The 57,671-nt window shown below is 37.0% G+C and carries 52 protein-coding genes, 4 pseudogenes and 2 riboswitches (1 of these 58 cut by a window edge); of the genes and pseudogenes, 39 read left to right on the top strand and 17 right to left on the bottom strand.

The window, feature by feature from the left end; translation table 11 throughout:
- Nucleotides 1-176: 176 nt before the first annotated feature.
- The 15 genes and pseudogenes from NSQ59_RS19530 to NSQ59_RS19460 all read left to right on the top strand — a co-directional run.
- Nucleotides 177-272 (top strand): annotated as a pseudogene (locus NSQ59_RS19530) (ArsB/NhaD family transporter); the annotation flags it as partial.
- Nucleotides 273-297: 25 nt separating this feature from the next.
- Nucleotides 298-405 (top strand): annotated as a pseudogene (locus NSQ59_RS19525) (arsenate reductase/protein-tyrosine-phosphatase family protein); the annotation flags it as partial.
- 269 nt (nt 406-674) lie between these two features.
- Nucleotides 675-1,148, top strand: coding sequence for a CBO0543 family protein (locus NSQ59_RS19520; protein WP_055740926.1), 474 nt, complete (start codon nt 675-677; stop codon nt 1,146-1,148).
- Nucleotides 1,149-1,254: 106 nt separating this feature from the next.
- Nucleotides 1,255-1,314: riboswitch (Fluoride riboswitch) on the top strand.
- Nucleotides 1,315-1,372: 58 nt separating this feature from the next.
- Nucleotides 1,373-1,771 (top strand): fluoride efflux transporter CrcB, encoded by a 399-nt coding sequence (gene crcB / locus NSQ59_RS19515; protein ID WP_340832449.1) that lies wholly within the window; start codon nt 1,373-1,375, stop codon nt 1,769-1,771.
- Entirely contained in the window at nt 1,768-2,127 is a 360-nt protein-coding gene (gene crcB, locus NSQ59_RS19510; RefSeq protein ID WP_055740924.1) for a fluoride efflux transporter CrcB, read from the top strand. Before crcB (NSQ59_RS19515) ends, crcB (NSQ59_RS19510) begins: the two co-directional genes overlap by 4 nt.
- A gap of 562 nt (nt 2,128-2,689) precedes the next feature.
- Nucleotides 2,690-3,148 carry a hypothetical protein gene (locus NSQ59_RS19505; RefSeq protein ID WP_340832448.1) on the top strand — a complete coding sequence of 153 codons (459 nt, stop codon included), beginning with the start codon at nt 2,690-2,692 and terminating at the stop codon, nt 3,146-3,148.
- Nucleotides 3,149-3,423: 275 nt separating this feature from the next.
- A complete protein-coding gene (locus tag NSQ59_RS19500; protein ID WP_340832447.1) occupies nt 3,424-4,026 on the top strand; it encodes a cell wall hydrolase in 603 nt (200 codons plus the stop codon).
- A 257-nt stretch (nt 4,027-4,283) separates the two neighbouring features.
- The gene (locus NSQ59_RS19495; protein WP_055740921.1) at nt 4,284-5,174 is read left to right on the top strand and encodes a nitrilase-related carbon-nitrogen hydrolase; all 891 of its coding nucleotides are present in this window, start codon (nt 4,284-4,286) and stop codon (nt 5,172-5,174) included.
- Between the two features lie 119 nt (nt 5,175-5,293).
- Nucleotides 5,294-6,628, top strand: coding sequence for an NAD(P)-dependent oxidoreductase (locus NSQ59_RS19490; protein WP_340833179.1), 1,335 nt, complete (start codon nt 5,294-5,296; stop codon nt 6,626-6,628).
- A 149-nt stretch (nt 6,629-6,777) separates the two neighbouring features.
- The gene (gene preA / locus NSQ59_RS19485) at nt 6,778-8,055 is read left to right on the top strand and encodes an NAD-dependent dihydropyrimidine dehydrogenase subunit PreA (RefSeq protein ID WP_340832446.1); all 1,278 of its coding nucleotides are present in this window, start codon (nt 6,778-6,780) and stop codon (nt 8,053-8,055) included.
- Between the two features lie 20 nt (nt 8,056-8,075).
- On the top strand, nt 8,076-9,494 hold the full coding sequence (gene hydA / locus NSQ59_RS19480) for a dihydropyrimidinase (protein ID WP_055740919.1): 1,419 nt from the start codon (nt 8,076-8,078) through the stop codon (nt 9,492-9,494).
- 225 nt (nt 9,495-9,719) lie between these two features.
- Nucleotides 9,720-11,183 (top strand): NCS1 family nucleobase:cation symporter-1, encoded by a 1,464-nt coding sequence (locus NSQ59_RS19475; RefSeq protein ID WP_340832445.1) that lies wholly within the window; start codon nt 9,720-9,722, stop codon nt 11,181-11,183.
- Nucleotides 11,184-11,282: 99 nt separating this feature from the next.
- Complete coding sequence (locus NSQ59_RS19470) at nt 11,283-11,492, top strand: hypothetical protein (RefSeq protein ID WP_055740917.1); 210 nt, start codon at nt 11,283-11,285, stop codon at nt 11,490-11,492.
- A 138-nt stretch (nt 11,493-11,630) separates the two neighbouring features.
- Nucleotides 11,631-13,094 (top strand): CoA-acylating methylmalonate-semialdehyde dehydrogenase, encoded by a 1,464-nt coding sequence (locus NSQ59_RS19465; RefSeq protein ID WP_055740916.1) that lies wholly within the window; start codon nt 11,631-11,633, stop codon nt 13,092-13,094.
- A 77-nt stretch (nt 13,095-13,171) separates the two neighbouring features.
- On the top strand, nt 13,172-14,524 hold the full coding sequence (locus tag NSQ59_RS19460; RefSeq protein WP_340832444.1) for an aspartate aminotransferase family protein: 1,353 nt from the start codon (nt 13,172-13,174) through the stop codon (nt 14,522-14,524).
- A gap of 35 nt (nt 14,525-14,559) precedes the next feature.
- On the opposite strand, the gene NSQ59_RS19455 is transcribed toward NSQ59_RS19460, so the two are convergent.
- From NSQ59_RS19455 to NSQ59_RS19445, 3 genes and pseudogenes are all read right to left on the bottom strand, one after another.
- Nucleotides 14,560-15,546 carry an acyltransferase family protein gene (locus NSQ59_RS19455; RefSeq protein WP_055740914.1) on the bottom strand — a complete coding sequence of 329 codons (987 nt, stop codon included), beginning with the start codon at nt 15,544-15,546 and terminating at the stop codon, nt 14,560-14,562.
- 464 nt (nt 15,547-16,010) lie between these two features.
- The gene (locus NSQ59_RS19450) at nt 16,011-16,205 is read right to left on the bottom strand and encodes a YbdD/YjiX family protein (RefSeq protein ID WP_055740913.1); all 195 of its coding nucleotides are present in this window, start codon (nt 16,203-16,205) and stop codon (nt 16,011-16,013) included.
- 5 nt (nt 16,206-16,210) lie between these two features.
- Nucleotides 16,211-18,287: pseudogene (locus NSQ59_RS19445) on the bottom strand (carbon starvation CstA family protein).
- Nucleotides 18,288-18,515: 228 nt separating this feature from the next.
- Here NSQ59_RS19445 and NSQ59_RS19440 point away from each other — a divergent pair.
- Nucleotides 18,516-19,085, top strand: a complete 570-nt coding sequence (locus tag NSQ59_RS19440; RefSeq protein WP_340832443.1) for a GNAT family N-acetyltransferase — start codon at nt 18,516-18,518, stop codon at nt 19,083-19,085.
- Between the two features lie 334 nt (nt 19,086-19,419).
- Nucleotides 19,420-20,331 (top strand): cation diffusion facilitator family transporter, encoded by a 912-nt coding sequence (locus tag NSQ59_RS19435; RefSeq protein ID WP_055740910.1) that lies wholly within the window; start codon nt 19,420-19,422, stop codon nt 20,329-20,331.
- Between the two features lie 39 nt (nt 20,332-20,370).
- Here the strand turns inward: NSQ59_RS19435 and NSQ59_RS19430 are convergent, their stop codons facing one another.
- Nucleotides 20,371-21,042: an SGNH/GDSL hydrolase family protein gene (locus NSQ59_RS19430; protein ID WP_055740909.1), complete on the bottom strand. Its 672-nt coding sequence runs from the start codon at nt 21,040-21,042 to the stop codon at nt 20,371-20,373.
- A gap of 73 nt (nt 21,043-21,115) precedes the next feature.
- Nucleotides 21,116-22,069: a magnesium/cobalt transporter CorA gene (gene corA / locus NSQ59_RS19425; protein ID WP_055740908.1), complete on the bottom strand. Its 954-nt coding sequence runs from the start codon at nt 22,067-22,069 to the stop codon at nt 21,116-21,118.
- 253 nt (nt 22,070-22,322) lie between these two features.
- Here corA and NSQ59_RS19420 point away from each other — a divergent pair, with 253 nt between their 5' ends.
- On the top strand, nt 22,323-23,027 hold the full coding sequence (locus NSQ59_RS19420) for a gamma-glutamyl-gamma-aminobutyrate hydrolase family protein (protein WP_055740907.1): 705 nt from the start codon (nt 22,323-22,325) through the stop codon (nt 23,025-23,027).
- Nucleotides 23,028-23,199: 172 nt separating this feature from the next.
- On the top strand, nt 23,200-24,129 hold the full coding sequence (locus NSQ59_RS19415) for a dipeptidase (protein ID WP_340832442.1): 930 nt from the start codon (nt 23,200-23,202) through the stop codon (nt 24,127-24,129).
- Here the strand turns inward: NSQ59_RS19415 and NSQ59_RS27990 are convergent.
- A complete protein-coding gene (locus tag NSQ59_RS27990) occupies nt 24,114-24,488 on the bottom strand; it encodes a DUF3899 domain-containing protein (RefSeq protein ID WP_445669214.1) in 375 nt (124 codons plus the stop codon). The genes NSQ59_RS19415 and NSQ59_RS27990 overlap by 16 nt on opposite strands.
- 142 nt (nt 24,489-24,630) lie before the next feature.
- On the opposite strand from NSQ59_RS27990, the gene NSQ59_RS19410 reads away from it, so the two are divergent.
- The 8 genes and pseudogenes from NSQ59_RS19410 (at nt 24,631) to NSQ59_RS19375 (ending at nt 32,062) form a co-directional block, all read left to right on the top strand.
- A complete protein-coding gene (locus NSQ59_RS19410; RefSeq protein ID WP_055740904.1) occupies nt 24,631-26,277 on the top strand; it encodes a peptide ABC transporter substrate-binding protein in 1,647 nt (548 codons plus the stop codon).
- A gap of 194 nt (nt 26,278-26,471) precedes the next feature.
- Nucleotides 26,472-27,404, top strand: a complete 933-nt coding sequence (opp3b, locus tag NSQ59_RS19405) for an oligopeptide ABC transporter permease (RefSeq protein WP_126649115.1) — start codon at nt 26,472-26,474, stop codon at nt 27,402-27,404.
- A gap of 8 nt (nt 27,405-27,412) precedes the next feature.
- Nucleotides 27,413-28,471, top strand: coding sequence for an oligopeptide ABC transporter permease (gene opp3C / locus NSQ59_RS19400; protein WP_244885893.1), 1,059 nt, complete (start codon nt 27,413-27,415; stop codon nt 28,469-28,471).
- A gap of 13 nt (nt 28,472-28,484) precedes the next feature.
- Nucleotides 28,485-29,504, top strand: a complete 1,020-nt coding sequence (locus NSQ59_RS19395) for an ABC transporter ATP-binding protein (protein ID WP_055740903.1) — start codon at nt 28,485-28,487, stop codon at nt 29,502-29,504.
- Nucleotides 29,504-30,472 carry an ABC transporter ATP-binding protein gene (locus tag NSQ59_RS19390; protein ID WP_055740902.1) on the top strand — a complete coding sequence of 323 codons (969 nt, stop codon included), beginning with the start codon at nt 29,504-29,506 and terminating at the stop codon, nt 30,470-30,472. Before NSQ59_RS19395 ends, NSQ59_RS19390 begins: the two co-directional genes overlap by 1 nt.
- A 161-nt stretch (nt 30,473-30,633) precedes the next feature.
- Entirely contained in the window at nt 30,634-31,284 is a 651-nt protein-coding gene (locus NSQ59_RS19385) for an SGNH/GDSL hydrolase family protein (protein WP_055740901.1), read from the top strand.
- A gap of 173 nt (nt 31,285-31,457) precedes the next feature.
- A pseudogene (locus NSQ59_RS27985) lies at nt 31,458-31,535 on the top strand (YjcZ family sporulation protein); the annotation flags it as partial.
- Between the two features lie 269 nt (nt 31,536-31,804).
- Nucleotides 31,805-32,062: a hypothetical protein gene (locus NSQ59_RS19375; RefSeq protein ID WP_200915628.1), complete on the top strand. Its 258-nt coding sequence runs from the start codon at nt 31,805-31,807 to the stop codon at nt 32,060-32,062.
- Nucleotides 32,063-32,155: 93 nt separating this feature from the next.
- Here NSQ59_RS19375 and NSQ59_RS19370 read toward each other — a convergent pair whose 3' ends face one another.
- A complete protein-coding gene (locus tag NSQ59_RS19370) occupies nt 32,156-33,265 on the bottom strand; it encodes a histidine kinase N-terminal domain-containing protein (RefSeq protein WP_055740899.1) in 1,110 nt (369 codons plus the stop codon).
- A gap of 187 nt (nt 33,266-33,452) precedes the next feature.
- Nucleotides 33,453-33,556: riboswitch (TPP riboswitch) on the top strand.
- A gap of 133 nt (nt 33,557-33,689) precedes the next feature.
- Between NSQ59_RS19370 and thiT the strand changes: the two genes are divergently transcribed.
- From thiT to fumC, 4 genes are all read left to right on the top strand, one after another.
- Nucleotides 33,690-34,268, top strand: coding sequence for an energy-coupled thiamine transporter ThiT (thiT, locus tag NSQ59_RS19365; RefSeq protein ID WP_280513073.1), 579 nt, complete (start codon nt 33,690-33,692; stop codon nt 34,266-34,268).
- A gap of 324 nt (nt 34,269-34,592) precedes the next feature.
- Complete coding sequence (locus NSQ59_RS19360) at nt 34,593-36,659, top strand: transglycosylase domain-containing protein (protein ID WP_235950514.1); 2,067 nt, start codon at nt 34,593-34,595, stop codon at nt 36,657-36,659.
- 345 nt (nt 36,660-37,004) lie between these two features.
- A complete protein-coding gene (locus NSQ59_RS19355; protein ID WP_340832440.1) occupies nt 37,005-38,276 on the top strand; it encodes an MFS transporter in 1,272 nt (423 codons plus the stop codon).
- A 354-nt stretch (nt 38,277-38,630) separates the two neighbouring features.
- Nucleotides 38,631-40,016: a class II fumarate hydratase gene (fumC, locus tag NSQ59_RS19350; protein ID WP_083489392.1), complete on the top strand. Its 1,386-nt coding sequence runs from the start codon at nt 38,631-38,633 to the stop codon at nt 40,014-40,016.
- A gap of 183 nt (nt 40,017-40,199) precedes the next feature.
- Here the strand turns inward: fumC and NSQ59_RS19345 are convergent, their stop codons facing one another.
- Complete coding sequence (locus tag NSQ59_RS19345) at nt 40,200-40,406, bottom strand: alpha/beta-type small acid-soluble spore protein (protein WP_055740894.1); 207 nt, start codon at nt 40,404-40,406, stop codon at nt 40,200-40,202.
- A 350-nt stretch (nt 40,407-40,756) separates the two neighbouring features.
- Between NSQ59_RS19345 and NSQ59_RS19340 the strand changes: the two genes are divergently transcribed.
- Nucleotides 40,757-41,011, top strand: coding sequence for a hypothetical protein (locus NSQ59_RS19340; RefSeq protein WP_055740893.1), 255 nt, complete (start codon nt 40,757-40,759; stop codon nt 41,009-41,011).
- Between the two features lie 73 nt (nt 41,012-41,084).
- Here the strand turns inward: NSQ59_RS19340 and NSQ59_RS19335 are convergent, their stop codons facing one another.
- From NSQ59_RS19335 to NSQ59_RS19300, 8 genes are all read right to left on the bottom strand, one after another.
- Entirely contained in the window at nt 41,085-42,185 is a 1,101-nt protein-coding gene (locus tag NSQ59_RS19335) for an ABC transporter ATP-binding protein (protein ID WP_055740892.1), read from the bottom strand.
- Between the two features lie 311 nt (nt 42,186-42,496).
- Nucleotides 42,497-43,432 (bottom strand): PucR family transcriptional regulator, encoded by a 936-nt coding sequence (locus NSQ59_RS19330; protein ID WP_055740891.1) that lies wholly within the window; start codon nt 43,430-43,432, stop codon nt 42,497-42,499.
- Between the two features lie 410 nt (nt 43,433-43,842).
- Nucleotides 43,843-44,028 (bottom strand): hypothetical protein, encoded by a 186-nt coding sequence (locus NSQ59_RS19325; RefSeq protein ID WP_055741280.1) that lies wholly within the window; start codon nt 44,026-44,028, stop codon nt 43,843-43,845.
- Nucleotides 44,029-44,256: 228 nt separating this feature from the next.
- Nucleotides 44,257-44,469: a YheE family protein gene (locus NSQ59_RS19320; RefSeq protein ID WP_055740890.1), complete on the bottom strand. Its 213-nt coding sequence runs from the start codon at nt 44,467-44,469 to the stop codon at nt 44,257-44,259.
- A 50-nt stretch (nt 44,470-44,519) separates the two neighbouring features.
- Nucleotides 44,520-45,704: a YheC/YheD family endospore coat-associated protein gene (locus tag NSQ59_RS19315; RefSeq protein WP_055740889.1), complete on the bottom strand. Its 1,185-nt coding sequence runs from the start codon at nt 45,702-45,704 to the stop codon at nt 44,520-44,522.
- The gene (locus tag NSQ59_RS19310) at nt 45,701-47,062 is read right to left on the bottom strand and encodes a YheC/YheD family endospore coat-associated protein (protein ID WP_340832439.1); all 1,362 of its coding nucleotides are present in this window, start codon (nt 47,060-47,062) and stop codon (nt 45,701-45,703) included. The genes NSQ59_RS19315 and NSQ59_RS19310 overlap by 4 nt, the downstream gene beginning before the upstream one ends.
- An 11-nt stretch (nt 47,063-47,073) precedes the next feature.
- Nucleotides 47,074-48,159, bottom strand: coding sequence for a YheC/YheD family endospore coat-associated protein (locus NSQ59_RS19305; protein ID WP_340832438.1), 1,086 nt, complete (start codon nt 48,157-48,159; stop codon nt 47,074-47,076).
- Nucleotides 48,122-49,513 (bottom strand): YheC/YheD family endospore coat-associated protein, encoded by a 1,392-nt coding sequence (locus NSQ59_RS19300; protein ID WP_340832437.1) that lies wholly within the window; start codon nt 49,511-49,513, stop codon nt 48,122-48,124. The genes NSQ59_RS19305 and NSQ59_RS19300 overlap by 38 nt, the downstream gene beginning before the upstream one ends.
- 283 nt (nt 49,514-49,796) lie before the next feature.
- Between NSQ59_RS19300 and NSQ59_RS19295 the strand changes: the two genes are divergently transcribed.
- The 3 genes from NSQ59_RS19295 to NSQ59_RS19285 all read left to right on the top strand — a co-directional run bounded on the left by NSQ59_RS19295 (nt 49,797) and on the right by NSQ59_RS19285 (nt 52,474).
- Complete coding sequence (locus NSQ59_RS19295; RefSeq protein ID WP_055740885.1) at nt 49,797-50,150, top strand: YlbF family regulator; 354 nt, start codon at nt 49,797-49,799, stop codon at nt 50,148-50,150.
- 379 nt (nt 50,151-50,529) lie between these two features.
- Complete coding sequence (locus tag NSQ59_RS19290) at nt 50,530-51,396, top strand: Cof-type HAD-IIB family hydrolase (RefSeq protein ID WP_055740884.1); 867 nt, start codon at nt 50,530-50,532, stop codon at nt 51,394-51,396.
- 295 nt (nt 51,397-51,691) lie between these two features.
- Entirely contained in the window at nt 51,692-52,474 is a 783-nt protein-coding gene (locus NSQ59_RS19285; RefSeq protein ID WP_340832436.1) for an enoyl-CoA hydratase, read from the top strand.
- Between the two features lie 25 nt (nt 52,475-52,499).
- On the opposite strand, the gene NSQ59_RS19280 is transcribed toward NSQ59_RS19285, so the two are convergent.
- Nucleotides 52,500-52,685, bottom strand: a complete 186-nt coding sequence (locus tag NSQ59_RS19280) for a YhzD family protein (protein ID WP_055740882.1) — start codon at nt 52,683-52,685, stop codon at nt 52,500-52,502.
- Between the two features lie 159 nt (nt 52,686-52,844).
- Between NSQ59_RS19280 and NSQ59_RS19275 the strand changes: the two genes are divergently transcribed.
- The 4 genes from NSQ59_RS19275 to NSQ59_RS19260 form a co-directional block, all read left to right on the top strand.
- Nucleotides 52,845-53,744 (top strand): ABC transporter ATP-binding protein, encoded by a 900-nt coding sequence (locus NSQ59_RS19275; protein ID WP_340832435.1) that lies wholly within the window; start codon nt 52,845-52,847, stop codon nt 53,742-53,744.
- Nucleotides 53,737-54,990 (top strand): ABC transporter permease, encoded by a 1,254-nt coding sequence (locus NSQ59_RS19270; RefSeq protein WP_340832434.1) that lies wholly within the window; start codon nt 53,737-53,739, stop codon nt 54,988-54,990. Before NSQ59_RS19275 ends, NSQ59_RS19270 begins: the two co-directional genes overlap by 8 nt.
- A 114-nt stretch (nt 54,991-55,104) precedes the next feature.
- Nucleotides 55,105-56,340 carry a metallophosphoesterase family protein gene (locus NSQ59_RS19265; RefSeq protein ID WP_340832433.1) on the top strand — a complete coding sequence of 412 codons (1,236 nt, stop codon included), beginning with the start codon at nt 55,105-55,107 and terminating at the stop codon, nt 56,338-56,340.
- Nucleotides 56,341-56,359: 19 nt separating this feature from the next.
- A protein-coding gene (locus NSQ59_RS19260) for an ATP-binding protein (RefSeq protein WP_340832432.1) crosses the window boundary here: on the top strand, nt 56,360-57,671 show its beginning. 1,658 nt of this gene lie beyond the right edge of the window; the window shows 1,312 of its 2,970 coding nt (coding positions 1-1,312); its start codon is at nt 56,360-56,362; its stop codon lies beyond the right edge, outside the window.

Raw genomic sequence — 57,671 nt, 5'->3', positions numbered from 1 at the left:
TAATTGGATATTTTTTTCGTTAACTGTAAGGGGGGAAGGGAAATGAATTCGGTAAAAGAAGCAAAGAAAATGGAAAAGTTGAAAGGTTAAAAGAAGAAACTCTTTTTATTGTGTCTCAAACCTTCAAGGCATTATCCGATAATACCAGAATCAAAATTCTTTATTTTTTATCTCAAACATGGGGAACGTATTTTAAAACGGGAATTATTTTAACCATCCCTGTCTTATTGATTACCCTTTTAGGCTTGTACCTATGGTTACGACTTGTTTAAACAAAGTGGAATAAGGTGAATAATTATGTCTAAAACAATCTACTTTATATGTACTGGCAACTCCGGCAGAAGCCAAATGGCAGAAGGATGGGCGAAGAAATACTTAGGGGAAGAATGGACTGTTAACTCTTCAATTTCCACATAAGCATAAATGTATACAATCATCTCAACTTTATTTTTAGGATGGAAGTTTAAAGAATAGATTGTCAGGTAAATGAAAATAATGAAATTGAAAATAATAAGAGTAGATAGGAGAACCTTTCATTTTACAAAAAAGTTCACATACAAACTTTTAAAGGGTAGCAATCGGTGTAAATGTGAATGTTAGCATAAGAACAGAAATACACAGAATAAGACTTCAAAATACATAATGAAAAGCAATTAGAAGTGAGGGCTAAATACATGGAAAAAAAGCTTCTTTATGGACTTTTAACCGTTTGTGCTGCTTCAATACCATTCTTATTTAAAGGACCAAAAATGAGAGAAAATCTCGTTATATTCTTCTCCAAAGGAGTATTAGCCACTCTAGTCGATGCCTATGTGGTTGGAACTAAAAGAGTAAAGTATCCAGTTCGTCCATTTAGTAAAATATTTAAGACAAATATTATTTATGATATGTTGTTTTTCCCGCTTTTAAGCGTATTATGGGTTAAACAATCGTATAATGATAAATTAGGCGGAATTATTTTAAAAAGTTTTACATGGAGTATTCCTATGAGTCTTTCCCAATGGTTCCTAGAAAAACGTACCGGTTTATTTAAGTGGTATAAATGGTCCCCTATCCATACCTTTTTAAGTGTCAGTTTTACTTTATTTACAATTAGGGCACTTGTATCATTAATAAAGAAGTTAGATAAAGTAAAGGTAAAAATATGAAAGAATACGAATTAATTGCTTTATACTTTCGGCAATTTTCATTTGAGGAAATAACTGCAAAAAAGGAATTGTATCATATATTATATTTTGCTAATATGAGTTTAGAAACTCAATAGGCGATGGGGTTCGCCAAAAACGCTGAAAAGCTAATGACTCCTACCAGTATAGACACTGGTAGGAGTCTGTTTATTTTTGAGCAAGCTAAAATTATGAGGTGAGTAAATTTGGTTTATTTGTTAGTAGGAATTGCAGGAATTTTTGGTGCATCCTTACGTTATCTAATGGGATTACCGTTTAAAGATACATTGGTATATGGGTTCCCAATTGCTACATTTCTGACAAATATGATTGGATGTTTTGTATTAGGATGGTTTACGACTTTTCTACCAAAAATTAAATTCCTTTCTCCTTCATTCATTACTGCGTTGGGAACGGGATTAGTTGGATCCTTTACAACATTTTCTACATTTAGTGTAGAAACGGTAAGACTAATGATGGAATCCAAATGGGGTATAGCGGTTATTTATATCCTTTTAAGTTTGTGGGGCGGCCTATTATTCTCATTGTTAGGGTACCGTGCAGGAATGCTATATAAAAGGGATGGAGGAATGGAAGAATCATGATGAATATTGCATTGGTAGCGATAGGCGGCTTTTTTGGTGCCATCACTCGTTTCAGTATAAGTAATTGGATGAAAAGTAAAACTTCCTTTGCTTTTCCCATTGCTACCTTAACCGTTAATTTAATCGGCTCCTTTTTATTAGGCATTATTATTGGATCCAATTTGGAGAGGACATGGAGTTTACTGCTGGGAACAGGCTTTATGGGGGCATTTACGACTTTTTCAACATTTAAATTAGAAAGTATAACATTGCTGTCGAAGAAAAGGTGGATAACTTCTTTTTTATACTTAGGGGGAAGTTATACCTTTGGGATTCTATTGGCATTTGTTGGAATAAAAATCGGCATTCGTATTTAAAAACTTATGAAAATAATGGTGGTTGAATCCTATTTGTCTTTATACCTGAAGGAAGCAAGTCAAAATGTTGGGGCAATTAGCGGGGGATTAAGAGACCCCCACTAGTTGCAATTTCACATTATAAAATGTGAAGAAGAAATTCCAGTGACACAGTCATTGATTATGTTAAAGGATTCATTCTTAATAAGTAATGGAGTGTATAGCTTGTACTTTTTATTACAAACGAAGCTTTAACAATCAAAGAAATCAATGCTGATACTATGCGAATAAGTATATTCACCTTCGATCCCCTCCACATTGAATTTAGTGTTATAAAAATAACACTGAAGATATTTTTTTACAGATAACGATATTTATTCACTTATCATCTTAATTGCTTACGATCCTCCATTTGCGGCGGTTCCTCAAACCAACCATTTTAATCATGAGTTTAACTCCTTTGTCCATATAAAACTTCAGCATAAAAACTTTCTGAATCTCCATGCTAAAAACGCTTATTGAACTTGTTTAAAGTAACCTTTTACTTTCCTTTGCGTCTATTTTTAAAAAGGGGGATAAAAAAATGAGCAAAAGGGTATTTGTATTTTTTCTGTTTCTTACTCTAACGGCGTGTTCGAAAAATGGAATGGTAGGAGAGGAACCGCCAAAAGCGATGATTCAAGTTGGAAAAGAAACGTATGAAACAAAGATTGGCTCCTATTGCTGGTCTTCCAATAATCAGGGGAAATGTGTAGATACTGCTGGACCAGTTGAATTATTAAAAGGAAAAAATCCGATTGCAATAAAACCCGGTAAAGCGGTAACCTTTAAAGTGAATTATAGTCCAAAACCAGATGAATTCGATGTAATACAATTTATAAATAATAAGGATACAATAATTCCGTTTGATAACGGGCGGTTTACAGCACCAACTCAAAAAGGCATCTATTATTATTCTGTCTTAGCAAGGTGGTTGGATAAGAAGGACAAAAATATATCAAAAGGTGATGCATCATATGTATTTGCTCTGGAGGTAAAATAAAATATCTTAAAAATAAGACAACTATTTAACAAAGAACTAACAATGACACTAATTTGAAATAGTCTGTAAAAATGAATCCGTTTTTTTCCTCATTGGGTTTATTTTCGGTAATTTCCATTTGGAGGATAATATTACCTAAAAGGTGAGGAGGAGTTTTACAGCAAGGGATTGGAAGGAATAATAGTAGATACCAGTTTTTGGATAATGAATAACTATGTTACAACTGATAGCCTAGTAGATAAGGACGAGTACGAAACTACTAGGAGGTTATGTTTATGAAGAAACTTAAAAAACTAGCAGTTGCGGCAGGTTTAATCGTTTCAATGTCTGCCTTTACATTAACTAATCAATCAAATGCAGCTACCACGACCCATAAGGTTCAACAAGGTGAAACATTTTGGAAAATTTCAAATAAATTAGGAGTTCCTGTATCTAGTTTAATGCAAGCAAATCATGCGACAAATTCAAAACTTTATGCAGGTCAAACTATAGTAATCCCTAATTCTACTGTTTCAGCAGCGGATAAAGAGCTTATGGCACGACTTGTACATGCTGAAGCTGGCGGAGAACCATACGCAGGGAAAGTAGCGGTTGCGACCGTTATTTTAAACAGATTAAAGAGCCCTAATTTCCCGAATACAATTAAAGGTGTTATATACCAAGTAGAATCCGGACATTATGCATTTACACCTGTTCAAGATGGAAGGATTAAACTTCCGGCTGATGCCGATTCAAGAAGAGCGGTTAATGAAGCAATCGCTTTTAGTGGAAAAGGCAAAGGTTCGTTATATTTCTATAATCCAAAAACAGCGAAAAGTAAATGGATTTTTTCACGTCATGTGACAGTAACCATTGGACACCATCGCTTTGCAAAATAAATGTAAGAGCACCGATCTTTTTGATTGGCGCTCTTTATTTAATTTAAATTAATTTACCAATACCTTTTCTACTCTGATCTTCATCGCTTTTCAATGAATCCGCAGTATTTTCCACACTTCCCTTCCTATTTTCATTTCCTTTCAAAATAATTCAACTGAATCCTCTAAATAAAAAAGATAGGGATTTGTACATATTTCGGAAAAACGAAGCGTAAAATCTATTGTTCATTTTCAATAAATATAGGGGGTTTTAAGTGATGGCAGATAATGTAAGAGTTGGATTAATTCAAGCTTCCAATGATGTAGATGGAAATGAGCCAGTAGAGTTTCATAAAGAAAAGGCGATCGAAAAGCATCTTAAATTAGTAAGAGAGGCTGCAGCAAAGGGTGCACAAATTATTTGTCTTCAGGAAATATTTTACGGACCTTATTTTTGCTCGGAGCAAAATATAAAATGGTATGATGCTGCAGAAGAGATTCCAAACGGTCCCACAACAAAGCTATTTCAGGAAGTCGCAAAAGAGCTTGGAGTAGTCATTGTTCTTCCTATTTATGAAAGAGAAGGAATAGCAACTTACTACAATACAGCTGCGGTAATTGATGCTGACGGTTCTTATTTAGGGAAATACCGTAAACAGCACATACCGCATGTTGGGGTTGGAAATGACGGTTATGGATTTTGGGAGAAGTTTTACTTTAAACCTGGTAATCTTGGATATCCTGTGTTCGATACGGCATTTGCAAAGATTGGTGTTTATATATGTTATGACCGCCATTTTCCGGAGGGGGCTAGACTTTTAGGGCTAAATGGTGCTGAAATTGTCTTTAATCCATCTGCAACGGTTGCCGGATTATCTGAATACTTATGGAAGCTGGAACAGCCGGCACATGCTGTGGCAAATGGTTACTATTTAGCGGCAATTAACCGTGTCGGATATGAAGCACCATGGAATATGGGGGAGTTTTACGGTCAGTCGTATTTAGTAGATCCTAAAGGGAATTTTGTCGTCATGGCCAGCCGTGATAAAGATGAAGTGATTATTGGGGAAGTAAATAAAAGAATGATTCGAGAGGTTCGCGATACATGGCAGTTTTATCGTGATCGTCGCCCTGAAACATACGGTGATATGACCGCATTACTTCCTTAATTGCTTCGAAAATTGACAGTGAGTCAGAAATACTGACTCTATGAGTCCTGATATTTTTCATGTAGAGGGAAAAGGAGGTTTTCTTTTTGGAAAATGGAAAAAATCAGCGCATCTCTCTTATGAACTTAGAAGATAATTTTCAAGAAGTCAGTCCCGGCCTTACCAACCAAGAAGCGATTGAAGAATCAAACCGATGTTTATACTGTTATGATGCCCCATGCATTAAAGCATGTCCCACTGGAATTGACATCCCAGCATTTATCAAAAAAATAGCCTCAGGAAATTTATTAGGATCTGCAAAAACCATTATGATATCCAACCCTATTGGTGCCAGCTGTGCACGTGTATGTCCAACGGAAGAACTTTGCGAAGGTGCATGTGTTCTAAATCACTCGACGAAACCGATTATGATCGGAAACTTGCAAAGGTATGCTACTGACTGGGCAATAAAAAATGAACAGTCTCTCTTTAAGCCAGGTACATCGAATGGAAAGAAGGTAGCTATCATAGGTGGCGGTCCTGCTGGATTATCTGCCGCAAGGGAATTAGCGAGATTAGGATATGAAGTCACTATTTATGAAGCCTCTGAAAAATGCGGGGGATTGAATACGTATGGAATTGTTTCTTTTAGACTTCCACAGTCTATTTCCTTTTGGGAAGTAGAGCAAATTGAAAAATTAAATGTAAAAATTATTACCAATACAAAGGTTGGGAGAGATATATCCGCTTATGAGCTGCTGGATAACTTTGACTGTATTATTTTAGCAGCAGGTATGTCCAAGGTTCCGGATTTGAAAATTGAAGGTGAGGATTTGTTAGGTGTCTACGATGCCATCGAATTCGTTAAGGAAACAAAGAGCGGCAGCTTATCAAGAAATTTTATTGGGAAAAAGGTTGCAGTTATTGGTGCCGGAAATACAGCGATAGACGGTGCGACATGCTCTGTTCGCTTAGGAGCAGAAAATGTAAAAATCTTATATCGAAGAACGCAGGAAGAAATGACCGCTTATGATTTTGAATATGAATTTGCCAAAATGGATGGGGTGGAGTTCCGCTTTCTTACTGCACCTAAAAGAATTATAGGAGATGAGAATGGCAGAGTTACAGGAATCGAATGCTACAAAATGGAGTTAGGAGTACCTGACCCAGATGGGCGTCGAAGTGCCAAGCCTATAGAGGGATCAGAATTCATTATTCCGGTTGATGCAGTAATAAAAGCAATCGGACAAACGCGGCATCTTGAATTAATAGAAGCCTTTGGACTTAAACATGCAGATGGAGTTGTTCAAGTAAATCAGGAAACCTATCAGACTTCCAATCCGAAAGTATTCTCATGCGGCGATATTATTTTCGGAAAAGGAAAGGGAGAAGCAATGGTCGTCACAGCCGCAAAGCAAGGGAAAGAAACGGCTTATGCCGTTCATAAGCAGTTAACGTTAGTAGAATCGGTTTAATTTGTAGTGAAAGCGTTTTCTGATTATAAAAAGGGTATAAGTTATTTTTCTAAAAACAAGTAAAGAACTGTCTAGCTACAGCGCTTATCGGCTAGCGGATGAGCAAGGCGCTTTCGCTTTTCTAATAAATATGAAAAGGGGAGGAAAGGATGGCTGATTTAAGTATAAATCTAGCAGGTATCAAGTCTCCTAATCCGTTCTGGCTGGCATCGGCCCCGCCAACTAATTCAGGGTACCAGGTGCAAAGAGCTTTTGAGGCAGGATGGGGAGGCGCGGTCTGGAAAACCTTAGGGGAACCGATCTTAAATGTTTCTTCTCGATTTGCAGCTGTAAGCTTTAACGGCCAGCGGGTGGCAGGATTTAATAATATAGAACTCATTACGGACAGACCATTAGATATTAATTTAAAAGAAATATATGAAACAAAAAAGCGATTTCCTAACCATGCCATTATTGCTTCCTTAATGGTGGAACCTAAACAGGAAAAATGGCATGAAATTGTAAAAAGGGTAGAGGATGTGGGAGTGGATGGTCTGGAGTTGAATTTTGGCTGTCCGCATGGGATGGCAGAACGTGGAATGGGATCTGCTTCAGGTCAAGTGCCCGCATTAGTAGAAAAGCAAACCTATTGGGTAAAGGAAGTGGCTAAAACACCGGTTATTGTAAAACTAACACCTAATATTACGGATATTACTTCCACAGCTGAAGCAGCGGCAAATGGCGGTGCAGATGCAATCAGTATGATAAATACGATCAATAGTTTAGCAGGGGTGGATCTTGAAACATGGAATACGATTCCTCATGTTGGCGGTAAAGGTGCACATGGAGGATACTGCGGGCCGGCTGTAAAGCCAATCGCTTTAAATATGGTAGCAGAGTGTGCAAGAAATAATCGAATCAATGTTCCTATATCTGGAATCGGAGGAATATCTAATTGGCAGGATGCAGTAGAGTTCATGTTAATGGGTGCTACAGGTGTGCAGGTTTGTACAGCAGCCATGCACCATGGCTTTCGAATAATTGAGGATATGGTAGAAGGATTAAATCACTATTTAGATGGCAGAGGGATTAAGTCTGTTTCCGATATTATTGGGAAATCAGTGGAGAGATATTCTGATTGGGGAGAACTGGATCTTAATTATAATATTGTCGCAAAAATAAACACGGATATATGTATTAACTGCAATAAATGCCATATTGCTTGTGAAGATACTTCACATCAATGCATCGATATGCTGACAGATGAAAACGGTAAAAATTACTTAAAAGTTCGGGAAGAGGATTGTGTGGGATGTAATTTATGCTCCATTGTCTGTCCGGTGGATGGTGCCATTGACATGGTGGAGGTGCCAAGTGAGCTTCCGTCAATGACCTGGAACCAACGACAGTCTGCATTGGCATTGGGAGCTCTAAAATCGATGCCGTAAAAAAACGGAGGGGAAATCAGATGAGAAAACTTATAAAAAATGGAACGATTGTAACGGCAGCTGATACATTTCAGGCGGAAATACTAGTGGAAGATGGCAAAATCAGTGCAATCGGTACTAACTTACCATCAGCAGGTGCAGAAGTAATTGATGCAAAAGGCTGCCTAGTATTTCCCGGAGGAGTAGACCCTCATACACATTTAGATATGCCATTTGGAGGGACGGTAACAAAAGATGATTTTGAGACGGGAACTATAGCTGCTGCGTTTGGCGGTACCACTACTGTCATTGATTTTTGTTTAACAGAGAAAGGCCATCCTTTAAAAAAGGCTATCCAAACATGGCATGCTAAATCGAATGAAAAAGCCGTTATTGATTATGGCTTCCACTTAATGGTCAGTGAAATTAATGATGATGTATTGAATGAGCTCCCACAAGTCATAAATGAAGAAGGAATCACCTCTTTTAAAGTATTTATGGCCTATAAAAATGTTTTTCAGGCTGATGATGATACATTATTTCGCACGCTTTTATCTGCTAAAGAATTAGGAGCTCTTGTAATGGTTCATGCGGAGAATGGTGATGTGATTGATTATTTAACGAAAAAGGCTTTGGAAGAAGGAAAAACAGAGCCGATTTATCACGCACTGACCAGGCCTCCAGAATTGGAAGGGGAAGCAACAGGGCGAGCAGCGAAATTAACCGGGCTTGCAGATTCACAGCTATATGTTGTCCATGTATCATGTGCAGATGCTGTAGAAAAAATCGCGGAAGCTCGCAGTAAAGGATTGAATGTATGGGGGGAAACATGTCCTCAATATTTAGTACTGGATATAAGTGATTTAGAAAAGCCGAATTTTGAAGGGGCAAAATATGTTTGGTCACCTCCGCTCAGGGAAAAATGGAATCAAGATGTTTTATGGAATGCCTTGAAGAGCGGGCAGCTGCAAACAATTGGATCGGATCAATGCTCCTTTGATTTTAAAGGACAAAAGGATTTAGGCAAGGATGATTTTTCGAAAATTCCTAACGGAGGTCCAATGATTGAAGACCGAGTCTCCATATTATTTTCAGAAGGAGTAAAGAAAGGACGAATAACCCTTAATCAGTTCGTTGATATTATCTCCACAAGGAGTGCAAAATTATTTGGCTTATTCCCGAAAAAAGGTACTATTGCAGTTGGATCGGATGCAGATATCGTTATTTTTGATCCAACCATCGAGAGAGTAATTTCGGCCGAAACACATCATATGGCCGTAGATTACAATGCTTTTGAAGGAATGAAGGTAACAGGAGAGCCTGTTTCCGTTTTATCTCGCGGGGAATTTGTCGTTCGCGATAAGCAATTTGTAGGGAAGCCAGGAAATGGTAAGTATTTAAAGCGAGAAAAATATAATACTTACACCAAATTGAATCAAAATGAAACGATGTCAATTTAGTTTCAAAAGATAATTGATGAAAACTGTTCATTTTCGGAAAAAGGAAGGCGAGTATATCCTGTCAACGTATAAGTAGGCAAAAGAGAATCTCCTAAAAAGCGAGGCTCCATAATTTTTGTGACAAGGTGTCTAAAAGTAATTTAGGAGATTCTTATAAAAATAACTTTAGCAAGTACTCACCATTTCTCGAACATAGCGACTTCAATGAGAAAGGGGTTATGTTGAATGAAAAAAAATGAAAGTGAAATAGGTGAAAGTTCACTGATTAACCATGATTTAGCACCAACTACTGAGGAACAGCGAACATGGAAAACGGCAAATTTTGTCTCCATGTGGATGGGAGCTCTTAACAATATTCCCACGTATATAACAATCGGTGGTTTGATTGTTTTAGGTTTTTCACCATTGCAAGTTATTGGGATCGTACTAGTGGCTTCTCTCATCCTTTATGCAGCATTAACTCTTAATGGTCACACAGGATCCAAATTCGGGATTCCCTTTCCAATTATAGCAAGAACATCCTATGGTATCAGAGGTGCCAATATCCCTGCCTTATTGCGGGGGTTTGTGGCGATAATGTGGTTAGGTATACAAGCATATGCGGGAAGTACAGCACTAAGAATGGCGATTGCTAGCCTATGGCCAGCTTGGAATAACTTAGGAGGGGACATAACAATTTTAGGAATTGACCTTCCAGGGCTTCTTTCCTTTTTGATTTTTTGGTCCTTGCATCTTCTTGTTCTAAAGTCTGGAATGGAATCGCTGAAAAAAGTCCAAAAATGGACTGGGCCCATTGTTGCTGTTGTAATAATTGGAATGTTTATCTGGGCTTTAAAGATTGCCGGAGGGATGGGTAACATTTTTTCACTAGATGGAAAATATGATACGTTTGGAAAAGCATTCTTTCCTTTTCTTGCAGCAGTAACAGGTGTGATCGGTTATTGGTCCACTTTGATTTTAAATGTGCCCGATTTTACCCGGTTTGCCAGATCACAGAAAGATCAGATAAAGGGTCAATTAATTGGTCTACCGGTTATCTTTACGATTTTTGCATTTGCTACAGTAACAATTGTAGGAGCTACTGCAGTGGCCTATCATACACCTATTGCTGACCCAATTGCGACAATGAAACACTTCAACAGCCCTTTTCTTATTGCTGTTTCAGCATTATTGCTTTCCTCTGCAACAGTAACTGTTAATGTTATCGCGAATATGGTATCACCATCTTATGATTTGGCAAATTTGTTTCCAAAGTATATTGATTTTAAACGCGGCTTTTATTTAACAGCTTTCCTTGCTCTATTTACATTTCCATGGGAGATTATGAAAAATTCTGAAACGATTTTCACCATGTTAAATTTGATTGGAGGATTCCTTGGTCCAGTTGCTGGTGTGATGATTGCTCATTACTTTATCATTAATAAGCGCGAGGTCAATATGAAGGACCTCTATAGCTACCAAGGACAGTACATGTATTTTAAAGGATATAACTATCGGGCGTTCCTTGCTACTGTGGTTGGAGCCATCATTGCTCTAATCGGACAGTTCGTACCTGCAATGAAGGGTGTTTATGAAGTATCCTGGTTTGTTGGAGTAATCCTTGCCTTTTTCATTTACATTGCATTGATGCGTATTCATCCCCCTGTTCCGGTTACAAAGCAAGAATTAATAGTAGAAGAACCTCTTTAACAAACAAAAATAAATCTTTCAATTTAAAAGGGAGATAGATTGGGTTCCAAGCAGTGTACCTTTGGAATAATTTTATAAGGAATTGCGAGGAGAAATGACATGTCAGATTATCAGCAATATATCAATGAAAAGGATAATATCGATGATTTTATTCAAAAGGGATTTCTAATTAGCCATGTAAGAGAGAATTTGGACGGAGCATATGTAGAATTTTCTCATCCGGTGGAAGGGAAAAAGGAAACCGTTTTAATAGGAACAGCGAATGCCAGAAAATATTTTTCTAGCATTCTGATTCGACAGAATGGTTAAGAGATGAAATGAATAGAGAAAGAATTGGAAAGTATATGGTTTTCTGTCATATAAATGATATCAAGTCTATTGTCCAGGAAGTTTGGAGAAAAGACTGTAGAGCGCATGAAAATATTTTGTTGATATGGAGGACCAAGGATGAGTGTGACAAGTGATACAAAGGTAATAAAAAATTTAATAAATGGAGAATGGGTTAGCTCAAATAGCAAGGTAACACTTGATATACCAAATCCAGCTACAAATGAAATATTAGCTAAGGTGCCAGTCTCAACGAAAGAGGATGTAGATCAAGCAGTTGCAGCTGCTAAAAGGGCATTAATAGAATGGAAAAAAGTTCCGGTACCAAAGCGGGCAAGAATTTTCTTTAAATATCATTCTTTGTTATCAGAAAACCACGCGGAATTAGCAAAATTGATTGTGTATGAAAATGGGAAGGCGTATAAAGAGGCATACGGAGAAGTCGGGCGCGGGATTGAATGTGTGGAGTTCGCAACGGGAGCACCGACTTTAATGATGGGGGAAACTCTTTCCGGTATTGCGGAAGATATTGATTCTGAAATGTTTCGTTACCCATTAGGTGTTGTGGGAGGAATTACTCCATTTAATTTTCCAATGATGGTACCGCTGTGGATGTTTCCGTTAGCGATTGTTTGCGGGAACACATTTGTATTAAAGCCTTCAGAACGGACACCGCTGCTTGCAAATAAATTGGCTGAATTATTTACGGAAGCTGGTGCACCTCCGGGAGTACTAAATGTTGTCCATGGCGCCCATGATGTCGTGAATGGATTGCTTGAGCATAAAGACATTGCCGCCATTTCATTTGTCGGCTCACAGCCAGTTGCGAAATATGTCTATGAACGTGCCGCTGCACAGGGCAAGCGAGTGCAGGCTCTCTCAGGAGCTAAAAATCATCATATTGTAATGCCGGATGCAGATATTGAAAAAGCGGTTCAGCATGTGTTAAGTTCGACATTTGGAAGTGCCGGCCAGCGTTGTATGGCATGCAGTGCCGTTGTAGTAGTAGGAGAAAACGATAAATTCATAGATGCATTGAAACAAAAAGCGGATGATCTAAATATTGGGAATGGAATCGATGAAGAAGTATTATTAACACCTGTTATTCGAAAAGAACATCGCCAGAAAATTATCGGTTACATTGAAAAAGGTGTAGCAGAGGGTGCGGAACTAATTAGAGATGGGCGCAAGGAAATGGGGGAACACCCTGCTGGAAATTTTCTTGGACCAACCATTTTCGACCATGTCACACCTGAAATGACAATTGCAAAGGACGAGATTTTTGGACCAGTTTTAAGCTTACTTCGTGCGAAAGATTTAGACGAAGGATTAGAGTATATTAAACGATCACGTTTTGGAAATGGGGCAACCATCTATACCAACAATGCCAAAGCAATCCGTAAGTTTCGCGAGGAAGCGGATGCTGGAATGCTCGGCATTAACATTGGCGTCCCGGCAACAATGGCTTTTTTCCCATTTTCAGGATGGAAGGATTCTTTTTACGGAGATCTTCACGTAAATGGAAAGGACGGTATCAACTTTTACACAAGGAAAAAAATGATTACGTCGAGATTTGATGCATAATAAGCAATACCTTTGCAAGAGGTACGGCAGATTATTAATATATCCTTTCAAAAAAATGAAACAGGAGGAATGAGTAGATGGTGCAAACAAGTCATTCCCACGAGACTTTAATAGGGCAGGATGAAAGATATGTCTGGCACTCTATGAAACCATATAATCCAAAGGCGACGATTGTTGCAGAAAAAGCGGAGGGATCATGGGTTACGGATTCAGATGGAAACCGGTATTTAGATGCGATGGCAGGGTTATGGTGCGTAAATGTAGGTTATGGGAGAAAGGAGCTTGCCGAAGCAGCCTATGAGCAATTAAAGGAAATGGCATACTTTCCGCTTTCGCAAAGCCATATTCCTGCTATTAAGCTGGCAGAAAAACTGAATCAGATGTTAGGAGACGAATATGTAATCTTTTTCTCCAATAGTGGTTCTGAAGCAAATGAAACGGCATTTAAAATTGCTCGCCAATACCACCAGCAAAAAGGGGAATATAATCGTTATAAAATTGTTTCACGCTACCGTGCTTATCACGGAAATACAATGGGAGCTTTGGCAGCGACAGGGCAAGCACAACGAAAATTCAAATATGAACCGCTTGCTCCAGGGTTTATACATGTTTCTCCTCCAGACTCATACAGGGATAAAGAGAATGTTTCGAATCCAGCCGAACTTTCTTCTGTGAAGGAAGTCGACCGTGTCATGACATGGGAAAATAGTGAAACGATTGCTGCGATGATCATGGAACCGATTATTACAGGTGGCGGGGTACTTATTCCTCCTGATGGATATGTGAAAGCGGTAAAGGAGATTTGTGATAAGCATGGGGCGCTTTTAATCGTGGATGAGGTTATTTGCGGTTTTGGGCGAACAGGTAAACCATTTGGCTATATGCATGAAGATATTAAACCGGATATTATTACGATGGCAAAAGGAATCACGAGCGCCTATTTGCCGCTATCTGCGACCGCTGTTCGAAAAGAGATTTATGAATCCTTTAAAGGAACGGAAGAATATGACTATTTCCGCCATGTAAATACCTTCGGCGGAAATCCGGCGGCATGTGCTTTGGCGATAAAGAATTTAGAAATAATGGAAACCGAAAATCTATTTGACCGTTCCCATCATCTCGGTGAAACGTTAAAAAAGGAATTTGCCACCCATCTCAAAAATCACCCGTATGTAGGGGATGTTCGCGGAAGAGGTCTATTAGTTGGGATTGAACTGGTAAAGGATAAGAAAACAAAGGAACCGTTAGAAGTGGACTTGGTGAACCAGGTCATTGCTGCATGTAAACAAAATGGGCTATTTATTGGCAAAAATGGCACAACGGTTGCAGGCTATAATAATGTGCTTACCCTATCACCACCACTAAATATTGAGCGGAACGATTTAGATTTTATTGTAAAAACACTAACGGATAATTTAAATAAACTATAGCAATAAGAAAAAGGTAGGGGAAATCCCTTACCTTTTTAAATCTTCAGTTCTATCAATGGCCGAGTATATTTTTTGATAAAGTAGCTTCCAAGTAATAAACAAATTCCTAATGAGAAGAGCAATAATGTGATGTATTGATCCGAAACTGCATTTAATGTATCGTCAGAAACGAATGTTTCAATGGTTTTAATGATAAATCCGTGTAACAGGTATACGTACAAGGTGCGTTCTCCAATTACCGTCCACTTAAATCCGCCAGATGGAACAATGGATAAAAATCCGTAAATAACAATTGCTGTTAAGAAATACTGTGCAGCACGAATGAATCCATCTGTTATTTCCTTATTCCCCATTCCCGCATAGGAAGTATCTCCAAGCAGCCATGGTACTGCGTCTTTAGGGAAGAATGTTCCGAATAACAGCATTGTTCCAACAAGGACGACAAACCCGATAAGCGTAGAATATTTCACTTTTTTTACAAGTTCTAAATGCTTTCGCTCTAACAGGAATCCAAGGAGGAAGTAAGGGAAAAATACAAAGGTCCTGGAAAGAGAAAGAAAGCTGCCTACATGATCCCAGTATCCAATTCCAATTCCAATCACTACTGAAATTCCTAAACCTACCCATCTTAACTTGGCAAAAACATACAGCAACAGATTCCAACAGAACAGGCTTAATAAAAACCATAATGTCCAATGAGGATGGAGGAGGTCGATATTAAGGCTGGAATCATGGCCGTTCCAATAATAGAAAATAGAATAGATTACTTGAAAAATAACATATGGTACTAAAATCTTCTTAACCGATTTCCAGAGATGCCCTTTCTTATGAAAGCCCTTTGAAAAATATCCGGAAATAAGAATGAATGCCGGCATATGAAATAGAAAGATGACTGAATATAAGGTAAACAAAATATTATCATTACTTTTCAAAGGACTTATGACATGACCGAACACCACTAAAAATATTAAAATGAATTTTGCGTTGTCAAAGTACAGACTCCTACTGGAAGAGGAAGCCATACTTAACACCTCCTGAACTTCATTCTAAACGAAATCAACCCTATACTAGTATAGCTCTTTTAATACCCTTTTCATGATGTTATAAACTAGTTTGAATGTCCCGTTTCAATAAAAATGGGTAATGAAATAAAAGATGTAGCTTCTAGCAATGATTGTCCATTATGCACTAATACTACTGTACGATATTATTGTTACAGAGATATGAAAAAAATTTTAAAATGAAATGAAAATTCGATATCCAATTTGCTATTTTTGAAAAAAAAGATACATTGGAAGGGAGAAACTAGGGGAAATACCAAATATATTAAAAATACATAAAAAAAAAGACACCTTTATCTCAATGGATAAAAATGCCTTTCAAAAACTTTAAACTATTTAACACCTTTCGTCACTGTCTAGGTACACTTTTCCGATTTTTGCGTCTTCTCCGTACGCCGATGAGCAAAGCGCCTACGCTTTTCTTATCAACAGCAGCGATTTACTTTACCGCTTTCATATTTTTCTTTTAATGCAAACATATAATATTCCTTTTCAGACATTATAGGTTCATTTGGATGTTTTCTTTTCTGATGTTCAACGTATTGATCATAATTGGGAAGGCCAAAAATGACCTTAATATTACATTGAATTTTCTTGAAGGTTGCTGCAAGTGAATTCATGATCCTCACCTACTTAACGGTACATTTGGAAACTTTGTTTGAATAAACGGCGTTTCATGCAGCTGAGCTTTTTTCTTCTTAACCAGAATGTTATACCATACTCTTAAGGAATCAATTACCATTAAGAGCACGATGGCAATAAAGACAATCGTTAAAGTAGCATCCAATCGGTCATTAAAGACAATTTGCTTCATGACATCCATGCTCGTTGCTGGACCTACAACCTTTCCGCTGTCGATACCGTCCTGATAAATTTTTGCATGGGCGAAAAATCCAATGGCAGGCACTTTTGAGAATAATTTCATAAATGCTGCTGTAAGTGTAGTGACGGTTAAGAAAACATACGGAATAATTGTCACCCAGGAGTAACGGGCTTTTCCCATTTTAATAATAATGGTAGTTGCAACCGCAAGAGCAATAGCTGCAAGCATTTGATTGGATATTCCAAACAATGCCCATAGGGAGTTGATACCGCCAAATGGGTCAATTGCACCTTGATACGTGATATAGGCCCACCCTAAAGTAATGAGGGCTGAAGCAATAATATTTGCTATAAGATTGTTCGTTTTTGCAAAAGGCTTATAGAAGTTACCAACCAAGTCCTGTAACATAAAACGCCCAATTCTTGTGCCTGCATCTATGGTGGTTAAGATAAATAGTGCCTCAAATAGAATGGAAAAAATGATACCAGAATGCTTTCGCTCCAGCTAAAAAGCTTGTGAAAATTTCTGCCATACCTACTGCAAGAGTCGGTGCTCCGCCGGTTCTGGAAAGAATGGAGGCTTCCCCAATATCCTTTGCTGCATTAGTGATATCACTAGCTGAAACTTGGAATCCCCAAGTGGAAATGACGGATGCCGCATTGGCTGCATCTGTACCAATAGCTGCCGCGGGAGCATTCATAGCAAAATATAGCCCTGGATGAAGGGAACATGCAGCAATTAAAGCCATAATAGCGACTCCGGACTCCATTAACATACCGCCATAACCGATAAAACGGGCATGGGACTCTTTTTCTATCATTTTCGGAGTTGTTCCAGAAGACACAAGGGCGTGGAAACCAGAAACAGATCCGCAAGCAATGGTTATAAATAAGAAAGGAAATAAGTTACCGGCAAATACTGGTCCAGTTCCATCAATAAATTTACTGATTTTTGGCATATGCAGATCAGGAAGTACGATTAAAATACCAGCTGCCAATAGAAAGATGACACCAATTTTCAAAAATGAGCTTAAATAATCACGAGGAGCAAGCAATAGCCAAACAGGAAGGATGGATGCCACAAAACCATAAATCCCAATCATAACAGCCAGTTGCCCGCCAGTGAATGTAAACATTTTAGCTAGTTCAGGGTCTGCAGCAATATATTGGCCACCCCAAAGAGCTATCATGAGTAATACAAATCCAATGATAGATCCTTCTAATACTTTACCTGGACGGATGTACCGCATATATATACCCATTAGAATCGCAATCGGTATTGTACATGCGATGGTAAATACACCCCAAGGTGAACCGGCAAGCGCTTTCACCACTACGAGTGCTAAAACAGCAAGTAAGATAATCATAATGGCTAAAATTCCAATAGATGCAATAATCCCACCGAATGGACCTACTTCTTCCTTTGCCATTTGTCCCAGTGACTTACCGTTTCTTCTCATGGATCCCATTAGAATAACACCGTCTTGGACTGCTCCTGCCAAGACAACCCCAATAATAATCCAAAGTGCACCAGGCAAGTATCCCATTTGAGCGGCCAATATTGGACCTACCAGTGGACCTGCACCGGCAATCGCCGCAAAATGATGACCGAATAATACCCATTTATTTGTGGGCACGAAATCTTTCCCATCATCATTTACTTCTGCTGGTGTTGCCCGGTTATCATTTAGCTTGAAAATCTTATAAGCGATAAATTTACTATAAAACCTGTATGCTACTGCATAAGTACAAACAGCGGCAACAACCAGCCATGCAGCTGAAATTGTCTCACCATTGGCTAACCCAAGTAATGCAAAAGCAACAGCGCCAAGAATAGAAATAATAGTCCAAATTAAAATGGAAAGAAGCTTTTTATTCAATTCTCTATACTCCCCTCTACCCAAAATCTATTAGAACAAGAAATATTCGAATAATTTATAGTTAGCCCTCCTAACGAATGATTTTGAATATTCCTAATTCAACAAAAATAATAACCTAGACAACCTGAATTATCAAGTGCAAATTGCGTCTTATCCAATATTTGTTACAAATATTTTCCGACATTATTATTATTTTGATAAAATAAGTATGACAAGGAGGAATATACATTGATTAGATTTGGAAAAAAAAATGAACCTGAAAATTATGTGGAAGAGATAGCAGCTTTAACGTATGAAATTCTGAAGGATTTAGGAATTGACGTTCTTCAGAACCAATCACAAAGGAAAGTAGTGAACTTTCTTAAGGAATTATATAGGAAGGATCATAATCGTTTTAGCTATCATAATACGCTTGTGAAAGAATCAGATGGGCAAATCTTTGGGATAGCTATCATATACCATGGCATGGATGCACAGGAATATGATAAGAATTTTGTTCAACATTTGCAGCAGGAGTTTCATTGTAGCCAAATAGAGCTTTCAAAGGAAACGGAGAAAGATGAGTATTATTTGGATTCATTAGCTGTTTCTCCCAATCATCGTAAAAAGGGAGTAGGCGGTGAACTGTTAAAAGCATTTGAAAATGCTGGGTACGAGAAGGGATTTCATAAATTATCCTTGAACGTGGATGAAGACAATACAAACGCATATCGATTGTATGAGAAAAATGGGTTTGTATATGAGTCTACATTTGACTTATATGGGCATCCTTATTTACATATGGTTAAGTATATTTAAAAGTTATATTATTAACCTATTTTCAAAAACGGGGAGAAAGTTTGATAAGAGCAACATTTTTAGAATAATATCAAACAGTTCACCTCAAATTAAAAGCGTACATATGGGCAAAAATCTTTCTCTAGACCCACCTGATGACGATTTGTTAAGATAACAATGCTGCTTTCTTATAAGTTGTTATCCTCTCATGCGCAGAATCCTAATGAAGTATAGTTTCAGCGCATCTTTTCTTAGAAGAATATCCATTCTAAAGTCGAATGAGTAATTCTATTGGATTTCAACATGTTTAAGAAAAGAGTCGTGACAAAAGACTTTTCAATGAGGTGTTTATACAGTGGGTGCACGTGAATCTTTAGCGAGAAGAGTCGCTTGGATAAGTGTTTGGAGCAATCTTGTCTTAACAATTGGAAAAATTCTAGCCGGGTGGTTTGGACGAAGTGATGCCGTTATGGCAGATGGAATTCATTCCAGCGCGGATGTATTTGCCTCTATCATCGTACTCTTGGTGATTAAAGTTGCCAATAAACCTGCAGATGAAGATCATCCATACGGACATGGAAAGGCAGAGGTAATAGTCTCCGGGGTAGTAGGGATATTGTTATTGCTAATATCCTTTTATATATTATATGAAGGAATAACAGGCTTCTTTCATCCTATTGAACCGCCAAGACTTTTGGCAATGTGGATTGCCATCCTATCATTCGTAATGAAGGAATTATTATACAGATGGTCCTATAAGGTTGCAAAGCAGCATAGCAGCAAGGCAATTGAAGCAATTGCTTTAGACCATAAGGCCGATATTGTGGCTTCGATCGCTGCGGCATTCGGGGTATTCATTTCTTATTTGGGCACTACATTTGACCTTCACATCTTGTTGTATGGTGATAAAGTAGCAAGTATTTTTGTAGCATATTTAATTTTTAAAATATCAAAGGATATGTTAAACGAAGCTTTTCAAATTCTTATTGAGCGAAATATCGATATGGAAATCCTTCAAAGCTATATATCCACCATATCGGAGTTCGCGGAAGTAAGAAGAATTGATAAAATTCGTGCCCGCGAGCATGGAAATTATATTTTAGTTGATTTGCGAATTTCTGTAGATCATTTTAAAACAATAAAGGAAGGACATGATCTTTCCAGGGAAATTAAAGAAAAGCTTATGGAGAAAAATGATAATATAAGGGAAGTCCTTATTCATTTAAATCCATATTTTCCTGAGGAATCGAAAATAGATGAGAAATAAAGAAATACTGCTGAAAAAACATTCAGCAGTATTTCTATTCTACAGACCTAAATCCTCATAAATTTTCTTTCCCATCACATAGTATCCCTCTGGGGTTAAGTGAATGCCGTCATCACTTATTAATTCCTTTAAATCCCCAGCTTTCTTAATAGCCGTACGGACATCAATGCTTAGCACATCCAACTGCTCAATTAATAAAGAAAGGCTGCGATTATACAAACCATGCCAATGCTCGATTCCGCCTACATAACTAATCCAATGGCTAATTGATTTTCCATATTGATTTGCGATGGATCGATAATATCTTACTGGATCTAATGGTGGAAGAGTTAACAATAATGGTTTTATACCTGATGTTTTGAACTTTTCGACCATGTATTTTATGTTCTTTATATAAATTTGGAGTGGAACAATTGGCACATGTTCCGCTTCCGGTTTTTTGGCGACTTCATCCCAATGGAAGTTACAGTCATTACCGCCGACACAAATAATAACAATATCGGGATGCTCCGATATAACATCTTTTTCAATCCTCTTTAATAATAAGTTAGAGTTATCGTTAAATACGCCCTTATTAACGACATCTATAGTAGAATCATTTGCAAAAAATCCCTGCAAAAATGCTGGATAATTTTCTTTTAATATTCTTAATCGGCCTTTAACAAAGGAAACTCCTCTTGTAATACTATCTCCAAAACATACAATCTTCACATTAAATCCTCCAAAAATTGATTGAATACGTGATCTTGTAAATATTTTAGACCTTTAAAGTAAAAAAGTCGATTTATTCAATTTTATCATTGAACCAACCTTTTTTCTTAAAATAAAGCGGAATCCCGATTCCAATCGTAAGCATAATAATCCATACAAATAAATACCCATATTTCCATTTCAATTCTGGCATGTGTACAAAATTCATTCCATACACCCCAACTATGAAAGTAAGAGGCAAAAAGATGGTGCTTAAAATCGTCAATTTAATCATGATTTGATTGCCGTGAAAAGCATTTAGAGATATGTATGAATCTCGAATGTCTGCTGTGAGTTCACGTGAATCTTCCACAATTTCAGATAGCCTCAGCAAATGATCATAAATATCGCTAAAATAGCCGTGGTATTCCTGAAAGTCTGGGATACGACTGGAGTTAATGATTCTATATACTAAATCACGCATAGGGTAAATCGTTCTTCGCAGCCGCAATAGATCACTTCGAATATCAAATACCTCATCCATCAATGCCGTCGTGGATAATCCCTTTGTATTATCTTCCGCATCATTTAGGCGATCCTCCATGGAATAAATGATAGGAAAATATAAATCAACGGCTTCATCCAGAATAGCGTGGAATATCAGTAAAGGTGTATTCAACGCACCTGATTCAATTTTTTTATTAACTTTATCCAGATACATAAGCGATTCAAAGTGAAAGGTAACGATGAAATTTTTCCCCAGGAAACAGTCTATTTCTTTCACCACCGAGGTTTCCGGATTTAAGGCATGAAAAACAAAAAAAGTATAATCTTCATAATGGTCAAGCTTAGGTCTTTGAATATATAAAAGACAGTCTTCAATCGCAAGAGGATGAAAATGAAAAAAAGTAGATAAAAGTGCTGATTCATTCTGCGTTGGGTTTTCAAAATCAACCCAATACCATCTGTATTTATTACCAGATAAGTCGTCTAGACTTATATCTTTATGTAATGTTCCGTCGTGAGCAAGTGCGACAATCCTTAACATTAAACCACCTAGTTCCATAAACTTTTTACATCTATTAATAATATTCATTTAATAATATACCCTTATAGAAAAATGAAATCATTATTTTTAGTAAAAATATCCTTTGTTTTTATGTTTGGTGATGGATGTGAGCGAAGGTTAACCTTTTTAAAGAAAAATAAATTTTAGAAAGATTCATAACATTTGATAGTTATTCCTCCAAATTACGATATAATGAAATCACAACATGAGTTTAATAAAGGGGTGACGATTAGTGAAGCCACTAATAGGAATTACAGCACATGTGGAGTTAGATTCAAAACATACTCTAGCCAATGATTATATTCAAGCAGTCATTAAGGCTGGCGGTATCCCGGTACTTCTACCAATTGGAATTGATGCCGATGTAAGACAATTGGCAAGTAGACTTGATGGTTTAGTTCTGTCAGGAGGTGGTGATATTGATCCCACTCTATTTGGGGAAGAACCTCATCCTAATCTTGGAACCATATCTCCTGGGCGTGATAGCTTAGAGATTGCACTCATCCAAGAAATGCTGGACAGGGATAAACCTATTTTGGCAATTTGCCGAGGTATTCAAATATTGAACATTGCTGCTGGAGGTGATATGTTTCAAGATATCTATAACCAAATAGATACTCCTTTGCTCCAGCATTCACAAAAAGCATCCAGATCTCATTTATCCCACTATGTAAAAGCGGAGCCTAATAGTTTACTAGCTAACATTGCAGGTCAATCTGAATTTAAGGTAAACTCCTTTCATCATCAGGCTGTAAGAAATGTTATCCATCCGCTTGTAATCACGGCACTTGCTTCTGATGGAGTGATTGAGGCAATTGAGAGTGTCCACCACTCATTTGTGGTTGGAGTCCAATGGCATCCAGAACCATTAGCATTAAATGGAGACCATATTTCTATGCAGTTATTTATAAAATTTGTAGAAGCTTGCAAACAATAAAGGCTCTTTTCTTAAACTATGTAGCTTTTGTAGATGAAAGCCTTATAAGCATCTTTATCCGGGATATGAATGAACAGCCATTATGGTAAAACATGCCCCGAAAGTAAATTTGTATCATTTACGAAAAACAACAATCTGTACGAAAACAAGCATATTAATTGAGGTGATAGTAATGAATATTATTGATCTGCACTGTGATGCATTAATGAAACTTGCTGATGCAAAAGGAAAATTAAATTATGCGGATGCCCCTGAATTAGATACAAATAAAATCCGCCTTCAAAAAGGCGGAGTGAAGGTCCAATGTTTTGCTATTTTTATTCATCCTAACATGAAGGCCGAGCAAAAGTTTCAAGATGCACTTGATCAAGTGGATTATTTCTATAACGAAGTGCTTGCCAAAAATCCTGAAATGAAACAAATCAAGGATTGGAATGACTTTGATCAATTAAATCATGGGGAAATAGGGGCGATGCTCACCCTTGAAGGCGTTGATGCAATTGGAAACGACATGCATAAATTAAGTATACTGTATCAACTAGGTGTTCGTTCGGTTGGCTTAACGTGGAATAATGCAAATTTAGCTGCAGATGGTGCAGGGGAACCGCGCGGAGCTGGATTAACGGCCTTTGGAAAAGAAATTGTCCAATTCAATAATCAGCATCACGTGTTTACGGATGTTTCCCACCTTTGTGAACAAGCGTTTTGGGACGTGATGGAGTATGCAGATTATCCTATTGCTAGTCATTCTAATGCTAGGGCAGTTTGTGATCATGTAAGGAATTTATATGATCAGCAGGCAAAGGCTATGTTTGACCGCGGCGGTTTAATCCATGTGGTATTTTGCCCGCAATTTGTTAAAGCTGGAGGTAAAAATGTAACAATTGCGGATTTAATAAAGCACATAGATCATTTCTGTTCCCTTGGGGGAGTAAATCAAATTGGTTTAGGGTCAGACTTTGATGGAATCGAAACCTATATTCATAATCTTGAAGATTCTTCTATGTATCAAAACCTAATTAATGAACTATTAAAGTATTACTCTGAGGACCAAGTAAAAGGCTTTGCATATCAAAACTTTTTGGATCACCGTCCAAAATAAACAATTTTCAGTGAAAAAAGAATACTGATCAAACAATAACATAACCCTATGTATATCCAAGGTTTTGGGGGAATTGGCTTCTTTTGGGTTGGATAATATTCGATCACTTTTCCCTCAATTTCCTGGATAATTTGCTCTTTCTTGTTTATTACCCGAAAAAAATGCTTGAAACTATGTATAAAGGCGGAAAAGAAGTTGCTCGACCAAACTAAAATAATACTGCCTATTAATAAATAAATTAAGCCCAAGTAGAATAAGGCATTAGTCCACAATAGGAAATTCCATTCATGAAAAACGAGAAATATATACGGAAAAGATAAGATAAGCGATATGCCAGCACTTAAATATATTTTTTTCATATAATATCAACCTTTCTTAAGTAGTAAATATATTTTATCATATTTAATATTTTTTCAATATTTAAATTAGTGTTGAAAGTTATTAAAAAAAGATATAAACTATTTCGTAAATAGAAAAAATTCGATTAATAGGGGGAAGCTCATGAATAGAAAAAAAGTAATACCTTTTATTATTTTTTTTGTAGTTGCTGCTTTAGCACTTTCGGGGTGCGGTTTTAGTGCCAATAAGGAAACGGGATCCAAGGAAACTGAAAAAGGTAATAAAGGAAGTGCAAAACAAGTATTAAATGTAACCGCTTCCGCAGAAATTCCCACTATGGACTCCACGAAAGCACACGATGCAGTAGCATTTACAGTGTTAAATAATACAAATGAAGGCTTATACCGACAAGATCAAAATAATCAACCGATTTTAGCTATGGCCGAAAAAGATGATGTAAGTTCTGATGGCCTCGTACATACCTTTACCATTCGGGATGCGAAATGGAGCAATGGCGACCCTGTTACGGCCCATGATTTTGAGTTTGCATGGAAAAGGGTATTAAAGGAAGCGGGACCATACAACTATATGTTTGTAACCGCTGGTGTTAAAAATGCCCAGGCTATCATTGACGGCAAAAAGTCTGCGGATGAATTAGGCGTCAAAGCAATGGATGATAAAACATTGCAAGTTACATTAGAAAATCCTAATCCATTATTAGAAACGTTGCTTACCTTTGGAACATTTCTTCCGCAAAATCAAAAATTTGTAGAGAAATTGGGCGATAAGTACGCTTTGGAAGCAGATAATTTATTATCTAACGGACCTTTCAAATTGGCGGAATGGAAGCATGAATCAAGCTGGAAATATGTTAAAAATCCAACATATTGGGATGCAAAAACCGTTAAGCTGGATGAAATTAATGTGTACGTTGTAAAAGATGATGCAACCGGATTAAACCTTTACGAGAGTAAAAAAGTCGACAGGGTTGGCTTAACGGCTGCTACTGTAGATAATTACCGCGATGATAAAGAATTTAAAACCAACACATTAGCTGGAATTGGTTTTCTGCGATTCAATCTAAATAACCCGATATTAAAAAATAAAAATATCAGAAAAGCAATCAATTTTGCCATTGATAAGAAAGGCTTAACAGATATTGCTTTAAATAATGGTGCCGTGCCATTATATGGAATTGTACCAAAGAATTATTATTTCTCTCCTGATAAAAAAGATTTCAGGGAGCTAAATGGTGATTTATTAAAGGGTACAAAAGAAGAAGCGAAGAAATATTGGCAAGAGGGTTTAAAAGAAGCAGGTGCTAAATCTGTTAAATTATCCATCAATATTTCAGATGCAGAATCAAGTAAACAAATGGCAGAGTTTATTCAATCTCAATTAGAAACAAATCTTCCAGGTTTCAAATTAGAAATTAAAGCTGTACCGTTTGAGCAAAGACTCGAAATTGAAAAATCTATTAAGTATGATATTTCTTTATCGACATGGGGACCTGATTATAGTGATCCAATGACTTATTTAGATATGTGGGTAACTGGAAGCTCATCAAATCGTGAGGATTACTCAAATCCAAAATATGATGCACTTGTTGAAAAGGCACGTCTTGAAACAGACAAAGCAAAACGATATGAAATGTTATTGCAACTTGAAAAAATGTTGTTGGAAGATGATGTAGCAATTGCTCCATTATACCAATCTGGAGAGGCAATATTACAGCACAATAATATTAAAGACCTAGTGGAACATCCGAGTGGAGCAGATTTTAGCTATAAATGGACATATATCGAATAAAACAAACTGCTAAACATGAAAGAGGATGTATCGATTGGTGCATCCTCTTTCATTTTCTAAATATTCGGATAGACAAGCTGTTCATGACAGGTTTATAAATTCAAGTCGGTATATTTGCACAAAATTAACATCTTTGGAGGGCAGTCTCTCATTAGAGCTGTGATAAAGCATCCTAATCGAATTGAGGTGTACTAGTGAAAACGTATATTCTAAAAAGACTTGCTTACATGCTCGTTACTATTTTTATCATTATCACATTTACCTTTTTTTTAATGCATCTTTTACCGGGAACACCGTTTAATAATGCTGAAAAGCTTTCAGACAAGCAACTAAAAATATTAAATGCCAAATATGGATTAGACCAACCTGTCGCACTTCAATATCTTCGTTATTTAGGTAACTTACTGCACGGAGATCTAGGCATGTCTTTCAAATATCCAGGCAGAACAGTAGACGATATGATTTTAAGCCGTATTGGACCTTCTGCTTTGATTGGATTACAGGCAATGATATTTGGAACGATTGTAGGATTATTACTTGGAATTATTGCCGCCCTTAGGCATAATACGATCCTAGACTACGGATCTGTTACATTAGCTGTTCTTGGAATGTCCATACCATCATTCGTATTTGCTGCATTACTTCAATACTATGTTGGCGTTAAGCTTGGCTGGCTTCCACCTGCATTATGGGAGAGCTATAAATACACATTACTCCCGTCATTTGCACTTTCAGTAGGTGTAATAGCCACTGTCTCGCGCTTTATTCGGACAGAAATGCTGGAGGTATTGGGCCATGACTATATTATTACTGCACGGGCAAAAGGTCTTTCGGAGTCGAGGGTAATTTCCAAACATGTTCTGCGTAATGCATTAATCCCCGTTGTCACGATGCTTGGTCCGATTGGGGTAGGAATAATGACTGGAACCTTGGTTATTGAGAAAATATTTGCGGTTCCGGGTTTGGGAGAACAATTTACTTTATCCATATTAGTGAATGATTATAGTGTAATTATGGGAATTACCATTTTTTACAGTGCATTATTTATTTTTGTCGTGTTTCTCGTGGATATCCTATATGGAATTCTTGATCCTCGCATTAATTTTAAGAGAGGGGCAGAAGTATGAATCTAGAAATTAATAATAATAAAACATCCCTCCCGATTGAAAATACAAAACATTTTGGCAATAACTCGATACCAACAGAAATTACGGATGATCTTTTTGTAGCTGCACCTATGGATGTAAATAAGCAGGATGAAATATTATCTCCGCCGGTAACTTTTTGGAAGGAGGCCATGGGCAGGCTTTTAAAAAATAAGGGATCTGTTATTTCTCTTATTATATTAGTCTTAATGATTATGCTGGCTCTTATTGGACCGCAAATTAGCGGTTACACGTATAAACAACAAAATATCGCCCATACAAATTTGCCTCCGAAAATATCTGGATTGGAATGGCTTGGTTTTAACGGTAAAGATGTCCATGGCATTGATCAGTATAAAAAAAGAAATATCAAATCCAACCATTGGTTTGGGACAGATGAATTTGGCAGGGATTTATGGACAAGGGTTTGGAAGGGGACGCAAATATCCTTATTTATCGCGTTAGTAGCTGCCTTACTCGACCTATTTATTGGTGTCTTATATGGAGGAATTTCCGCTTTTTATGGCGGTAAGGTAGATAATTTTATGCAAAGAATTATCGAAGTATTAGTAGGGATCCCGAATTTAATCGTGATTATTCTCTTTATCCTGATACTGGAACCTGGTATCACGTCCATTATTTTAGCAATGATTATCACAGGTTGGGTAGGAATGGCCAGGGTCGTTCGGGGACAAGTTCTACAATTAAAAGGACAGGAATTTGTACTGGCTTCCCGTACATTGGGGGCCTCTAATGGGAGATTAATAGGGAAACATCTGCTTCCAAATGTTATGGGACCTATTATTGTAACCTTGACGTTTACTATTCCTACAGCCATATTTTTTGAGGCGTTTTTAAGCTTCATTGGCCTTGGCTTGCAAGCGCCGCTGGCATCGCTTGGTGTTTTAATTGAAGATGGATATAAAGGGATGCGCTTTTTTACCTACAAGCTTATTTTTCCAGCGGTAGTGATAAGTGCTATCATGATAAGTTTTAATCTTTTAGGGGACGGACTTAGAGATGCGCTGGATCCGAAGATGAGAAAATAGAGGAGGCCATTGTATGAAGGACCATATTTTAGAAGTGGAGGATTTACATGTTTCCTTCCACACGCAAAATGGTGTGGTTAATGCTGTCAGGGGTGTGAATTTCACATTAAATAAAGGCGAAACGTTAGCAATAGTCGGAGAATCTGGATCGGGAAAATCAGTAACAGCAAAAGCTATCATGCGTTTATTACCGAAACAAAATGCAAGAATTACTTCCGGTAAAATCAATTACGAGAATCATGATTTGCTAGATATGCCAATCAGGAAGGTCCAACAAATAAGAGGTTCACAAATTTCCATGGTTTTTCAAGATCCTATGACCGCTCTTAATCCTACAATGAAAATAGGCAAGCAAATTATCGAAGGGCTGAAAAAACATCAGAATCTCACAAACCAACAAGCAAGAATAAAAGCAATTGAAATGCTCAAATTGGTTGGCATTCCAAACGCGGAAGAACGTCTGGATTCTTATCCGCACCAATATTCTGGTGGAATGAGACAACGGGTAGTGATTGCTATGGCTTTAGCTTGCAATCCGAAAATATTAATTGCAGATGAACCGACAACCGCCTTAGATGTAACAATACAAGCACAAATACTAGAATTAATGAAAGCATTGCAGAAAAAAACAGGGGCCTCCATTATTATTATTACCCATGATCTTGGTGTCGTTGCAAATATGGCAGATCGCGTAGCTGTTATGTATGCAGGAGAAATCGTTGAGATGGGGACGGTAGAAGAGATCTTTTATACTCCTCAGCACCCATATACAATGGGCTTACTGCAATCAATGCCAAAGCTTCATGAAGATCGTACGAAACCATTAATTCCGATTCCTGGATCTCCTCCAGATTTAGCAAGTCTTGGAGCGGGATGTCCATTTGCTCCAAGATGCCCTTATACAATGAAGGTATGTCATTATTTTGCACCTGGTACATCGGAGGGAACAAATGGGCACTCTGTTGCATGCTGGCTCCAGGATGAGAGGACACCTAAGGAACTACAGCCTGTAGGCATTGGAGGTACATACTAATGCAAAACTTGAAACCATTAATTGAGGTTGAAAATGTGTCTAAACATTTTTCCATTGGCAAAAACAAAACATTACACGCTGTAGACGAAATTAGTTTCACCATATATAAAGGGGAAACACTGGGATTAGTAGGAGAATCAGGATGCGGGAAGTCCACAGTTGGCAGAACGCTTATCCAGCTCTATACTCCAACTTCCGGCCGAGTTATATTTGCTGGTGAAGAATTGGGGGACAGAAAAGGAAAAGCGGACAAGAAGTTTATCCATAAAAATATGCAAATGATATATCAAGACCCGTATTCCTCGTTAAATCCTCGTATGACTGTATTAGAAATTATTTCTGAAGGGTTGCTTATCCACCATCCAAATATGAGCGGGATGGAACGAAGGACTCGGGTATTAGAGTTATTGGAACTGGTAGGTCTAAATCAGAACCACGCTAATCGATACCCACATGAATTCAGTGGTGGTCAAAGACAACGGGTAGGAATTGCAAGAGCATTAGCAGTCGATCCGCAATTTATTGTTGCAGATGAGCCTATTGCCGCATTAGATGTTTCCATCCAAGCGCAAATTGTTAATTTACTGAAAAACCTGCAAGAAGAAAAAGGATTAACGTACTTATTTATTGCTCATGATTTATCCATGGTAAAACATATTAGTGATAGAATTGCTGTAATGTATTTAGGCCATATAATGGAACTTACGGAAAGTGAGGAATTGTATGATAATCCGCTACACCCATACACCCAAGCACTTTTATCTGCAATCCCGCTTCCTGACCCTAAATTGGAAAGGCAAAGAGAACGGATTATTCTAAAAGGGGATGTACCAAATCCTGTGAATCCTCCGAGCGGATGCAGATTTCGTACTAGATGTCCTAAAGCGATGGATATTTGTTCTATAAAAACACCAAACTGGGTAGAGGCGAAACCAAACCATTTTGTGGCTTGTCATTTATATGAATAATTAGTAAAGGGAGAAACATTGGTAGTTTCTCCTTTTTTATTTTTCCCATTCAGAGTAGATTACCTTATCCGCCTATTTTTATCGAACCCAGTGACCATCCGCTGAAAAATGAATACTAATGAATAAGGATATTTATCATAGTTTTTGTTGGGGGGGTAATGATGAGGTATCTGGCAATAGGCGATGGTTTATGTTCAGGGATAGGGGCATCATTTTTGTCACCAGGATTTATTCATAGACATGCGAGAATGGCAGAAGAAGTGTTGAAGGAGAGAGTCTCTGTTACTAGTATTGCTCGCTCAACCTATCGTTCTAATGACATCTATACGCTTTTAGAGGAAAAGCGGGTAAAAGATGCAATGAAAGACAGTGGCATCATTGTACTTTCTGCAGGGCATCAAGATTATATCGATGCTATGAATAAGTATAAGGAGAACAAAAATGAGACGGAGTTCTTTCGATCATTAAAGACTTGCAAGAGTAATATTGATGATATTGTTCAAAAGATAAAGGACATGAAATCCGAGCAGAATGACAAATATATGTTGATCATTTTGGGTCTCCATAATCCGTATCCTGAGGATGAAAACGCAGAAAAATGGATTAAAAACTTTAATCGGTATATGGAATCTATGGCAAGAAAACCACCTATATATGCTTTAAATATTCATCAGTATTTTAAAGGTGAGGAAGAAAAGTGGTGCACAAGAGATTTACTCTATCCAAATAATGATGGACATCGAGAGCTTGCAAGAAAAATGCATGAAATTGGTTATGCGGCTATCCACGAAGAAGTGCCTGTCAATAAATAATATTTTTGTCTATAAAATAATCAAAAGCCCATAACAATTGGTTCAATAATGAATAATGTATTTCATTAGAAATATTATTGAACTCCTTTTTAAGGAGGTGATACTTTATGTGTGGATGCGGCGGATATGGATACGGCTATGGATATCCTGGATATGGCTACGGTGTCGGTTTTGGAGCTGGACGTGGATTCGCGTTAATCGTGGTGTTGTTTATTCTTCTTATTATCGTTGGTGCAGCTTATGTATACTAGGTAACCGGAATATCCCTTTTCCACATTTAGCAGGAAAGGGATATTCTTTTTTTAAGAAGGTTAAATGCTTAAATTGTTATTTTAATGAATTATAGTACCCGAAATGAAAAGCGGGACGACCAAGGCAGTTATTTGCTAGAACCTTGTCATAAATTACATAAGAAAATTAAGCGATGGCCCTGTACGATTGTCCATCTCAAAAAATATAAATCTCCATACACTAAAGTGTAGGAATTTAATGGAGGTGAACACAATTGAATTACTATCATATGTGTCAGCGTGGGATTGGAAGACCCGTTGAAATTCGTACAAAAGACGGAAGAATTCATCGGGGAATAATTCATCGAGTAGATAATAGGATGGTATATTTAAGACCTCTTCCAGGAGGATATGGAGGTTACGCATATCCATTTTATGGTGGATATGGTTATCCATATTGGGGCTGGGGCTGGGGTTGGGGCTTCGGTGCAGGAATAGCATTAGGTGCAATTGGAGCCTTGGCCTTTTTACCTTTCTTTTTTTGGTAATATATTGCTGGATTTATATGAACAAAGAAACTCTTCCAATTTCGGGAGAGTTCTTTACTTTAACAGTATGTATATGGATGCTTCTAAAAGTTGTTATGTATGTGGAAGTAGGATCTTAAATACAGTCCATTCATCCGTTGAATGACACGTTAATATTCCGCCATGCTTTTCTATAGTATTTTTGCATACATAAAGCCCTAACCCGGTTCCGCTTTCCTTTTGTGAAACAAATGGTTCAAAAATATGATCTATTAAGCTTTCAGGAATTTTTGGACCATTATTAGCTATTTCTAACGATACAAATGAGTCTTGTTTATCTAATTTAATCCGAATAATTGGGTGTTCTATATTTAATAAAACATCTATCGCATTAAAAATAATATTAACAAGCACCTGTTTGATCTCATCATGATAACCTAAAATGCTATAATTTTCTTTGTATTCCTTTTGTACCTCTACATTCACTTCTAATATTCGAGGATATAAAAATGATAATACTTGTTCAATTAAATCATTGAGCAAAACAGTTGTTTTTTTATTTTCGATAATTTCCTTTTTTGATAGCATCAAAAATTGTGAAATACTAAACTTTAATTGTTCAAGCTCATTGGAAATGATGTCCAAATAAGGAATCTCAGGGTAATCTGCTCTTAATAATTGAACGAAACCGTGAATAGATGTTAGCGGGTTACGGAATTCATGAACAAAACTGGAAGTCATTTGTCCCAGAAGTGTTAACCGATCTTGATGTGTCGAAGAAATATATTGATTTTTTTCTTTAATAATCATATCCTGTGTTTCAGAATACTTGGAAACAGCGTAATAAAGAAATTGATCAAAAGTGTAGTTTACCTTATCTAAGGAAGGCTGCAGTTTATTCCACTCCGTATGCAGGGAGCATAAATTCTTGAAAATGATAGTACGTCCCAAATTAACATTATAAACAAATTCACCAATATTAATATTGGCATTTTTTCTTTCTTCTGCAACTTTTTCTGATAACGGTTTTAATAGCTGATCAATTTGATTTTTTGGCATTGAGATGGCCTTCAAAACAATATCGTACATAAATTGGCCATTTAAAAGCACACCTTCTTTAAAGGGATCTTTTTCGCTTATTAATATTTTGTTATTCCATTGGGATAAGATTCGCTCACGACAATCTTCCAGAAAATCTATAACAACATCTTTTAACGGAATCATTTTGTCACCCCCTAAAAAAACGTTACTTTAGAGAACATAAGTGTTTTATTTTAAATATATCAAAATTATCAAACACTTTCCAAGTTATTTTAATGAATTTACTACTTTTCTTAAATAAATGGAGAATAAAGTAAAAATGATTGTCAAATGTATAGTTTCGTAGTATATTCAAGAAGGTAAAAATGAATATTCCCACAAGGGGAGCCGATATGGCTGAGAGTGAACGACTGAGTTCTGACCCTATGAACCTGTTAGATAATGCTAGCGCAGGGACTGTGGTTTGATGGAATGAGCAATACAAGGACTTCCTAAAAACCGTCCTGTATTGCTTTTTTATTTATAGCAATATAGAGGTTTTATTCATCCCGGTCCCTAATAGGGCAGTCAGTTCATAATGAAGTATTAGGGAATGGGGAGGATGAAAATGAGAACGAAAACGTTATTTCTTGTGGAAGTTGCTGTTTTAGGAGCACTTGCTTATTTGCTTGATCTTGTATCAAGTGTTATTTTTCAAGCGATATGGCCAGAAGGAGGTTCTGTTTCTATCGCGATGGTTCCGGTTTTTATCATGGCATATCGTTGGGGACTAAAAGGCGGACTATTAACCGGATTTATATTGGGATTATTACAATTTATCATTGGATATTCTAAAGTATATGTATTAATACAGCTTATTTTAGATTATTTTGTAGCATTTACAGTATTGGGATTTGCAGGTCTTTTTGCAAATCAAGTGCGTAGTGCTATTCAGGAATCAAAAAAAGGGAAATGGATTACGTTTTCAGTTATAGGAATATTTGTCGGTTGTATATTAAGATTTATCGTTCATTTTTATACAGGAATTGTATTCTTTGGATCTTACGCACCAAAAGGGCAGCCGGTAGCGCTTTATTCATTCTTATATAATGGTACTTATATGTTGCCAAGCTTTATCTTAAGCTCTATTTTGGTTGTATTCATTTTAATAACAGCTCCAAGACTTGTAAAGAATGTAAAAAAATAATAGAAACGAAGAAGGGGAGCTATCCCTTTCTTTTTATATAATCATAAAAAAATAATTAGTAACTAGCTCACGTCAATCAACTAACGGAACCGTTAAAGATAAGTGGGCATCATCTTCTGAACTGCCTCTGGTGCGTTATCTAAATCTTGCGACGAAGCACCTATAGCCCTATGACAATGGTTAGGGGCCACTGTTTTTAAAATTTCCATTGATTTTTTTCAAGTTCCATAATATCCTTTAGCATAGAAATAGAGACAGCTCTATTTTGTAAATATTGGAATGTGATTCCTCCATTCCAAATGAATGATGAAAGCAGGGAACTACATGAAACGGTTACAGCCAGTTTGGGTTGCTGTAAAACGGTTATGGAAGAAAGCACATATGAATCAAATAATCTTGCTGGCACTATCCCTTGTAGTGTTAGGATTTTTGGGATTTTTCACCTATTTTGCCAGTACGGTTAATGTTGGCTCATTGAAAAAAGGATTAGCACAATCCACAGCGATTTACGATAAAGATGGGGATCTTGCAAGTAAAATATCAGCCAATCGAACAGAAGGAGTCTCCATAAAACAAGTGCCGGACAATTTGAAAAATGCAGTTGTTGCAATTGAGGACCATAGATTTTATGATCACGGCGGGTTCGATATCCGCGGAATGACAAGCGCCTTTTTCAAAAACATTGCCGCAGGCGGTGTTACGGCCGGAGGAAGTACGATTACCCAACAGTTAACGAAGAATGCACTTCTTTCCCCGGAAAGAACATATAGACGTAAAATTGAAGAGCTTTTTTTAGCTGTTAAAATTGAAAAATATTATTCTAAAGATGATATTTTACAAATGTATTTAAACCAAATCTTTTTTGGACATGGTGCTTGGGGTGTTCAAAACGCATCTAAGAAATATTTCGGGAAAGATGTCCAGAATGTTGATTTAAGTGAAGCAGCAACATTGGCCGGCATCATTAATGCACCATCTGCACTCGATCCATATAAACATATGGACCGGGCAATTCAGCGCAGAAATGTTGTGTTGGGAGCCATGAAAAAATATGGTTACATTACAAATGATCAGTATAAAAAAGCAGTTAACGAAAAATTAGTTTTAAAAGACACTGGGGGAGATCCTTTAAAAGGAAAATATCCTTATTATGTGGATGCGGTATTAGATGAAGCAATTAATCGTTATGGATTGACACAAGATGAGATTTTAACCAGAGGATATCGCATTTATACAGAGATGGATCAAAACATTCAATCTGGACTTGAACGTGTATACCAAAATGATTATTTATTTCCTTCGGGACGCAGCGGAGATTTAGTACAAAGCGGAGGGATTTTGCTGGATCCAAAATCGGGTGGAGTAAGAGCACTTGTAGGCGGAAGAGGTCAAAAGGTATTTCGGGGATTTAACCGGGCTACCCAGCTGCAAAGACAACCTGGATCAACGATGAAGCCATTAGCGGTGTATACGCCGGCATTAGAAGAAGGTTATACGGCAAATTCCTCCTTGAAGGACGAACAAATGACCTTCGGAAATTACGCTCCTAAAAATTATAATGGACAGTATCTCGGGGAAGTTCCAATGTATAAAGCGGTTGAAGACTCGATTAATTTACCTGCCGTCTGGCTTTTAAATGAAATTGGGATAGATAAAGGAATGGATGCATCCAAACGATTTGGAATTCCATTAACAAATGAGGATAGAAATCTAGGATTGGCTCTCGGCGGATTGCACAAAGGTGTATCACCGATGCAAATGGCTGATGCATTTTCGGCTTTTGCCAATGACGGAAAACGCTATGATGCCCATATTATCACGAAGATTGTAGGGCCAACTGGTAATATTATTGCTGAGAGAAAACCGAAGGAAACAGATGTAACCAGTAAAAAAGTTGCAGATGAAATGACTTCTATGTTACTGAATGTTGTAGAAACGGGAACTGGGAAAGGTGTAAATGTTCCTGGCTATACCATTGCTGGAAAAACAGGCTCTACACAATCCTCATACAGTTCAAACGGAACAACAGATCAGTGGTTCGTGGGATATACCCCAAATCTTGTTGGTGCTGTCTGGATAGGATATGATAAAACCGATTCACAGCACTATTTAAATGGACTAAGCTCCCAAGGAGTTGTGCCAGTTTTCCAAGCTGTCATGCAAAACACATTGAAATACACGAAACCAGGTCAATTTGGTGTACAATCTGTCAATGCAACTCTTGCTGGGAAAAAGGATAACCAATCCTTTATTGATAAAGCAGAGGAAATTGATAAAAAATTAAAAGAAGGCGCAAAAAAACTCAAAGATAAGATAGAAGAGCACAAAAGCAAGTGGAAGGATTTAACAGATCAATTAAAGAAAAAATGGAATGAAATTAGAGGACATTAATGATTATGGAAAGGCTCCAAACTGTGTTTGGGGTCTTTTTTTATATGGAATTATAATGTCGGAAGCGGGTCACATTCACTCAGAAAGAGGGAACAAAGAAAAACGGAAGGAGCATATTAAATTGGATGGAAGGAGCGAAAAACCGGCAAAGTGACATAAAATGACGCATATACCCCGAAAGAACAATGAAAACTAGAAAAGCCCATAAATCAAACATATATAATTACGAATCTGTTAAGATTAATTTCCGCCTTCAGACCGAGATAAAACCATTCATGAGATAGTCCCGAAACAAATTCCTGCCAAATATAATTAAGGTAACTTAAAAGAATGAGGTATAGGAGAATGAAAAAATTTATTGAGTTATTTAAAAATCGCAGCTTTGCCAAATTGTTTTTTGCAAATTTCACGTCCCAAATGGGATCTGTTATTGGAATGACGGCTTTTACGTTCTACTTGCTTGACCGATTTTCTAATCAGCCTGGATATGCTTCCGCTGCAGAAATGATGTACTCATTGCCGACGCTGGCTATTTTTTTCATTGTTGGGGTTGTAGCGGATTGGATGGATCGTCAAAAGGTTGCTTACTATTGCGACACGATCAGTATTTTTCTCACCGCAGCATTATTTGTTGCCATATACATTGGATGGATGCCATTAGTTTTTGCCGTCCTCTTCCTAAGAAGTGGGGTTCGTAAATTTTTTGCCCCGGCAGAATCTGCTATAATGCAAGGGATTTTAGCAAAAGACGATTACGCAACTGCAGCTGGTTTAAACCAAATGGTATCAAGTATTTTTATGCTTTTCGGAAGCGGTCTCGGTATCATTGCGTATAAGCTTACTGGAGTATATGGCGCCGTTATTATTGATGCAATATCATTTTTCATTAGTGCGATATTAATAAAAGCGAATCGCTTTGAGGAAAAAGTCAGAATGCCGAATGGTAAGCATACATGGAAAGATCTAAATATTTCCCTTGTGTTTAAGGATTTTAAATCTGGTGCTGGGTATATTCTGAATCATAAGCTACTGCGCTCCTTGATTATCGGCTTTATTGTTTTTGGGGTTGCAAATGGAGGATTTTCCGTTATCCCAATTTTTATTCTAAAGTATAAACTAGCACCAAACACTTATGAAGAATATTCGGTGTTAATTGGAATAATATTCGGGTGCGGGGTTTTAATCGGCAGTGTGATTAGTTCTATTTTAGTTCAAAAATATAAGTTCCATCATTTAATTATTATCGGATTACTTATATCTGGAGGATTTGTTGCTCTATCTGGATTTGCAACATCTATCCCAGTATTTTTAAGTCTAACATTTATCTCAGCACTTGCATTGCCGGTCATAAATGTTTCCATTGGCGGCTGGATGCCTAGTATCGTGGACCCTAAGCTAATGGGGAGGGTGCAAGGATGGATTGATCCGTTAATGATGTCATCCCAAACGATTACGTTAGCATTTATTGGAGTAGCTTTTCAAAAGTTCCTTAGTATCGAGGCATTATTCTGCATAGTTGGATTTGCCTTAATGCTGCCTGCTGTTTATTATATGATTGTTTTACCTAGATTAGTAAAAGGAAGTACAGTTATTCAGGAAAAATCTCCTGCAATGTGAAGAAAAATAGCTTGAATGGAAAGCGGCTTCTAAATCGAAGTTGCTTTTTTAGTTTTTTTTTAGAAATTTATAATAGTTAACTTTAAAAAAAGAGTTCCGTCTACCTCAAAGTGCAAATTTCACCAACACTTATTGGCTAACGGATTTCTCCGTCTCCTTCCTATGATAAGCCAACATTAGCTCTTGAACTACCTCACTGTGTTTCCCTTTTTCTCGCTTGTGACTACGAAATCCCTACGTATTTGTTATAAGCATTCCACATGAACTTTAAAAATAAATATGAGAAAATAAACATGAAAATGGGTCAATTAGGAAACAAATGTATAGTGTATGACGCTTAAGGAGGAATGTATGATGGAATATCGTATTGAAAAAGATACCTTAGGAGAAATGAAAGTTCCAGCAGATAAATATTGGGGGGCTCAAACTCAAAGAAGTAAAGAGAATTTCCCGATTGGTTCTGAAAAAATGCCGATGGAGGTTGTCCGTGCTTTTGCTCAACTTAAAAAAGCCGCAGCCGTTGTAAATCAAAGACTCGGAAAACTATCCGAAACAAAAAGCACTGCGATTGTGAAAGCATGTGAGGAAGTTTTAGAAGGTAGATTTGATGATCATTTTCCACTCGTTGTTTGGCAAACAGGAAGCGGTACACAATCTAATATGAATGTAAATGAAGTGATAGCAAGACGGGCAAATGAAATACTGAAAGGGCAAAATAGTGAGGAAAAAATTCATCCGAATGACGATATTAATATGTCGCAAAGCTCAAATGACACATTTCCGACTGCTATGCATATTGCAGCGTTTCATGAATTACAAACAAGATTATTGCCGTCCATTGAACAATTGAAAAATACTTTAGCGCAAAAAGAACAAGCATTTATGGATATTATTAAAATTGGCCGGACCCATCTTCAGGATGCTACTCCATTAACACTTGGCCAAGAGATCAGCGGCTGGAGAGCAATGCTGGAAAAAAGTGAGCAAATGATCAAAGAAAGCGCGGGTCATATATTAAGTTTGGCAATCGGCGGTACAGCAGTTGGTACTGGGATTAATGCTGACCCGCGTTTTGGTGAAGAGGTAGCAAAACAATTAAATGAGCAAATGGGTTATGCTTTCCGTTCATCCGATAACAAATTCCATGCCTTAACCAGCCATGATGAAATAGTTCATGTACATGGTGCGTTAAAGGGACTTGCAGCAGATTTAATGAAAATTGCAAATGATGTTAGATGGTTAGCAAGTGGACCAAGAAGTGGAATTGGCGAAATTTCCATCCCTGCGAATGAACCAGGAAGTTCCATCATGCCTGGCAAAGTAAATCCGACACAAAGTGAAGCCCTTACGATGGTAGCTGTTCAAGTGTTTGGAAATGATGCAGCTATAGGTTTTGCTGCAAGCCAAGGAAACTTTGAATTAAATGTATTCAAACCAGTTATTATCTATAATTTTCTGCAGTCTTTACATCTACTAGCAGACAGTATCAAATCATTTGATGAAAGATGTGCGGTAGGAATTGAACCGAATAAAGAGGTTATTACTGAAAATGTAAATCGTTCCTTAATGCTGGTGACTGCACTTAACCCGCATATTGGTTATGAAAAAGCAGCTGAAATTGCAAAATTAGCGTTTAAAGAAGGGACCACCTTGAAGGAAGCTGCAATTAAAACAGGGTACTTAACAGAGGAACAATATAATCAATGGATTGATCCAAGTAAAATGGTAAACCTTAAATAAGGTAGAAAAGCGACACTTCTAGGCATATGGATTTCGTAGGCTTCCACTGAGATAATGGGAACACAGTTCACGAGCCGATGTTTTACCCTCAGGGAGAAGAAGGCATAAAAGTAGGTGCTGGTGCCAAAAATTAAAGGGAGACACTCACGGTGTCTCCCAAGCCATTACTATATTTATTTTTGATTATTGATGGAAGCCTCCGCCTAATTGTTGTTCAGCCATTTGAACAAGGCGTTTTGTAATTTCTCCTCCAACAGATCCATTAGCGCGAGAAGTTGTATCTGCACCAAGGTTAACACCAAATTCAGAAGCAATTTCATACTTCATTTGATCAATTGCTTGTTGTGCTCCAGGAGCTACTAATTGGTTAGAATTGTTGTTACGTGCCATAATTCTGTCATCTCCTCGTTGATTTTTTTTGGTTGGGTTAGCTGGACTTGCACCAGCACACAAATTACTTTGTGACCATCTATGGTATAACCCAATGTTGTTTGCTGCTTGTACTAGTATTATGTTTTTTTAAACATAAAATATACAACAAAATAATTAGGAAATTTATTCCGAATCCATGCCATTTGCAGAATGATTTTATAGAAGATTACACACCATAAAAGAAAAGTGGAAGCATCTCAGCTCTAGCATTCGGATGACGGAGAAAACCGCTAGCCGATAGGCGCTGGTGAAATTTGAAGTGCCAATTTCACTTGAAACTACACAGAGTCTTAAAATGGGGGGATTCCATGCAGTGGTGTGAATTATGTAATGGTGTTTCGGAACTGACGATTCCTTGTATTCAGTGCGGAAAGGAGATGGAGGATCAAGGAAGAATTTATGATTATTATGAAAACTACAGTCCGTATATGGAAATTGATTTGATAAAATTAGAGGATGGTGATCCAACAAGTTCAAAACGCCAGGAATGTGTGCATTTATTTAAATGCAGAGAATGCGGGTTTGATTTTCCAAAAACTATAGCTTATCAGCCCCCGAAATAAAAAAGCAATCGGAAAAACCGATTGCAAGAAATATATATAATAAAAGGGTGGTAGCAAATTAGGAATAATTTTATTAACCTAGATTAATTTCTGTTTCCGGATCAAAGAAATGCGCTTTGTTCATATCTAATGCCAGCTCCACTTTATCTCCAATTCGAATCTCTGTACGGGAATCAACTCTGGAGATAAACTCTTGCCCTTCGATTTGAGAATAAAGCATTGTTTCAGCACCAGTTAATTCGGAAACTTCAATTGTAGCAGTAATTTTAGATCCTGGAGATGCATTAAGGAAAATAGGCTCGTCATGGATGTCTTCAGGTCTGATTCCTAATACAATGTTTTTGCCCACAAAGCCTTTTTCACGAAGCACCTTCATTTTTCCATCTGGAACAGCAACTTTTACATTGCCCGAAATAACAAAGTTGCCATCTTCAAGTTTTCCTTTAAAGAAGTTCATTGCAGGGGATCCAATGAATCCAGCAACAAACATATTAACAGGATTATCATATACTTCTTTTGGAGTACCTACTTGTTGGATTACGCCATCTTTCATGATGACAATTCTAGTTGCCATTGTCATTGCTTCTGTTTGATCATGCGTAACGTAAATAGTAGTAGTGTTCAATCTTTGATGTAATTTTACAAGTTCAGCACGCATTTGCACCCTTAATTTTGCATCTAAGTTTGAAAGCGGCTCATCCATAAGGAATACCTTTGCATCACGTACGATTGCACGTCCTAATGCAACACGTTGACGCTGACCGCCTGATAATGCCTTAGGCTTACGAGATAAATATTCTTCAAGTCCAAGAATGCCTGCCGCTTCTTTTACTCGTTGATCAATTTCAGCTTTTGGTACTTTTCTTAGCTTAAGACCAAATGCCATATTATCGTAAACGCTCATATGTGGATATAGCGCATAGTTTTGGAATACCATCGCAATATCACGGTCTTTTGGTGCGACATCGTTTACCCGTTTCTCATCAATGTAAAAATCTCCATCAGAAATTTCCTCTAATCCCGCTATCATTCGAAGTGTAGTAGATTTTCCGCAGCCGGAAGGACCAACAAAAACAATAAATTCCTTATCTTTAATATGTAGATTGAAGTCTTTTACTGCTGTCACTTTATTGTCGTAAACTTTGTAGACATGATCTAATTTTAATTCTGCCAACTGTCATTCCCCCTCGTTCTTTATGTTAATTTTAAAATTTTTTTGCACCTAATATTGGTACAGTTTCATCTCTGTCTAGTTCCAAGTGAAATTGGCACTTCAAATTTCACCAGCGCCTATCGGCTAGCGGATTTCTCCGTCTCCTCCCTACGATAAGTCAACATCAGCTCGTGAACTAGCTCGCTGTGTTTCCTTTATCTCAGTTGAAGACTACGAAATCCGTACGCTAGAGCTGCGGCGCTTGCACTTTTCTTATTATCTTAAGGTAAGCCCTTTCATTTAAAAATGGTCAGATTGCACAAAAATTCGGACTAATTTTTCGGCATCTTTTTATTTCCATGTTCCAACCCTTCATAATCTAAGCAAGCTAAGTAGGTGGTCAATGCACCTGAAAAGCTTTTTAAGTCACTTCCAGTCTTTTCAATAAATTTATCAATCTTATATTGCAAGCTGTTTCGGTGCAGGAACAGTTGTTTAGCTGTTTGGCTAGTATTAGAGTGATTTTCTAAATAAAGTTTAATGGTATTCCATAAATCCTTGTCTTCCTCAAATGCTTCAAAAATTCGTGTAAACAAAAGCTTTCTTGAGGTAGAATCAACATTTTTAAGTGAAAATAATGGAAAAACGTTTGCAAAAGTATGAATTCTTTCCTTCGTCATTTCCTGGAGTGCGAATTGAAATAAATTTTGTTCTAATTGGTACAGTCTTTTTAACTGATAATCCAAAGGTCGAAATTGGCCAAGGAAGAAGTGGATTTTAAAGTAAAAATCACTTTCAAACACTTGAATGGCAGAATATAGATCTTGAACCGACAATGAAAGGGGGTGATTTGTTTCTACTATTATCCCTTCTGTTTGGGAGATGAAAATCGGAATAACAGGGTGTGAAAAAATATTATGGAAAGCTTCTTCAATATCCTTTAATTCAAATGCTTCTTTGTACTCGGAAATAGAATATTGAATAATGCGAAACTCGTCATTTTTTGACTCTTCCGGTATCTCGGTATCTGAACCAAGCAGGAATTCATACCATTCCTGTGCCTTTATTCCTTGATTTAAATGTAACGTACGAGAAAATATCGGAAAAAGGGAGTTCAACAATTCTAATTCTGGTTGTGATATATCAGCTTCGGGAATAGCTATGTAAACATTTTCTGTGTCAATATAAAAGCAATAATAGTGATTTAGCTCTGGAAGTGTTGGCTGCACAATGGCATTTGGATAATGCTTTTTCAATTGTTTAATCATATCAATACCTCATTTTGCATGTCTTAAGAAATATTGTATTAGAAAAAGAAGAAGCTTTCAAAAAATTTAATTTACAGAACAAATCTGCCTGCCGATAAGCGATGGGAGTAAGACGTAGACCATTTTTAAATGGATTAATTGTAAAATTTCTCAATGATAAAAAAAACAACCCTGATTTCAGGATTGTTTCAATACCTTTCTTAGAAGACAAGAAAATATAAGTTAATATACTATAAATTATTTAACAAGTTTAATCCTGTCTAGCTCCAGCGCCTATCGGCTAGCGGATTTCTCCGTCTCCTCCCTACGATAAGTCAACATCAGTTCGTGAACTACCTCACTGTGTTTCCTTTATCTCAGTCGAAGACTACGAAATCCGTACGCCGATGAGCAAGGCGCTTCCGCTTTTCTTACTTTACTTCAGTAGGAGGATCTTCCTCGAATAAATCAACTGCTTCTTCAATATTTGTGGAGTCTTGGCGCATATGGACAGAACCGCCGGACATCCCTTCGTTTATCATCCTATCAACATCTAAATATGCTTTATCTTTTCCTTCATAATGTGTGTCCGGAAGAAACTCCGGGTCCTTAAACATTGACAATGCAACCACATCTCCTTATGAAATATTGTTCCTGCTTAGTTTAAGCATCGGACGGATGGTTGCATTCATCCATTATCATGGTAAATTAAGGACGACAGTAGCTAGCGTATTTCTGCGTTTTCTCCCTGATGGTTTGGGCATCGGAAAATCCTCTTCGCGTCTTCTGTATCTCCGGCTCAGACGAAGAAATTCGCACTTTTAGGCAAGGTGCTTGCGTTTTTCTTATTTATCATATACATGAAAAAGCATAATCTCATGGATTTGTTTTTTTATCTCATCTTCATTATCTGGACTAAATCCTTCTGTTTTCCACTCAATTCTTCCATCTGGGTGGTAAATACCGGTAATCATTTGTTTTTGATAATAAAACGAGAAGGACCATCCAGGTAAGTTCTCATTCATGTATAAGGATTTATATTGGAAATGTTGGATCAAAGATACCAGTCCTCCTATTAATTCTTTTATGATAGCTATATTATAACGTATTAAAAATTGGTCAGCTCATAAAAAAGTCGAATTAACTTTGTCATCTTATTTCTTTCTATTTCCAACTCATCAAACTTCATTGGTTTCGCATTTACCTCAAATATCCAAAGCTTTCCGTTCGTATCCATTCCTATATCCATCGAAAATTCTCCGAAAAATCCAAGATCATGCGAAAGTGACTTTCCGCATTCATCGACAATTCTTTTGAAGTCATGAATTAATCTTTTATGAGTCTTAGGCTGAAAGGGAAATATTTCTCCTCCCTTTGAAACATGGGTCGTGATTCCGTCTGTTTTGGCCATCCTAACTCCGATGCCTGTTATTTTGTACTTGTTTTTTTCAAAATGGGAGAGGATACGAAAATCATATTTTTTCCCGTTCATTAAATCACTGTCAATGGCTTCTTGTGCAATATAAGGTTGTTTCAAACAATGATTTTCTAAGTAACGTATGAGAACAGGCAGTGTTGTGAGATATTCAATCTTTGCATTCGTTCGTATTTGAAATCTGTTATCCTTTTCAACCGTTAATAGTTTTATGCCGTTTCCTTGAGAGCTTTTAGTGGGTTTTAAATACAGTCTTTTGTGGGTGTGTATAAACTGCTGGAAGGCATTGCTGTCTTCTCCAACGAAAATAGTGTCTGGCAGCAATGGTTTTAACTGAGTATTTTTCGAAAAAATTTGATGCATCAAAAATTTATCAATAAATCCAGGGTTGAACAAAATAATATCATTTTTCCTGATCCATTCCACGTGCTGAATAAACGATTCCTCTATCTCTTGTTTTCTATATGAAATTCGATTATAAACTAATTGCGGGTAGGGAAAGGCTGCTTGAATCCATCTTTCTTCCTCCGTGCAATAGCAAATGCCATTGATATAATCCTTTCTGCAATCCTCAAGACTATAAAGAAAGGAAAGACCACCCATTTTCTGTAATTCTTTTTGTATACCGATGTATAATTCACTGTCACCGATCACTTCATTGCGGCGATTTCGACTTATTAATATCCCAATTAGTGGTCCAATCCTCATTTTGTTTGTTTTCATTTTAAAAGAAAAGAAAGGTGGAACCTCATCTTCTAGACATGGAAGAAATTCATCATTTTTACCCCAAAAATATGGTCCATTCTCTTTATCTATATGAACAAATATGTTCTTTTTGGGATGAAAATAAATATTCATAGAAACAATTCCTCAGGTTTTTTCATCGCCTTTTCGGTTAAAAAGACTGCAAAGGATAAAGAAAGCTTTCTCGTTAATACATCAAATTCCTTTAAATGTGGATGCTTAAAGATAGATCTTCCTGGTTTAGAATTTGCTTCGAAGAGCCATATTTCCCCGCTTGTGTCGATTCCAAAGTCATACCCAATTTCCCCAATTATACCTTCCATTTGATTTTCAATAATCACAGCAAGATCTAATGCAGCTTTCTCCAGCTTTTGCTTATAGTTTTGACATTCTTCAGCATTATCGAATACCTCTTCGATTGTTTTAATACTTCCACCGTTTTTTACATGTGTGGTAGGACTTCCGCTACCTGCAACCTTTGCGGCTATGGCGCTTAATTCCCACTCACCGTCCTTATTTTTATTGACATGGACTCGGAAATCAACCGGATGTTGATTATATCGCATAAGTGAAATTCCTTGCTGTACAACCATTCTTTCAAGATTTTTTTTGCCGAATACTTTTTTCATCAATGCCTCTAATGACTTAAATTTAATTAAATGATTCGTTTGATCATGATATCTGCAATAATATGCTTCTTCTTCGCGGCGATAAAGGATTTGATGTACTCCAAGACCTAAGCTGCCATTCATTGGTTTCATATAGACGTGACCATATTTAGAAAGCATTTGCTCAATTTGTGAGAAGGAAGAAAACGGGAATGTTTCTGGTAAATATTTTTCGGCAATATCGCTTTGTAATAATCTTTCATATACATCTAATTTATTGAAAAAACCGGGATTATACCAAGGAATTAAGTAATCTTGGCTCAGTTTTTCTTTTACCATTTTGGAGGCTTGCAGCCTTTCACTTCTTCGATTAGGTAATCGATCATAAACCACATTAGGGAAAGGTACTCTTCTTGTTTCCCAGCCATCTTTTGTGAAGAAATATCCATCAATCATTCCTTGGTCCCAGTCGATATGCTGTTCCCCAAACAAGAAAGGAACAACACCTACGGAAGATTGCACAGAAAGAAGTTTTTCAAATATAGAGGATCGATCCCCGATTGGCTTTATTTGATATGGTGTAAAGCCAGAAGAAAAAATGCCAATGAGGGGACCAAAAACGATGATATCCTCATTTTCAAATAGATAGATTGATTTTACAAATTCCGGAAGCTGGAGTTTTTGGGCTAATCCTTTACTCATGGAAATAACATTTCGTCCATTTGGCTGCTGTTCACATTTTGCTTCGATGATAGTTGAGCCAAATGCAATTCTCTGAGCTGGGTTGTTCAGGTTCATATTAATGGGAAAATAAACCTTTAAACTTGATTGGTCAAAAAATTCTATGTTGTAGCGGGCAGGCATCGTCATACCTCCTAGTAATCTTCAATAGGTGTTTTGATTTTTGAAGCTAAAAACTGACAATATGCAAGGGGAGCTTCATATAATGTTTCCATTCTATCCGGATTTGTTAAACTAATTATTTTTCTACCTGGCTTCGAATTAATATCTAATATCCATATGGATTGATTCTTCGCAATAATGACATCGATGCCAAGCTCAAACAAGGGATGGAACATGGTTTCTAATTGTTGAGGAAGGATGGATAGTAAATCATTTATTTCATTCTTTAAATAGCTGTGGTTGAACTCGGTTGCATTAGAGCACCATGATTCATAGGAATGTACACTGGCACCGGCAGAAATATTGGTCAATAAGCCATCTTTACTTCCGGTACGAATGGCTCTGCCCCTTTCAATCCACATGCCATTTTCGTCCTTTTGTAATAAAAGCCGAAGATCAAAAGGTGCTCCCGTCTTATTTCGATTATCTAATCTGGGCTGAATAAGGAATATTTGCTTTGTAAGTAACTTTTCCAGCCAAATTTTTGCTTGCTCAAAATTAGTAAATGTTTTTTCAATTACTTGCTCTTGCTTGGTCGTTTGGATTTTTATTGTATTATTAACAAGCTTCAAGGCGTAAACGGCATATCCATGTGCCCCGTTAATTGGTTTTAATATAATTTCATTATGCTGCTTGATTTCTGCAATTACCTTTTCCGGACTGGAGGCTTTCTTTGTAGCTGGTAAATAGGGGGCAATTTCCGGACATTTGATTAATGATTCATATAACCTCCATTTATTAGGAAGTCCGTAACCAAGAAACGTAATATCGCTTCTTGATTTTAACCATGAAACAATGGCTCCGGCTTCTGTTGATTTGCGATCTTCCCCGTAAAAGCAGCGATCATAGAGGAATTCGGGAATGGGATACTCTTTATTGCTCCATTTTTGCAGGTCATTGTCAAAATAAAGACCGCTAACAAGTAATGTATTTGGATTTATCGATAAAGGGGAAAATAGAAAAACGTCGATATTGTAGCGAATTGCTCTTTTGGCAATTTCATCGAAATACGAATTGTTTTCATGTGGAATAAGCGTTAAAATCCCCAATGTTATCATCATGGTTACTCCTTTCTTTCCAAGTGTTTTGACAAAATTGAATAATAGCCTTAGCGGAAGGACGGATCTGACTTTTTTCAGTGCTCAATTGTTTGGATGGTTTCGAGTTTACTTCAATTAGCCATGGATTTCCTGTTGAATCTACTCCGATATCAATCCCTAACTCTACAAATATTTCATCAAAGGCGAGATCGATTACTCTTGAAACTTCAAGCGCTAAGTCCTTCATCAACTGATATGTGAGGAGGGCTCTTTCGTATGTGAAGTGGTTGTGTAAAATATCCATAGGGCGCGACAGTTTTCCGCCTTGTGCAATATTAGAGACAAATTGATTTTCCCCCGATATTCTGCCGACTACAGAGGTAATTTTCCATTCATCATTGTTTATCTTATGGCATAAAAAGCGAAAATCAATTTTTTTATTCTCGAGAGTGATGAGGGGGAGGGATTCCTGGATAATAAAAATTTTTTTCTTAATCCACTTTTGAATGTCTGATGCAGCTTGGATAGATGATGTATATTGCAATTTTGTTCTTTCAGGTGAATTTGAATTTTCGATAATAATATTGTTGTCTTTCTGAAATACATGAATGATTCCACGCCCTTGGCTTCCGTTAACAGGCTTGATAAATAGATCGTTGTATTGAGACAACCATTCTTGAAAGATTGATTTATCATATAAAGTTGTTTTCGGTAAAAATGCTTTAAGTTGTGTGGCATTTTCAAGTTTTTCATGAGCTTCCCATTTCGAAATATAACGGGAATTAAAGAGCACGGATTTGCTTTTTGTCCATTCCGTAAAGGTTTGTCTAAATAATTTTCCGTTTTCTGTTCTTCTTGAATGAATGCGATTATAGATAAAATCAGAATGCGGTAATCGCGCTTTCACCCATTCTCCTTCTTTCATGTAATATCCTTCGTGAGGATATTTTGAAAGGGAGGTAATGAAAACAACAGTACCAACTTGCCTGCCATATTGATGCAGCTCGTTGCTAAAGTCGTGAATAGATCCGAAAAAAGGCTGCAGATCCTTTTTAATCTTCATTTCAGTTAAAACAGTTAAGAAAGGGCCTAAACAAAGCTCATGATTTTTGTAGTATGCCTGTATTTCAAATGTTGCCGGAGGAAGTGCTAATTCTTGATATAGAGTTTGATTCATGATAAGGCTTCGTTCTTTCGTTTCTTTTGCCTGGATTGGTATTAAATCTGCTGAAATACATTTGTCTCCAACACGAATGGAAATGCTTTTTTCAATTGGAATATTAAAATGTTCAATGATATAGAAGGAAATTTGGATAATTGGTGTAAGTTCCTCAAAGTAATTCGATTCTTGCACGGAAACCTGTAATGTCATCGCCATTACCTCTTACGCATTTGTTTTTTTTGGGCTCTTGCTGATATCGTATGATTTTTAATACTAATTGGTTCATTTCTTTTTTATTGGATTGTGGTAGATTTTTAAAATAAAATTGTTGATTCGTATAGTCTATTTATTCATTTCGTTTCCTTATTTAGTCCTTTGTTTCAAATCGATGCCTAAATTGTTTGCGTGTATTGCACGTAAAAAATGGTAGCAGATTGGATAGAATGCCCATACTTTGTTATAGTGGTAAGAGATCTTAGAGGAGGTTTAATAAATGGCATCAAATATTTATGATCTTGCATATGAATTAGAAAACGCATTAAAGAATAGTCAGGAATACAAAACATTACAAGCAAAATATGAGGATATTCGAATGGATCCAGCAGCGAAAAAGTTATTCGATCAATTTCGCAATATTCAAATGAAGCTTCAGGAAAAACAAATGACAGGGCAAAATATATCGCAAAATGAAGTCCAAGAGGCGCAAAGTGTGGCAGCCATGGTACAGCAAAATCCAAAAATCGTTCAATTAATGGATGCAGAACAACATATGAGCATTGCAATTAACGAAGTAAATAAAATTGTTATGAAGCCGCTTGATGAATTATACGGAAAAATGAGTCAATAAGAACAAATGCGAAAAGCTCCTTGCTTATCGACGTACGGACAATTGTAATGGAAGTGCAAATTTCACCTGTTGGGGCTTTGACTGAGATAAAGGAAGCACAGGGAGGTAGTTCAGGAGAAATGCCCGCGATAGGCGCTGTAGCTAGACGTAAACAATATTGTAAGAAAGTTTCAGTGTTAATTTCTTGAACTTCTAAAACTTCAATCAATAAAGTAACTATAGACAATCGTTTTATGGTTACTTTTCTTTTTGTCCCCTTTTTTTGCATCTTAACTAATCCATTTCATAAAGTTCTATCCTCCTCTAAAAACACATAAGTTTATACAAACAAGTGTTAGTCATAAGTGGTGGATGCTGCAAACTAAGAGGGGGAACATCTATGATTTATAAACTGCTTGCGCTGAATATTGATAATACTATGTTGAACAGCAATGGGCGTTTAAATAAAGCAACAAAAGAAGCAATCGAATATGCGGTTGAAAAAGGTATTTATGTTTCTATTGTTACTTCGAAAAACTTTTCAACGGCAAGTAGACTGGGAAATGCTTTAAAAGTAAATGCACCATTAGTCACACATCAAGGAGCCTTTATTGCTAATGAAAAGAAAAACCCAATATTAGTAAAAAAAATTAGTGAGAATTCAACCATTGACTTGGTTCGCTTTTTAGAAGCATTTCATTGTCAAATCCGTTTAGTCCATGAAGACTTTACGCTTGGGAATAAAGGAAAAGTGCCCAGCAATTTAATGGGGAAAATTGTCTTTCAATCCTCTACCCGTTATTCCTACTCGGAGCAATATGTTGATTCATTGGTGGAAAAATTGAAAGAGTCACCTGTGTCCCCTCCAAAAATAGAAGTAATTTTCAATGATCTTGAAGATTTACACGATGCCAGGAAAGCAATCGGAGAAATGTTTCATGAAGTGGACTGCATTGTAAATGACGATACAAAGATGGAGATTGTTCCTGTAGGTGTTTCGAAACTGAAAGGGCTTTTGTATGTATGTGATCAATTAAATATCGGTCGTGAAGAAGTGGTTGCCATAGGGTCCGGCTTAGATGATAAGCCGTTGATAGAATGGGCAGGTCTCGGAGTTGTTATGGGAAATGCATCTGCAGAGCTGAAAAAATCAGCGGATTGGATTACACGCTCGAATAATGAAAATGGTGTATCCTATATGATAAAAGAACATTTTCGCAAACAACCGCCAATAGAATTTTTGAAGAAAATGAATGTAATTAAATAATTGTTTGCAGGTGAAGGTAGACAGGTGCCAGCGCGGGGACCTGTCTTTTTTTGGTGGAGGAGTGCAAGTTATTTACGAGGGACAGTTTGATTGGAAATTATACAAACTGTGTTAAAGGTCAACTAACCCTGAAAATGCCAGAGAAAAGTCCATAGCCCCCGTCAAAAGATTATTTCCCCTATTACAACAATTAAAGTGAATGTTTATTATCTACAGATTAATTACAGACTTTTATGAAAATAATATTTACGAATGAATACTCATTCAGTTATCCTATAATTAGGAGGGGATAAACATGGATGCAGTCTATGAAACCGTTGTTGTGAATTTCAACGAAGATACCGCAACGGTTACATTCAATCGTCCGGATTCATTAAATGCACTAAATTCGGTATTAATTAAAGAATTAAATGAAGCCTTAAAGGAACTATCATTAAATGAAGCTATTAAAATCGTAGTGTTAAAAGGGGAAGGACGAGCGTTTTCTTCTGGTGGAGACATCAAAGAAATGCTGCAGTTAAGTGGGAAAGACCAGTTCTTTTCGATTATGGAGCAGATAAATAGTCTTGTTACAACCGTTTACACCATGCCCAAGCTTACGATTGCAGCTGTAAATGGAGCTGCCGCAGGTCTCGGCTTAAGCTTAGCACTTGCTGCAGATTATGTCATTTGCCATGAAGATAGTAAACTAGCGATGAATTTTATTGGAATAGGTTTAGTTCCAGATGGTGGAGGTCATTTTCATCTGGAAAGACGGATTGGGGAAGAAAAGGCAAAGAAGTTAATTTGGGAAGGCAAAGTATTAAACAGCAATGAAGCGAAGAAAATCGACATCATAGATGAAGTGGCAAAGGACATGAATTCAGCAGTACAAAATCAAATCAAGGCTTGGAAAACAAAGCCTATCCTTGCCATGATCGAGACGAAAAAAATATTCACAGCATTAAACAATCAAAAACTAACAACCATTTTAGAATTAGAAACAAACGCCCAATGGAAAATGAGACAAACATATGATCATGAGGAAGGAATTAAGGCATTCGTAGAAAAAAGACAACCCAATTTTTTAGGAAAATAATAAAATCGACCATTAAGGCCGATTTTTAGCGATGGAATAATAACAGCTTTCCTGAAGGTGAGGTGCATCGATGTGTTTTATCGATTGCCCCTTTTTCAATTAAAATAGTTTCCCCAAGTTTTTTTGCTTCAGCATCATTTGCAGCTTCAAACGTTTCATCCAATAATTTTTCTCCATTTTCCTCAAATACTGTTAATTTGTAGTTAGGCATGGTTGCTCCTCCTAATTGGAAACTTTATCATCATTTTAACATAAATTTTATAATTTTTTACCAATTTAAATATTTCGGTTAAGATAGAATTAAATGGAACCTTTACTAGTTCATTACGTAAAGAACAAATGGATAGCTACATAAAGGAGGATTTTTGGTTTGTCATTAAATATAAATCATGTTACAAAAAAGTTTGGCAATTTTACGGCTGTTAATGATCTATCATTAACCATTCCGAAAGGAGAAATATATGGATTTTTAGGGGCCAATGGTGCGGGAAAAACAACAACTTTTCGTATGATATTGGGCATCCTTACTCCGATTAAAGGTGAGATTACATGGAACGGGAAGCAAATTGATGAAACGGCAAGCTCGCTTGTTGGATATTTACCGGAAGAGCGTGGTCTATACCCGAAACAAACAGTAAAAAATCAGCTTATTTATTTAGCTAGATTAAGAGGAATGGACAAACAAAGTGCGGAAAAAGAACTGAAAAATTGGTTGAATCGCTTCCATGTTCCGGAATATGAAAATAAAAAGGTAGAGGAGCTATCCAAAGGGAATCAGCAAAAAATCCAATTTATTGCCTCTGTCATCCATAAACCAAAGCTATTAATTCTGGATGAACCATTCAGCGGCTTAGATCCGGTAAATGTCGAGCTGCTAAAATCGGCTGTTAACGACCTTAAAAATGATGGAACGACCATTGTATTTTCCAGCCACAGAATGGAGCATGTTGAAGAATTATGTGAAAGTCTTTGTATCATGCACCACGGCAGTCCGGTCGTTCATGGCGGTTTAAAAGAAATAAAAAGGGCTTTTGGAAAGAAAAATGTGACTATCCATGCCGATTTTGATCTTAGCTTTTTGAAGGAACTTGACGGAGTCGTAAAATGGAAAAAGACATCACAAGGAGCCCATTTGCAAATAGCATCAGAAGAAGTATCCCAATCAATCTTTTCCGAAATAACTGGTAAAGGGTTTATCCGTAAATTTGAATTGGAGGAACCTTCATTAAACGATATTTTTATAGAAAAGGTAGGTGCTTCCTATGAATAAATTTTGGATTATGCTTTCCCACACCTATTTCACAAGATTAAAATCTAAATCTTTTATTATTACTTCTATTATTTTACTTGTTGGTGTTCTTTTGTTAGGAAATATGAGCAATATTATCAACTTGTTCACTAGTGGTGATAAGGAGAAGAAGATTGCCGTTATAGACGAAACTAACGGTGTCTTTCAGCCATTTCAAGAGCAATTAAAAGCGGTGAATAAAGATATTCAATTGGACAAAGTACAAAAATCAGAAGATGCGCTCCAAAAAAATATTAAAAACGGTGAATTTGATGGATATATGGTTTTAACTCTTGATTCCAATCAAATGCCAAGTGCTGTTTACAAAGCAAAAACCATTACGGATTCCAGTACGATAAATGATGTAAAACAAGCACTGCAAACCGTTAAAACGATGATGGCTGCAACAAGTTTAAAGTTGAACTCAGATAAGCTAGCACTATTAAATAGCCCAATCTCGTTTCAAAAGGTCAGTCTTGGAGATAATGCAAAATCAGAAAAAGAACTTGCACAAGCCCGAGGTCTTGTATATATTCTATTATTTGCAATCTATTTTTCCGTTCTTTTCTATGCCAATATGGTGGGAATGGAGGTAGCAACAGAGAAATCATCGCGAGTAATGGAAATTCTTATTTCAAGTGCATCGCCTACAAAGCAAATGTTTGCTAAAATTTTTGGCGTCGCGTTATTAGGATTAACGCAAATGGTAGTTTTACTTCTTGTAGGGTATCTTTTAATCAAACAAAATTTACAAAACATGACGGGTGGATTTTTTGAAGCATTTGGATTTTCCAGTACACCAGTGTCGACTATCTTGTATGCAGTGATATTCTTCTTGTTAGGGTATTTACTTTTTGCTACATTGGCTGCTTTTCTCGGATCCCTTGTTAGTCGCATCGAGGATGCACAGCAAATGATGCTGCCGATGACATTTGTAGTCATGATAGGCTTTTTCATTGCAATGTTTGGATTAAACAATCCAGAATCAGGATTTGTTACGGTTACTTCCTTTATTCCATTTTTCACACCGATGATTATGTTCATGAGGGTTGGCATGCTGGATCTTCCTGTTTGGAATGGAATAGCAGGAATCGTTATTCTTGTCTTATCGATTGCTGTTTTAGGAATGATTGGAGCACGGATTTACCGAGGCGGGGTTCTGCTATATGGTAAATCAAACTCATTGAAAAATATCAAGAAAGCATTACAAATGTCTAAAAACCAATAAAATCAGGAAAAAACACCTTTTGTGGTGTTTTTTTTCTATTAATAACCTTTAATAATCTATAAATTTGTTTATAATAAAAAATAGAGAACATATATTCGAAGGAGGCGGACTATCTTGGAAAATATCTCATTTATCCATTGTGCAGACCTTCATTTGGATAGCCCATTTGTTGGTTTGCAATATATGCCGAAAGAAATTTTCAAAAGAATTCAAGAAAGTACTTTCCTTGCTTTTACCAAGGTAGTGGATGCTGCCATTTCGAAGAAGGTTGATTTTATCATCATAAGCGGAGACTTATATGATGGGGAAGACCGCAGTATTAAGGCTCAAGCAAGATTACGCAAACAGATGGAACGGCTTCAAAGTGAAAATATAGAAGTTTTTATTATTCATGGGAACCATGACCACCTAGGAGGTGCATGGACTACCATTGAGATGCCAGATAACGTCCATGTTTTTTCCTCTGATGTAGAGGTAAAGCATTACATAACGAATAAAGGTGTTAAGGTTCACTTATATGGATTTAGTTATCCAGAAAGACATGTAAGAGATAGGAAAGTGGGTCTGTATAACAAAACTCCTGGTGCTGATTTGCACATTGGCATTCTACATGGCCATTGTGAGGGTGGGAGCACACATCATCAGCCATATGCCCCTTTTTCTATCCGTGATTTGCTCGAAAAGGAGATGGATTATTGGGCACTTGGCCATATTCATAAGCAGCAAATTTTACATCAGGATCCGTACATTGTTTATCCGGGAAATATTCAAGGTCGGAATTCAAAGGAACAATCCGTTAAAGGATGTTTTGCTGTCACTTTGTCAAAACATGAAACCACATTAGAATTTATTGAAACCTCTGATATTATTTGGGAATCCATCACCGTTTCAGCGAAAGAGTGCAGTTATTTTCATGAACTGTTTTTAAAATGTAAAGAGGCAATGGATAACATTCGCAAACTGAATCAGGCAATTTTGCTGTGCCTGGAAATCGTAGATACAGAGAATTTAGAGATAAATGCACTCGAAAAAATCACAAACGGGGAGTTAATAGAAAGTCTTCAGGATGGAGAAGAACAGGAAGAAAATTTTGTTTGGACTTATCAGGTAAAACAAAATAGCGCCGAAAAGGATGCAATTTTTTTAAGTGAATATCAATCTTTTAAAAATGAATTAGATAGAGCATTAGTTGTATTGGATGATAATGCTGTTTTTGAAGAAGCAATTGGGGAATTGTATACACATATCAGAAGCAGCAGGTATTTAGACAACTTTTCTGCGGCGGAGAAGACAGAGCTGTTAAACGAAGCGGGGCAAATGCTGTCACAATTGCTAAGTTCAAAATCATAAATAAACAGGAGGTGAAAACATGAAAATGAAAGAAATCTATATATATGGATATGGAAAGCTAATCGATTTTCATTTTCCTTCCGTTACCTCCCTACAGGTGATATATGGTGAAAATGAGGCTGGTAAGTCAACGCTGATGTCCTTCATTCATAGTATTCTATTTGGGTTTCCGACAAAACAGCAGTCGGAGCTTCGATACGAACCGAAAAGTAGCGGGAAATATGGTGGAAAACTAGTATTGGAAACGAAGGATTACGGAGAGGTTACGATTGAACGGATTCGGGGAAAAGCTGTTGGAGATGTAACGGTTACCTTAGCGAATGGAACCGTTGGTAGTGATGAACTTTTAAGTCAAATTCTAAATGGGATGGACAGGCGTATGTACCAATCCATTTATTCCTTCAATATACACGGAATCCAAGATGTTGGAAGGATGAAAGGAGAGGACATTAGCAGGTATTTATTAGCGGCGGGTACTTTTGGGACAGATACGCTTATGAATTCGGAGCAGCAACTGCAAAAGGAACTGGATTCACTTTTTAAACCAAATGGACGCAAGCCGGAACTTAATCAATTGCTGGATCAGCTAAAGGAAAAGGACGGTGAACTAAAAAAAGGAAAGAAACAAAATGAATCCTATACCCTTTTAAAACAACAAGCTTGGCAAATGCAACAAGAGATAAAGCAGTTACAGGATCAAATACATACCTATCAACAAAATATTCAAACCTTGAATCAGCTTATTCAAGATTGGCCTCTTTATCAAGAAAGAGAACAAATCAATCAGCGTTTGCAAGAGATAGGGGAGGTAACGTTTCCGATTGATGGATTAAGCCGATTAGAGCATCTTGAAGACCAATTACGTTCCGTCACCAGTTATTTGACAACCATTCAGGAACGAAAGACGATGCTTGAAAACCAACTGGAAGCAGTCATTCCCGATTCTAGATTAATGGAAAATGAAACTGCCATACAGATGATCTTAGAGCAATGGCCGCAAGCACAGGAATGGCAAGAACAAATGCAAAGATTAACATTTGAAATAGAAAAAATGGATGAGCAGATGAAGAGACTGGCGAGGGATATTCATTTTACTGAAATGGATATTGATCAGATTGGTTCCATCGATTTGGGAATTGGAATGAAGGAGCGCATAAAAAAAGCAACAAAAGATTATTTCGCTTTAGGCACCCGTGAAAAGGAATTATCAAAGCAAGCTGAGGCAGAGGAAAAGGCTTTAGGGGATATTGAATGGAAAATGGAATCGCTTGAAAATAGGCTTATTCCGGAGGATGAGTTTCGCAGGCTTTTTGAAGAGCAAAAGAAACATA

This window comes from Margalitia sp. FSL K6-0131 (genome assembly GCF_038008735.1).
Lineage (GTDB): Bacteria > Bacillota > Bacilli > Bacillales > Bacillaceae_C > Margalitia > Margalitia shackletonii.
The sequence above is the reverse complement of the archived record's forward strand: the minus strand, read 5'-3'. Positions and strand labels throughout refer to the sequence as shown.

What these genes read in the sequence shown, in the direction of transcription:
- NSQ59_RS19520 (WP_055740926.1), top strand. Translation starts at nt 675, where the DNA reads ATGGAAAAAAAGCTTCTTTATGGACTTTTAACCGTTTGTGCTGCTTCA.
- crcB (WP_055740924.1), top strand. Translation starts at nt 1,768, where the DNA reads ATGATGAATATTGCATTGGTAGCGATAGGCGGCTTTTTTGGTGCCATC.
- NSQ59_RS19505 (WP_340832448.1), top strand. Translation starts at nt 2,690, where the DNA reads ATGAGCAAAAGGGTATTTGTATTTTTTCTGTTTCTTACTCTAACGGCG.
- NSQ59_RS19500 (WP_340832447.1), top strand. Translation starts at nt 3,424, where the DNA reads ATGAAGAAACTTAAAAAACTAGCAGTTGCGGCAGGTTTAATCGTTTCA.
- NSQ59_RS19495 (WP_055740921.1), top strand. Translation starts at nt 4,284, where the DNA reads ATGGCAGATAATGTAAGAGTTGGATTAATTCAAGCTTCCAATGATGTA.
- NSQ59_RS19490 (WP_340833179.1), top strand. Translation starts at nt 5,294, where the DNA reads ATGAACTTAGAAGATAATTTTCAAGAAGTCAGTCCCGGCCTTACCAAC.
- preA (WP_340832446.1), top strand. Translation starts at nt 6,778, where the DNA reads ATGGCTGATTTAAGTATAAATCTAGCAGGTATCAAGTCTCCTAATCCG.
- hydA (WP_055740919.1), top strand. Translation starts at nt 8,076, where the DNA reads ATGAGAAAACTTATAAAAAATGGAACGATTGTAACGGCAGCTGATACA.
- NSQ59_RS19475 (WP_340832445.1), top strand. Translation starts at nt 9,720, where the DNA reads ATGAAAAAAAATGAAAGTGAAATAGGTGAAAGTTCACTGATTAACCAT.
- NSQ59_RS19470 (WP_055740917.1), top strand. Translation starts at nt 11,283, where the DNA reads ATGTCAGATTATCAGCAATATATCAATGAAAAGGATAATATCGATGAT.
- NSQ59_RS19465 (WP_055740916.1), top strand. Translation starts at nt 11,631, where the DNA reads ATGAGTGTGACAAGTGATACAAAGGTAATAAAAAATTTAATAAATGGA.
- NSQ59_RS19460 (WP_340832444.1), top strand. Translation starts at nt 13,172, where the DNA reads ATGGTGCAAACAAGTCATTCCCACGAGACTTTAATAGGGCAGGATGAA.
- NSQ59_RS19455 (WP_055740914.1), bottom strand. Translation starts at nt 15,546, where the DNA reads ATGGCTTCCTCTTCCAGTAGGAGTCTGTACTTTGACAACGCAAAATTC.
- NSQ59_RS19450 (WP_055740913.1), bottom strand. Translation starts at nt 16,205, where the DNA reads ATGAATTCACTTGCAGCAACCTTCAAGAAAATTCAATGTAATATTAAG.
- corA (WP_055740908.1), bottom strand. Translation starts at nt 22,069, where the DNA reads ATGTTAAGGATTGTCGCACTTGCTCACGACGGAACATTACATAAAGAT.
- NSQ59_RS19415 (WP_340832442.1), top strand. Translation starts at nt 23,200, where the DNA reads ATGAATATTATTGATCTGCACTGTGATGCATTAATGAAACTTGCTGAT.
- NSQ59_RS27990 (WP_445669214.1), bottom strand. Translation starts at nt 24,488, where the DNA reads ATGAAAAAAATATATTTAAGTGCTGGCATATCGCTTATCTTATCTTTT.
- NSQ59_RS19410 (WP_055740904.1), top strand. Translation starts at nt 24,631, where the DNA reads ATGAATAGAAAAAAAGTAATACCTTTTATTATTTTTTTTGTAGTTGCT.
- NSQ59_RS19395 (WP_055740903.1), top strand. Translation starts at nt 28,485, where the DNA reads ATGAAGGACCATATTTTAGAAGTGGAGGATTTACATGTTTCCTTCCAC.
- NSQ59_RS19390 (WP_055740902.1), top strand. Translation starts at nt 29,504, where the DNA reads ATGCAAAACTTGAAACCATTAATTGAGGTTGAAAATGTGTCTAAACAT.
- NSQ59_RS19385 (WP_055740901.1), top strand. Translation starts at nt 30,634, where the DNA reads ATGAGGTATCTGGCAATAGGCGATGGTTTATGTTCAGGGATAGGGGCA.
- NSQ59_RS19375 (WP_200915628.1), top strand. Translation starts at nt 31,805, where the DNA reads ATGTGTCAGCGTGGGATTGGAAGACCCGTTGAAATTCGTACAAAAGAC.
- NSQ59_RS19370 (WP_055740899.1), bottom strand. Translation starts at nt 33,265, where the DNA reads ATGATTCCGTTAAAAGATGTTGTTATAGATTTTCTGGAAGATTGTCGT.
- thiT (WP_280513073.1), top strand. Translation starts at nt 33,690, where the DNA reads ATGAGAACGAAAACGTTATTTCTTGTGGAAGTTGCTGTTTTAGGAGCA.
- NSQ59_RS19360 (WP_235950514.1), top strand. Translation starts at nt 34,593, where the DNA reads ATGAAACGGTTACAGCCAGTTTGGGTTGCTGTAAAACGGTTATGGAAG.
- NSQ59_RS19355 (WP_340832440.1), top strand. Translation starts at nt 37,005, where the DNA reads ATGAAAAAATTTATTGAGTTATTTAAAAATCGCAGCTTTGCCAAATTG.
- fumC (WP_083489392.1), top strand. Translation starts at nt 38,631, where the DNA reads ATGGAATATCGTATTGAAAAAGATACCTTAGGAGAAATGAAAGTTCCA.
- NSQ59_RS19345 (WP_055740894.1), bottom strand. Translation starts at nt 40,406, where the DNA reads ATGGCACGTAACAACAATTCTAACCAATTAGTAGCTCCTGGAGCACAA.
- NSQ59_RS19340 (WP_055740893.1), top strand. Translation starts at nt 40,757, where the DNA reads ATGCAGTGGTGTGAATTATGTAATGGTGTTTCGGAACTGACGATTCCT.
- NSQ59_RS19330 (WP_055740891.1), bottom strand. Translation starts at nt 43,432, where the DNA reads ATGATTAAACAATTGAAAAAGCATTATCCAAATGCCATTGTGCAGCCA.
- NSQ59_RS19325 (WP_055741280.1), bottom strand. Translation starts at nt 44,028, where the DNA reads ATGTTTAAGGACCCGGAGTTTCTTCCGGACACACATTATGAAGGAAAA.
- NSQ59_RS19315 (WP_055740889.1), bottom strand. Translation starts at nt 45,704, where the DNA reads ATGAATATTTATTTTCATCCCAAAAAGAACATATTTGTTCATATAGAT.
- NSQ59_RS19310 (WP_340832439.1), bottom strand. Translation starts at nt 47,062, where the DNA reads ATGCCTGCCCGCTACAACATAGAATTTTTTGACCAATCAAGTTTAAAG.
- NSQ59_RS19305 (WP_340832438.1), bottom strand. Translation starts at nt 48,159, where the DNA reads ATGATAACATTGGGGATTTTAACGCTTATTCCACATGAAAACAATTCG.
- NSQ59_RS19300 (WP_340832437.1), bottom strand. Translation starts at nt 49,513, where the DNA reads ATGACATTACAGGTTTCCGTGCAAGAATCGAATTACTTTGAGGAACTT.
- NSQ59_RS19295 (WP_055740885.1), top strand. Translation starts at nt 49,797, where the DNA reads ATGGCATCAAATATTTATGATCTTGCATATGAATTAGAAAACGCATTA.
- NSQ59_RS19290 (WP_055740884.1), top strand. Translation starts at nt 50,530, where the DNA reads ATGATTTATAAACTGCTTGCGCTGAATATTGATAATACTATGTTGAAC.
- NSQ59_RS19285 (WP_340832436.1), top strand. Translation starts at nt 51,692, where the DNA reads ATGGATGCAGTCTATGAAACCGTTGTTGTGAATTTCAACGAAGATACC.
- NSQ59_RS19280 (WP_055740882.1), bottom strand. Translation starts at nt 52,685, where the DNA reads ATGCCTAACTACAAATTAACAGTATTTGAGGAAAATGGAGAAAAATTA.
- NSQ59_RS19270 (WP_340832434.1), top strand. Translation starts at nt 53,737, where the DNA reads ATGAATAAATTTTGGATTATGCTTTCCCACACCTATTTCACAAGATTA.